The organism is Exiguobacterium sp. TDN 0502 (assembly GCF_050846835.1).
Classification (GTDB): domain Bacteria; phylum Bacillota; class Bacilli; order Exiguobacteriales; family Exiguobacteriaceae; genus Exiguobacterium_A.
In genome coordinates, this window is sequence record NZ_JBOZGJ010000007.1 from 1 (window position 1) to 57,298 (window position 57,298).

58 protein-coding genes (1 of these 58 cut by a window edge) are annotated in these 57,298 nt (G+C 48.4%); 25 read left to right on the forward strand and 33 right to left on the reverse strand.

The features are described 5' to 3' along the window. Window positions 1-104 precede the first annotated feature (104 nt). The 3 genes from ACRPK8_RS08830 to ACRPK8_RS08840 form a co-directional block, all read right to left on the reverse strand. Window positions 105-1,091 carry a copper resistance D family protein gene (locus tag ACRPK8_RS08830; protein ID WP_432237896.1) on the reverse strand — a complete coding sequence of 329 codons (987 nt, stop codon included), beginning with the start codon at window positions 1,089-1,091 and terminating at the stop codon, window positions 105-107. Beyond that, the gene (locus ACRPK8_RS08835) at window positions 1,088-1,615 is read right to left on the reverse strand and encodes a copper resistance CopC family protein (RefSeq protein ID WP_432237897.1); all 528 of its coding nucleotides are present in this window, start codon (window positions 1,613-1,615) and stop codon (window positions 1,088-1,090) included. The genes ACRPK8_RS08830 and ACRPK8_RS08835 overlap by 4 nt, the downstream gene beginning before the upstream one ends. Window positions 1,616-1,678: 63 nt before the next feature. After that, window positions 1,679-3,046: a copper amine oxidase gene (locus ACRPK8_RS08840; RefSeq protein ID WP_432237898.1), complete on the reverse strand. Its 1,368-nt coding sequence runs from the start codon at window positions 3,044-3,046 to the stop codon at window positions 1,679-1,681. A 247-nt stretch (window positions 3,047-3,293) separates the two neighbouring features. Here ACRPK8_RS08840 and ACRPK8_RS08845 point away from each other — a divergent pair, with 247 nt between their 5' ends. Beyond that, window positions 3,294-4,328: a hypothetical protein gene (locus ACRPK8_RS08845; protein ID WP_432237899.1), complete on the forward strand. Its 1,035-nt coding sequence runs from the start codon at window positions 3,294-3,296 to the stop codon at window positions 4,326-4,328. A 516-nt stretch (window positions 4,329-4,844) separates the two neighbouring features. On the opposite strand, the gene ACRPK8_RS08850 is transcribed toward ACRPK8_RS08845, so the two are convergent. The 3 genes from ACRPK8_RS08850 to ACRPK8_RS08860 all read right to left on the reverse strand — a co-directional run bounded on the left by ACRPK8_RS08850 (window position 4,845) and on the right by ACRPK8_RS08860 (window position 7,550). Beyond that, complete coding sequence (locus ACRPK8_RS08850; RefSeq protein WP_432237900.1) at window positions 4,845-5,330, reverse strand: FixH family protein; 486 nt, start codon at window positions 5,328-5,330, stop codon at window positions 4,845-4,847. Beyond that, a complete protein-coding gene (locus tag ACRPK8_RS08855) occupies window positions 5,323-6,690 on the reverse strand; it encodes a PepSY-associated TM helix domain-containing protein (protein WP_432237901.1) in 1,368 nt (455 codons plus the stop codon). Before ACRPK8_RS08855 ends, ACRPK8_RS08850 begins: the two co-directional genes overlap by 8 nt. A gap of 278 nt (window positions 6,691-6,968) precedes the next feature. Beyond that, on the reverse strand, window positions 6,969-7,550 hold the full coding sequence (locus ACRPK8_RS08860; RefSeq protein ID WP_432238035.1) for a DedA family protein: 582 nt from the start codon (window positions 7,548-7,550) through the stop codon (window positions 6,969-6,971). 296 nt (window positions 7,551-7,846) lie between these two features. Between ACRPK8_RS08860 and ACRPK8_RS08865 the strand changes: the two genes are divergently transcribed. Continuing rightward, entirely contained in the window at window positions 7,847-9,049 is a 1,203-nt protein-coding gene (locus ACRPK8_RS08865; RefSeq protein ID WP_432237902.1) for a dicarboxylate/amino acid:cation symporter, read from the forward strand. Between the two features lie 101 nt (window positions 9,050-9,150). Next, the gene (locus ACRPK8_RS08870) at window positions 9,151-9,936 is read left to right on the forward strand and encodes an NUDIX domain-containing protein (RefSeq protein ID WP_432237903.1); all 786 of its coding nucleotides are present in this window, start codon (window positions 9,151-9,153) and stop codon (window positions 9,934-9,936) included. 47 nt (window positions 9,937-9,983) lie between these two features. Here ACRPK8_RS08870 and ACRPK8_RS08875 read toward each other — a convergent pair whose 3' ends face one another. Then, on the reverse strand, window positions 9,984-10,832 hold the full coding sequence (locus tag ACRPK8_RS08875) for a VOC family protein (RefSeq protein ID WP_432237904.1): 849 nt from the start codon (window positions 10,830-10,832) through the stop codon (window positions 9,984-9,986). Window positions 10,833-10,953: 121 nt separating this feature from the next. Here ACRPK8_RS08875 and ACRPK8_RS08880 point away from each other — a divergent pair, with 121 nt between their 5' ends. Next, on the forward strand, window positions 10,954-11,304 hold the full coding sequence (locus ACRPK8_RS08880; protein ID WP_432237905.1) for a winged helix-turn-helix transcriptional regulator: 351 nt from the start codon (window positions 10,954-10,956) through the stop codon (window positions 11,302-11,304). A gap of 103 nt (window positions 11,305-11,407) precedes the next feature. Then, window positions 11,408-12,190, forward strand: a complete 783-nt coding sequence (locus tag ACRPK8_RS08885; RefSeq protein WP_432237906.1) for a nucleotidyltransferase domain-containing protein — start codon at window positions 11,408-11,410, stop codon at window positions 12,188-12,190. A 51-nt stretch (window positions 12,191-12,241) separates the two neighbouring features. Here ACRPK8_RS08885 and ACRPK8_RS08890 read toward each other — a convergent pair whose 3' ends face one another. The 3 genes from ACRPK8_RS08890 to ACRPK8_RS08900 form a co-directional block, all read right to left on the reverse strand. Beyond that, window positions 12,242-12,826 carry a DUF4352 domain-containing protein gene (locus tag ACRPK8_RS08890; protein WP_432237907.1) on the reverse strand — a complete coding sequence of 195 codons (585 nt, stop codon included), beginning with the start codon at window positions 12,824-12,826 and terminating at the stop codon, window positions 12,242-12,244. A 167-nt stretch (window positions 12,827-12,993) separates the two neighbouring features. Next, on the reverse strand, window positions 12,994-13,929 hold the full coding sequence (locus ACRPK8_RS08895) for an NADP-dependent oxidoreductase (RefSeq protein WP_432237908.1): 936 nt from the start codon (window positions 13,927-13,929) through the stop codon (window positions 12,994-12,996). Between the two features lie 326 nt (window positions 13,930-14,255). Next, window positions 14,256-15,725 (reverse strand): methyl-accepting chemotaxis protein, encoded by a 1,470-nt coding sequence (locus ACRPK8_RS08900; protein WP_432237909.1) that lies wholly within the window; start codon window positions 15,723-15,725, stop codon window positions 14,256-14,258. Between the two features lie 154 nt (window positions 15,726-15,879). Here ACRPK8_RS08900 and crcB (ACRPK8_RS08905) point away from each other — a divergent pair, with 154 nt between their 5' ends. Then, window positions 15,880-16,278 (forward strand): fluoride efflux transporter CrcB, encoded by a 399-nt coding sequence (gene crcB, locus ACRPK8_RS08905; RefSeq protein ID WP_432237910.1) that lies wholly within the window; start codon window positions 15,880-15,882, stop codon window positions 16,276-16,278. Further along, complete coding sequence (crcB, locus tag ACRPK8_RS08910; protein WP_432237911.1) at window positions 16,279-16,629, forward strand: fluoride efflux transporter CrcB; 351 nt, start codon at window positions 16,279-16,281, stop codon at window positions 16,627-16,629. A 49-nt stretch (window positions 16,630-16,678) separates the two neighbouring features. Here the strand turns inward: crcB (ACRPK8_RS08910) and ACRPK8_RS08915 are convergent, their stop codons facing one another. The 6 genes from ACRPK8_RS08915 to ACRPK8_RS08940 all read right to left on the reverse strand — a co-directional run bounded on the left by ACRPK8_RS08915 (window position 16,679) and on the right by ACRPK8_RS08940 (window position 24,594). Then, window positions 16,679-17,533 (reverse strand): DegV family protein, encoded by an 855-nt coding sequence (locus tag ACRPK8_RS08915; RefSeq protein WP_432237912.1) that lies wholly within the window; start codon window positions 17,531-17,533, stop codon window positions 16,679-16,681. 70 nt (window positions 17,534-17,603) lie between these two features. Beyond that, entirely contained in the window at window positions 17,604-18,632 is a 1,029-nt protein-coding gene (locus ACRPK8_RS08920; protein WP_432237913.1) for an aldose epimerase family protein, read from the reverse strand. 92 nt (window positions 18,633-18,724) lie between these two features. Then, entirely contained in the window at window positions 18,725-20,404 is a 1,680-nt protein-coding gene (locus tag ACRPK8_RS08925) for a LytS/YhcK type 5TM receptor domain-containing protein (protein WP_432237914.1), read from the reverse strand. Between the two features lie 175 nt (window positions 20,405-20,579). Further along, window positions 20,580-21,899, reverse strand: coding sequence for a hemolysin family protein (locus ACRPK8_RS08930; protein WP_432237915.1), 1,320 nt, complete (start codon window positions 21,897-21,899; stop codon window positions 20,580-20,582). A gap of 36 nt (window positions 21,900-21,935) precedes the next feature. Beyond that, on the reverse strand, window positions 21,936-22,304 hold the full coding sequence (locus ACRPK8_RS08935) for a MerR family transcriptional regulator (protein ID WP_432238036.1): 369 nt from the start codon (window positions 22,302-22,304) through the stop codon (window positions 21,936-21,938). 154 nt (window positions 22,305-22,458) lie between these two features. Continuing rightward, window positions 22,459-24,594: a (Fe-S)-binding protein gene (locus tag ACRPK8_RS08940; RefSeq protein ID WP_432237916.1), complete on the reverse strand. Its 2,136-nt coding sequence runs from the start codon at window positions 24,592-24,594 to the stop codon at window positions 22,459-22,461. 202 nt (window positions 24,595-24,796) lie between these two features. On the opposite strand from ACRPK8_RS08940, the gene ACRPK8_RS08945 reads away from it, so the two are divergent. Further along, window positions 24,797-25,144, forward strand: a complete 348-nt coding sequence (locus ACRPK8_RS08945) for a DUF2628 domain-containing protein (protein WP_432237917.1) — start codon at window positions 24,797-24,799, stop codon at window positions 25,142-25,144. Between the two features lie 47 nt (window positions 25,145-25,191). Here the strand turns inward: ACRPK8_RS08945 and ACRPK8_RS08950 are convergent, their stop codons facing one another. The 4 genes from ACRPK8_RS08950 to ACRPK8_RS08965 form a co-directional block, all read right to left on the reverse strand. Then, window positions 25,192-25,629 (reverse strand): NUDIX domain-containing protein, encoded by a 438-nt coding sequence (locus ACRPK8_RS08950; RefSeq protein WP_432237918.1) that lies wholly within the window; start codon window positions 25,627-25,629, stop codon window positions 25,192-25,194. Between the two features lie 55 nt (window positions 25,630-25,684). Then, entirely contained in the window at window positions 25,685-26,104 is a 420-nt protein-coding gene (locus ACRPK8_RS08955) for a hypothetical protein (protein ID WP_050677289.1), read from the reverse strand. Beyond that, window positions 26,094-26,516: a DUF1934 domain-containing protein gene (locus tag ACRPK8_RS08960; protein ID WP_432237919.1), complete on the reverse strand. Its 423-nt coding sequence runs from the start codon at window positions 26,514-26,516 to the stop codon at window positions 26,094-26,096. The genes ACRPK8_RS08955 and ACRPK8_RS08960 overlap by 11 nt, the downstream gene beginning before the upstream one ends. Window positions 26,517-26,987: 471 nt before the next feature. After that, the gene (locus ACRPK8_RS08965; RefSeq protein WP_432237920.1) at window positions 26,988-28,688 is read right to left on the reverse strand and encodes a glycoside hydrolase family 13 protein; all 1,701 of its coding nucleotides are present in this window, start codon (window positions 28,686-28,688) and stop codon (window positions 26,988-26,990) included. 350 nt (window positions 28,689-29,038) lie between these two features. Here ACRPK8_RS08965 and ACRPK8_RS08970 point away from each other — a divergent pair, with 350 nt between their 5' ends. The 9 genes from ACRPK8_RS08970 (at window position 29,039) to ACRPK8_RS09010 (ending at window position 39,157) form a co-directional block, all read left to right on the forward strand. Beyond that, the gene (locus ACRPK8_RS08970; RefSeq protein WP_432237921.1) at window positions 29,039-30,475 is read left to right on the forward strand and encodes an NAD-dependent succinate-semialdehyde dehydrogenase; all 1,437 of its coding nucleotides are present in this window, start codon (window positions 29,039-29,041) and stop codon (window positions 30,473-30,475) included. Then, on the forward strand, window positions 30,472-32,100 hold the full coding sequence (locus tag ACRPK8_RS08975) for an acetolactate synthase large subunit (RefSeq protein ID WP_432237922.1): 1,629 nt from the start codon (window positions 30,472-30,474) through the stop codon (window positions 32,098-32,100). The genes ACRPK8_RS08970 and ACRPK8_RS08975 overlap by 4 nt, the downstream gene beginning before the upstream one ends. Before the next feature lie 5 nt (window positions 32,101-32,105). After that, the gene (ytxJ, locus tag ACRPK8_RS08980) at window positions 32,106-32,432 is read left to right on the forward strand and encodes a bacillithiol system redox-active protein YtxJ (RefSeq protein WP_432237923.1); all 327 of its coding nucleotides are present in this window, start codon (window positions 32,106-32,108) and stop codon (window positions 32,430-32,432) included. 259 nt (window positions 32,433-32,691) lie between these two features. Continuing rightward, complete coding sequence (locus tag ACRPK8_RS08985; RefSeq protein ID WP_432237924.1) at window positions 32,692-34,227, forward strand: DHA2 family efflux MFS transporter permease subunit; 1,536 nt, start codon at window positions 32,692-32,694, stop codon at window positions 34,225-34,227. 502 nt (window positions 34,228-34,729) lie between these two features. Beyond that, a complete protein-coding gene (locus ACRPK8_RS08990; RefSeq protein WP_432237925.1) occupies window positions 34,730-35,026 on the forward strand; it encodes a metal-sensitive transcriptional regulator in 297 nt (98 codons plus the stop codon). A 12-nt stretch (window positions 35,027-35,038) separates the two neighbouring features. Next, complete coding sequence (locus ACRPK8_RS08995; RefSeq protein WP_432237926.1) at window positions 35,039-37,168, forward strand: heavy metal translocating P-type ATPase; 2,130 nt, start codon at window positions 35,039-35,041, stop codon at window positions 37,166-37,168. Beyond that, window positions 37,165-37,371, forward strand: coding sequence for a heavy-metal-associated domain-containing protein (locus tag ACRPK8_RS09000; RefSeq protein ID WP_432237927.1), 207 nt, complete (start codon window positions 37,165-37,167; stop codon window positions 37,369-37,371). The genes ACRPK8_RS08995 and ACRPK8_RS09000 overlap by 4 nt, the downstream gene beginning before the upstream one ends. A gap of 86 nt (window positions 37,372-37,457) precedes the next feature. Beyond that, window positions 37,458-37,682: a hypothetical protein gene (locus ACRPK8_RS09005; RefSeq protein ID WP_294739435.1), complete on the forward strand. Its 225-nt coding sequence runs from the start codon at window positions 37,458-37,460 to the stop codon at window positions 37,680-37,682. A gap of 173 nt (window positions 37,683-37,855) precedes the next feature. Beyond that, complete coding sequence (locus ACRPK8_RS09010) at window positions 37,856-39,157, forward strand: protoglobin domain-containing protein (RefSeq protein WP_432237928.1); 1,302 nt, start codon at window positions 37,856-37,858, stop codon at window positions 39,155-39,157. A gap of 54 nt (window positions 39,158-39,211) precedes the next feature. On the opposite strand, the gene ACRPK8_RS09015 is transcribed toward ACRPK8_RS09010, so the two are convergent. Together ACRPK8_RS09015 and ACRPK8_RS09020 are read right to left on the reverse strand one after the other, a co-directional pair. Next, window positions 39,212-39,664 carry a class F sortase gene (locus ACRPK8_RS09015; protein WP_432237929.1) on the reverse strand — a complete coding sequence of 151 codons (453 nt, stop codon included), beginning with the start codon at window positions 39,662-39,664 and terminating at the stop codon, window positions 39,212-39,214. A 127-nt stretch (window positions 39,665-39,791) separates the two neighbouring features. After that, window positions 39,792-40,577 carry a DUF4397 domain-containing protein gene (locus ACRPK8_RS09020; RefSeq protein ID WP_432237930.1) on the reverse strand — a complete coding sequence of 262 codons (786 nt, stop codon included), beginning with the start codon at window positions 40,575-40,577 and terminating at the stop codon, window positions 39,792-39,794. Window positions 40,578-40,797: 220 nt separating this feature from the next. Between ACRPK8_RS09020 and ACRPK8_RS09025 the strand changes: the two genes are divergently transcribed. Together ACRPK8_RS09025 and ACRPK8_RS09030 are read left to right on the forward strand one after the other, a co-directional pair. Further along, window positions 40,798-41,256, forward strand: a complete 459-nt coding sequence (locus ACRPK8_RS09025) for an Lrp/AsnC family transcriptional regulator (RefSeq protein ID WP_432237931.1) — start codon at window positions 40,798-40,800, stop codon at window positions 41,254-41,256. Beyond that, window positions 41,256-41,849 carry a LysE family translocator gene (locus tag ACRPK8_RS09030; RefSeq protein ID WP_432237932.1) on the forward strand — a complete coding sequence of 198 codons (594 nt, stop codon included), beginning with the start codon at window positions 41,256-41,258 and terminating at the stop codon, window positions 41,847-41,849. The genes ACRPK8_RS09025 and ACRPK8_RS09030 overlap by 1 nt, the downstream gene beginning before the upstream one ends. 45 nt (window positions 41,850-41,894) lie before the next feature. On the opposite strand, the gene speB is transcribed toward ACRPK8_RS09030, so the two are convergent. From speB to ACRPK8_RS09045, 3 genes are all read right to left on the reverse strand, one after another. Continuing rightward, the gene (gene speB / locus ACRPK8_RS09035) at window positions 41,895-42,767 is read right to left on the reverse strand and encodes an agmatinase (RefSeq protein ID WP_432237933.1); all 873 of its coding nucleotides are present in this window, start codon (window positions 42,765-42,767) and stop codon (window positions 41,895-41,897) included. Between the two features lie 114 nt (window positions 42,768-42,881). Further along, a complete protein-coding gene (gene speE / locus ACRPK8_RS09040; RefSeq protein WP_023466799.1) occupies window positions 42,882-43,724 on the reverse strand; it encodes a polyamine aminopropyltransferase in 843 nt (280 codons plus the stop codon). 144 nt (window positions 43,725-43,868) lie between these two features. Beyond that, entirely contained in the window at window positions 43,869-44,540 is a 672-nt protein-coding gene (locus tag ACRPK8_RS09045) for an NAD(P)H-dependent oxidoreductase (RefSeq protein WP_432237934.1), read from the reverse strand. 379 nt (window positions 44,541-44,919) lie between these two features. On the opposite strand from ACRPK8_RS09045, the gene ACRPK8_RS09050 reads away from it, so the two are divergent. Next, window positions 44,920-46,476, forward strand: a complete 1,557-nt coding sequence (locus tag ACRPK8_RS09050; RefSeq protein ID WP_432237935.1) for a BCCT family transporter — start codon at window positions 44,920-44,922, stop codon at window positions 46,474-46,476. Window positions 46,477-46,565: 89 nt separating this feature from the next. After that, entirely contained in the window at window positions 46,566-47,411 is an 846-nt protein-coding gene (locus ACRPK8_RS09055; protein ID WP_432237936.1) for a metallophosphoesterase, read from the forward strand. A gap of 148 nt (window positions 47,412-47,559) precedes the next feature. On the opposite strand, the gene ACRPK8_RS09060 is transcribed toward ACRPK8_RS09055, so the two are convergent. Beyond that, window positions 47,560-48,054, reverse strand: coding sequence for a YwhD family protein (locus tag ACRPK8_RS09060; protein WP_023466794.1), 495 nt, complete (start codon window positions 48,052-48,054; stop codon window positions 47,560-47,562). Window positions 48,055-48,119: 65 nt separating this feature from the next. Further along, window positions 48,120-48,644, reverse strand: a complete 525-nt coding sequence (locus tag ACRPK8_RS09065) for a hypothetical protein (RefSeq protein WP_432237937.1) — start codon at window positions 48,642-48,644, stop codon at window positions 48,120-48,122. Between the two features lie 169 nt (window positions 48,645-48,813). On the opposite strand from ACRPK8_RS09065, the gene ACRPK8_RS09070 reads away from it, so the two are divergent. Continuing rightward, on the forward strand, window positions 48,814-48,999 hold the full coding sequence (locus ACRPK8_RS09070) for a 2-hydroxymuconate tautomerase (protein ID WP_023466792.1): 186 nt from the start codon (window positions 48,814-48,816) through the stop codon (window positions 48,997-48,999). A 73-nt stretch (window positions 49,000-49,072) separates the two neighbouring features. Continuing rightward, a complete protein-coding gene (locus ACRPK8_RS09075) occupies window positions 49,073-49,717 on the forward strand; it encodes an NAD(P)-dependent oxidoreductase (protein ID WP_432237938.1) in 645 nt (214 codons plus the stop codon). A gap of 57 nt (window positions 49,718-49,774) precedes the next feature. On the opposite strand, the gene ACRPK8_RS09080 is transcribed toward ACRPK8_RS09075, so the two are convergent. From ACRPK8_RS09080 to ACRPK8_RS09090, 3 genes are all read right to left on the reverse strand, one after another. Further along, the gene (locus tag ACRPK8_RS09080; protein ID WP_432237939.1) at window positions 49,775-50,953 is read right to left on the reverse strand and encodes a NupC/NupG family nucleoside CNT transporter; all 1,179 of its coding nucleotides are present in this window, start codon (window positions 50,951-50,953) and stop codon (window positions 49,775-49,777) included. Between the two features lie 123 nt (window positions 50,954-51,076). After that, window positions 51,077-51,934 (reverse strand): phosphotransferase family protein, encoded by an 858-nt coding sequence (locus tag ACRPK8_RS09085; RefSeq protein WP_432237940.1) that lies wholly within the window; start codon window positions 51,932-51,934, stop codon window positions 51,077-51,079. Next, complete coding sequence (locus tag ACRPK8_RS09090) at window positions 51,931-53,238, reverse strand: HD domain-containing protein (protein WP_432237941.1); 1,308 nt, start codon at window positions 53,236-53,238, stop codon at window positions 51,931-51,933. The genes ACRPK8_RS09085 and ACRPK8_RS09090 overlap by 4 nt, the downstream gene beginning before the upstream one ends. A gap of 145 nt (window positions 53,239-53,383) precedes the next feature. Between ACRPK8_RS09090 and ACRPK8_RS09095 the strand changes: the two genes are divergently transcribed. Then, window positions 53,384-54,205: a lipoate--protein ligase family protein gene (locus ACRPK8_RS09095; protein ID WP_432237942.1), complete on the forward strand. Its 822-nt coding sequence runs from the start codon at window positions 53,384-53,386 to the stop codon at window positions 54,203-54,205. 16 nt (window positions 54,206-54,221) lie between these two features. Next, window positions 54,222-55,070 carry a DegV family protein gene (locus tag ACRPK8_RS09100; protein ID WP_432237943.1) on the forward strand — a complete coding sequence of 283 codons (849 nt, stop codon included), beginning with the start codon at window positions 54,222-54,224 and terminating at the stop codon, window positions 55,068-55,070. A gap of 274 nt (window positions 55,071-55,344) precedes the next feature. Here the strand turns inward: ACRPK8_RS09100 and ACRPK8_RS09105 are convergent, their stop codons facing one another. The 3 genes from ACRPK8_RS09105 to ACRPK8_RS09115 form a co-directional block, all read right to left on the reverse strand. Then, window positions 55,345-55,551, reverse strand: coding sequence for a hypothetical protein (locus ACRPK8_RS09105; protein ID WP_432237944.1), 207 nt, complete (start codon window positions 55,549-55,551; stop codon window positions 55,345-55,347). 87 nt (window positions 55,552-55,638) lie between these two features. Continuing rightward, a complete protein-coding gene (locus tag ACRPK8_RS09110; RefSeq protein WP_029343201.1) occupies window positions 55,639-57,159 on the reverse strand; it encodes a flotillin family protein in 1,521 nt (506 codons plus the stop codon). After that, window positions 57,156-57,298: the 3' portion of an NfeD family protein gene (locus ACRPK8_RS09115; protein ID WP_432237945.1), read on the reverse strand. 379 nt of this gene lie beyond the right edge of the window; the window shows 143 of its 522 coding nt (coding positions 380-522); its start codon lies beyond the right edge, outside the window — the gene reads right to left on this strand; the stop codon is at window positions 57,156-57,158. Before ACRPK8_RS09115 ends, ACRPK8_RS09110 begins: the two co-directional genes overlap by 4 nt.

Here is a 57,298-nt window from a genome sequence, read left to right on the forward strand (position 1 = left end):
TAGCCATAGAAAAAGCTCCCTTCAAAAAGTAGACAGTTTTTGTTATTTCAACTGTCTACTTTTTGGGGAGCATATCAGACTTATCCGCTACCTTGTTTTTTTGTTTACCCTGTCGCAAGTAGTCCAAGATAGATCAGACTAACACTAAGAAGGCTCAGCAAGACGCCCACTGCATGTCGCCGGTATCCGAGTACGAGCAGCGGTAAGGTGGCGATGCCAACCATCAAGATCCACCCGTCCCCTGCTGGAACATTGACCGGAAGTTGTGCGAGCGTCGGTTGCTCTAACCGGCTGAGTGAAGCACTTGCCATGAACAGTAATACTAAAATGATACTCTCCATCCGTAGTAATGGACGCGGATCATACGTTGCATCCGAACGTAACCGGCGCCGGACGAGCGTGCCATTACAAAAGGCGTAAAACAAAAGCGGTATCAATAAGAGGTGCTTCAGCAACAACGCTTGACCATATGGCACGCCCCAAAGATTCGGATAACGTTCAAGCGGAATCGCCAGTTGCATCAACCATAGACCGGAAAGGATGACACCTATAAAAGCAACTCGGGCAAACGGACTGAACCAACTTAAAAAGGCGGACCAGTGCTCGGTCGAGCGCGCACCGATCGCTAACCAAAATACGACACCAATCCAAGCCGTCACACAGAAGAAGTGACTGAACTGGAGCGTCCATCCGAACGCACCATGTTTCGCTGCAGCATGACTCGTTCCTGCGATGCCAATCCAGATCGGAATCGTCAAGAGCGCGAGCAGAAAGGAGCGTTGTTTTTGCCAGGCAAGTATGATCAGTAAACATAAAGCAGAAAAGTAAACGACAAGAAACATCTGACCGATATGCAAAAATAACCCCGTTCGCAAGGCCTCTGTCATCGTTTGCGTCGAAAGCAGAAAGCGAACGGCACCGATGACTGGAAGACTTGTTCCAAGAACAAGCATCCCAAGCCCCGCCACCGCCCAAATCGTTCCGTCTATGATCAGTGGCTTACGTGACCTCGGAATGAAACGTAAGACAAGGTAACCCATCCAGATCGCTCCACCCATGTAGACGAGTAATTCTCCTACGAATGCACTCATGTCGCACGACGACGGAATAAGAGAAGCAAGACGATACTGACTAAAAGTCCTCCGACGATCCACGGAAGTAGTGTCGGGACAAGTCCTTGTTGAACTGGTTCCGCTTCCGGGACGACTAATGCCTTCGTTTCAATCGGCTCTGCCTGTTCGATTGTATTCGCTTCCGTTGTCGTTGCACCAATCACTGTAAAACGAATCGTTCCTTTGACAGGATGACCATCATCTGAAATCGATGCCCATTTAATCGTGTACTGTCCCTTCGCCAATGGCTTCGGGACGACGGCACTGAGTTCATTCCCGATGATGAGTGGTTTTGCGAGTGACTGTTCAATACCGTCCGCATCCACTACACGTAACGTACTCGTCTTTTCGACAGGCTCGTTGAACGTCAAGCGAATCCGCTCGATAGGTTCAGACAACGCTGACCCTTCCGCCGGATTCGAGCTTTTCAGACTCGTGTGTGCTTCGACTGAGATGGGCAGCAAACAAATGAGGCATAAAAGTGCAAATCGGATGATGCGCATGTCGTTTACCTCCTTTCTCTTTGATGTGTATAAGAAAACCCGCTGTTTCCAGCGGGTCGTCCTTTATTGTTGCGGGCGACGACGGAGTGCGAAGAATCCAAGGATCGATGCCGCTGCGATACCAAGCAATGACCAAACGATACCTGTCGTCGATTCTTCTTGCATGCCACCGAGACCTGTGTTTGGCATTCCAGCAGGTGTCCCTTTGAATTTATCCGGGAACTGATCGACGATCGCTGTCGCTGTTCCTTCCCCTACCCCATACATATGCGCATACGCTTCCCGGATTGCCGGGTACGTTTTGTCGTAGTCTTTTTCATTGTAGCTGTTGAATGCGAGTAACAATTGATCAACGTGCATTTTCAGTCCTTCTTCAAGGTCCTTCGCTTTCAAGCGTCCTTCCGTTGCCGCATCGAGAAATGCGGCTTGTTCGACACGGTAGTCATCGAGTTCCTTCACGGCCATGTCACGTGCTTGATCATCTTTCGCACCTGTCGCTTTGACATAGTCGACGAAGTAGCCGATATGGCTCGACCAGATTTTCTTGAATTGTTGCGCCGCTTCACTGCCGTAGACCGAACCGATCGAAGCCGTCAGATCATCGGTATTTTGACTTAACGCACCGGCTGCCGCGTCAAAATCTTTTGCTCCGTCAATTCCCTTTTGCATCGCGAGGATTGCAAGCGCTGCGTGCTCCGAGAAGTTCCGGTTGAGTCCGGCACGCAGGTCTGCTGCCGGTGTATCGACTTTCGTGTTTTTGAATTTATCCGGATATTGATCAACGATTGCGCCAGACAAACCTTCACCGACCATATACATATGTTCGATTGCCTTACGCATATTGCTGTAAGCCGCTTCGTAATCACCTGCGACGTAGCTGTCGAACGATGTCAGCAGTTGGCTAACGTGTACTTTAAGACCGGCTTCAAGATCGGCGGCTTTCAGACGACCACCTGTCGCTTTATCAAGGAACGCTGCCTGTTCGACCCGGTACGCATCGAGATCTTTCATTGCTTTTTGTTTGGCGTCTTCATCTTTTGCTCCGGTTGCTTTGACGTAATCGACGAAGTAACCGATGTGACTTGACCAGATCTCCTTGAAGGCTTTACCGGCATCATCGCCATAAACGGAACCGACAGCTGCCGATAAGTCATCCGTATTTTGATTCAGAGCACCTGCTGCTTGTTCAAAATCTTTTTTACCATCAATCCCTTTTTGCATCGCGACGACTGCGAGGTACGCGTGTTCAGATAGAATTTGATCGAGCGTCGCTCGTAGATCCGATGCCGGAGACGAGACATCGAGGGAGACTTTGCCTGAACTGTGAGACATCTTACTATGGTCCTCATGACCATGGGCACTGACACCTGCTGCTGGAATCAACAATGCGGCACTAAGCGGAACAGCGAGATACGACTTTTTCATCTTCATCTTATGAACACCCCTTTGATTTTTTGGACTTCACATAGATAACGCAAGGAGTTCACAAATGGTTTTATATTTTTACATTTTTTATTAAAAATATTTTTATCACAGAAATAAAATGGTTCACCACTTTAATTATTTTTAGTTTTTATTTACTTGTTTCACGAAACTGACGACCTATTTTCTAACGATTTCATTAAAATCTTCTTATCAGCATATCTTTTATTTCTCATTTCAGAACAGGAGTGGACTTATGAAACGGATTGTCATTGGCGCAGTACTTGCTTCTCTCGTCGTATCGCAAGCAGTTGGACCTGTCGAAGCGAAAAGTAAATCAAAAAAGAAGTCAGTCGTACAAGTCGATCGGGATAAAAACGGCATTTCCGATACGTGGCAAAAGAAATATCATTTAGGTTATGGAAAAAAGGTCGCAACCAAAGACCAGGACCGAGACGGATTAACAAACGCGCAGGAGTATCAGCTTCATCTCAACCCAACAAAGTCTGATTCCGACCGCGACGGAATCAAGGATGGGAAAGAGGATGCGGATCGCGACGCACTCACAAATCAGCAAGAATACATGGCACATTTGAATCCGCTAAAAAAGGATTCCGATCAAGACGGCATTTCCGATGCGAAAGAAGACCAAGACAAGGATCGATTGACGACACGCGAAGAGTTCATCGTCGGAACCCATCCGCTTAAAGCGGATTCTGACCGCGATGGAATTAAAGACAATGAAGAAGACCGCGACCAAGATACGCTTCTGAATGAAGACGAATTCGAACTTGGTTCTGATCCAACAAAAGCCGACAGTGATCATGACGGTATCCGGGACGATCAAGAGGACTCGAATCATGATGGGATCCGAAACAGTGAGGAACTAAAACGAATCATGATCAAAGTGACGGATACGAACAAGAAGAAATTCGAATGGCGCTACAGCGGTGAACACCAACGGAAAGAATTACGCTTTAAAGACGAGATCGGTATCACTGACGTTGCGACGTTAAAAGACCGCCTTCTCGTCACGCCATCGATGACAGAAGAAGACGTATTAACGTTAGTTGCTCAAGCACTTCAACTCCCAAACATCAAAACACTACACGTCCAAGTCAAGTTCTATAATGGACAGGAGCTCGAGTCAGAAGATGAACATTCGGATGACGATGGTTCATCGGATGATTCTGACGATGATGAAGGAGAGGACGATTCTGACGATGATGAAGGAGAGGACGATTCTGACGATCAAGGCGATGACCATGGCGGTCATGACGATGATGATTGATGATACAAAAAAGAGAGAACGGAAAAAAATCCGTCCTCTCTCGAGGCTGAAGACACAGTGCAATCGTTCTCTAACGAGAACGATTGCGCTTTTTTATTCGTCTCGAATCGTTTTCTTAAGACAAGCATCGCTTCGCTGCAGGGGCGCTCCTGCTTGTTTATCCTTAGGAAGCGATGTCGAGTGAACAAAACGCTTCTTCGATTCTTCTTCCTGATATAAAAAAGTAGAAAAGAAGAAGGAGGACTTCCGATGATGGATAAGAGAAATCATCATCAATCAGAGGAAATCCCCTTTATCCCGTAAAAAAATGACGCGTCACACGCCACTCCTACAGGAAAAAGCGCATCGCGCTGTCAGAGACAAACAAGACCCGTTTTCCTGCTCGAACGGAGCGAGAAAATTGGCTTGTATCTCGCCTGAGGAAAGGGCGTGAAAAGACGCGTCATTCTTTTTTTAAGTCAGCCCATTTTTCTACAATCTGAAGAGAGAACGGAAGAAAATCCACTCTTTTTTGTCTTAATGATGGTGACCACTACTGCCACCAGCTGGTTTTGCTCCACCTTGTAAGATTTTCAAATCCTGCGCCGACAGTTTTCCGACGATGAATTGCCGTGTCGGCATGATCATCGCCCCTTCACTACTCGCATGGGCTTTGACATAATATAAACCGGATTTCGGTAGGGTCTTCGCAATCGTATAGACACCTGGCTTTTTCTCTTCTGCCGGTTCCATACTATAGCGGACCGTTCCGTCTGCTTTCCAGATTTCAAAGTGGACGTAGTCGACTTTTTCAACTGGTTTCGCTTCACGCCAGACCGTCGCTTCGAACGTTTGCTTTTTCTTTGCATCCGGCTGTAAGTCGTTCGGTATGTTGAATTTGATCGATAACGGATGAACGACGGTATAGTGTTCCGCTGCGTCGGAATCGACCGCACAGCCGGCAAGGCTCGTCGTCGCAGCGAGGAGTCCGCCAATTAAAAGTGATTGTATCGATTTACGCATTGAAGAACCTCCTCATACTTGGAATACGACGGATGATGAGGAAATCAAGTAGCCAGACGACGAGTAGCGACAGTCCGACGAGTGGGAAGACGATCCCCAGCATGACGAGCACGGCAAGGAATCCTTTCAGCATGAATGCTTTCGGACCTTTTGGTGCCCCCATCCCCTTACTTGGTTTCCGCTTCAACCATAAATAGAAACCGCTGACTGCCACGAGCATGATCCCAAGACAAATCAACAGACTGATCAACTGATTGAACCAGCCGAACTCCGTTCCTTTGTGGAGCGTGATTCCGGTCGCAACGATTTTCCCGATGACACCGTAGTTGTCATAACGGTAATCCGCGAGCACGGCACCGGAATATTGATCGAGATGAATCGTCGCTTCATCCTGTGCTTTCGCCGGATACGCCGATAGCGTATAGACGCCACTCGGATCACTCGGAATGCTGATCTTGAAGCTTGGATCCATCCCTTGTTGTTTGCCGATCGCAACGATGTCATCGATTGAAGCCGGAACAGCTCCTTCGACTTTCGATTGCGGGACATCAAGCGTCTCGGCTGCCCACGGAACTTCTGCGATATCCTTCGTCTGAAGTGTTGACGTCGGGGCTTCCCCACCCCAGATCGACGGTGGATAGCCCAGTCCTTGGTTCGTGACGAGCGACTGGAAGTTTGCTCCCCAGAAGCCGGACCACGGAAGACCGGTCAAGATGAGGAATAACATTCCTGCTGTGATCCAGAATGCTGGAACGGCGTGGAGATCACGACGGAATAACTTCTTGCCTTGCCGAAGACGGGGGAACAAAACCCCTGACAAACCCTTTTGCTTACGTGGGAACCATAGGAACAAACCTGTGACGATCAGGACGATCGCCCAACAGGCAACGAGTTCGACGATCCGGTCGCCGGTCGTTCCTGCCATCAGTTCCCCGTGGATCTCTTCGATCTTGTTCATGATCCGGTCATCGTCTGATAATGTTCCGATGATCTTACCAGAATACGGATTGACGAAGACCGTCGCCGACATGTCTTTTGACGAGACCTTCACTTCACTTGAACGGTCGTCTGATTCACCCGGTCGGTACGACGTGATAAGTGCGTCCGGATACTTCGCTTTGACACGATCGATCTGTTCCGTCGCCGTGATGCGATCTGCTTTTGGTGTAACTTCATAATACGATTGATACAGGACGTTTTCGATTTGTGGCTTAAATAAATAGATTGATCCTGTCACAGCGAGCATGACCAGGAACGGTGCAAAAATGATACCAGCATAAAAGTGCCACCGCCAAATCGTCCGGTAAGCAGAAGAAGTCGGTGTTCTTTTGACCGGCTCTTCCGTCTGCATGAGATTCATATGTATCCTCCTTCGGATCGTAAATATGTCCACTCTGTGAACACCTCTTAGTATAAGCGTTTACAATTCCAATTCAGTCACTGGCTTGTGACGATACATTGCCAATCCCGTGTGTAAATCGCGTAGCTTTCAAGAAGTAGATTGCATCATTTTTTGACAATGATTTCACTTCTATGATGGATTATTTCTTATTTCAAAAAACTATCCTTATTCATAAAACCAAACTTCATGCAAAAAAGCGAATCCTCCACTGGATTCGCCCCTGTTCTATACGTTTTTTACATCGAAGATTCTTCTTCCAATGACTCCTTTTGACGATGATGTTGAACGATAGCGACAACTACGATACCAATCAATACAATCGCAATCAATCCGATGATGCCGGGATTCACCTGCAACCAGTTCCAGAGCTCCGACCAGGTCACGGCTTCTCCGATCCGGACGATCAAGAAGGTCCATAGCCCTGTATAGACGCCTGCTGCTAGGAACGTCATCATCAAGTAACGCGGCAATGGATATCCGAGAAGACCGGCGACATAATGAATCGGGTGCCTGACGCCCGGTAAGAAGAACGATAATCCAATCGCCCATAACCCCCGTCGTTCGATGATCGCTTCTGCCTGTTCTAAGAATCGTGATTTCATCCAGCGTTTGATGAGCGGAATCTCCCGGAAGAACCGGGCAAGCAGATAAAACCAGGTAAACGCGATGAAGAAGATCGGCCATGCCGTCAACCAGATGACGACCGGGTACATCCCCTCCCGTAAACGAAGTGCTGCAAAGCCCATCATCAGGACATCGTCCGACAATGGGGTGAACATGATTCCGCCAGCCAGGCGGACGAGTGCCATGATATCCATCACGTATCCCTACTTTCTGTTTCTCTCTATAATCAGTATCCCCGATTTTTCTAAAGTTGAGCCCTGTCCATTTCTTAACTGCTTCTTTAGCTTGTATTCTTTTTAAACTTTTCGAAAAAGGAGTACATATTAACAAATGGCTGTATGCAAGCGTTCATTCTTCAATTAACCGTTTTCATGCGTATCCTCCACATCGTCTGAATAATCCAAATAATCGAAATGAGCTGGTCATACCATTTTAAATATGTAAAAATTGCTGGTATTCAAGATATTACCCTGTAGAAAGGATGTTCAGATTGAACGTTAAGCTCGGATTATTAGGACGTATCATCGTCGCCATCGCATTTGGAATTATAGTAGGTAGCCTCGTCACCGAACGGTTCGACTGGATCGTCCGTTCCTTCGTCACATTCAATGGCGTCTTTGGTCAATTCCTCTCGTTCGCGATTCCGCTCATCATCATCGGATTCATCATTCCCGGTATTGGCGAACTGGGAAAAGGTGCTGGGAAGCTTGTTGGAATCACGGCATTGATTGCCTATCTATCAACCGTCATCGCCGGACTGCTTGCCTTCGGGACCGCAAACAATGTCTTCCCGCGTATTCTCAGCGGTTCGTTCGGTAAGATGGGCAACCCGGAAGATGCATTACTGAAAGGGTTCCTTGAAATCGAGATTCCGCCCGTCTTTGGTGTCATGACGGCACTCGTCATCGCCTTCGTCTTCGGAATCGGAATCGCCTCAATTAAAAGTGAACGTCTGCTCGCGCTGTCGATCGACTTCCGGAGTATCATCGAACTCGTCATCGGCAAAGTCATCATTCCGTTACTCCCGTTTCACATTGCCGGTATTTTCATGAATATGACGTACGCCGGTCAGGTCGCTCAAATTCTATCGGTCTTTGCACTTGTCTTCGTCATCATCATCGTTCTGCATTTCGTCATGCTGACTTTACAATACACGATTGCCGGCATCGTCAATCACGAAAATCCCTTCCGGCTGTTGAAGACGATGATGCCCGCCTATTTCACAGCAATCGGTACACAGTCTTCAGCTGCAACGATCCCGGTCACGTTACGGCAAACGAAAATCAACGATACGGATGAAGAAGTTGCGAACTTCGTCATACCGCTCTGTGCGACGATTCACCTTGCCGGTTCGACTATCACACTAACATCGGTCGTCATCGCAATCTTGTATCTGAACGATATGCCCGTCACATTCGGAGCCATCTTCCCGTTCATTCTCGCACTCGGTGTCACAATGATCGCAGCACCTGGTGTTCCGGGTGGTGGTGTCATGGCAGCAATCGGTCTGTTTGCCTCGATGCTCGGATTTAACGAGACGATGATTAGCCTTGCCATTGCGCTTTATATTGCGCAAGATAGCTTCGGTACCGCAGCAAATGTTACAGGAGACGGTGCAATCGCTAAAATCGTCCATGTCATCAAACGGCATACGTCCATTCTTGACGATCAGAATTCAAAGAAGACTGCTTGATTCAAAACCCTTTTTCTCCCCTTGAGAAAAAGGGTTTTTTCCTGTCTGTCGAGAAGGGATAAAGGACACATCTGTACGACTATCTGATAGGAGGAATTTCCATGCTGCATCGCCGGAAGACCTATACGATTCGTCCCGAACGCCTAGAAGAATTCACTGAGTTTTTCCATACCTATTTGTACCCGCTCCAAGTCAGCCATGGTGCCCGTCTCGTCGGTCGCTGGGTGACGGAAGCGGAAGATGAAGTCATCGCTATTTGGGAATACCGCGACCGTGAACATTACGAACAAGTCGATCGCGATGTCCGGAACAGTGCCTTACGCCGGGAAGCGATGAAAAAACGCGCCCGACTTGGCAAAAATCTTTACATCAAGTCGTATGAAGACTTCATGACGTCGACTGGCACGTATGCTCCTCCTCGTGCCATCGTCAGTGTGACCGCGTACATCACGAACGATGCCGGTGAAGTCCTACTCGTCCGTAATCTCCACCGGGGTGATACGTACGAGATGCCGGGTGGTCAGGTCGAAAATCATGAGTCGATTCTTGACGCCATCAAACGAGAAGTCAAAGAAGAAACCGGTATTGATGTCACGATCGATGGGATTACGGGCATCTATCAAAACGTCTCGAGTCACGTCCTTTGTGTCTGCTTCCGCGGGAAAGCGGTCGGTGGTGAACTCACAACACAAGAAGGCGAAACGACAGATGTCGGCTTCTTCCCGCTGACGCGTGACTCGCTAAGTGAATACATCAAACGGGAGCATTTCCAATTGCGGACGCTTGATGCGATGAATCCGCACTACTTCCCGCATGCCTTATATAAAGTCAGACCGTATGAACTGATCAGCCGGTATGACGGCAATGCAACATCGTCTTCACGGTAAACCAAAAATCCCCTTGCAGCGAAAAAACTGTAAGGGGATTTTTTCTATTATGTTATCAGTCGAGCAGTGATTCCAGCATCATCCGTGACATAGACATCTCCTGCTTGATTCGTAACGGTATAAGCAGAAGCCTCTAACGTCTCGATCGCAGCTTGGAGTGTCGCTTGATCCGGATAACGCAACGTCCAGTAAACGAGTCCGACTGCATCATTCGGATTCGTCGGTGCGTTGACCCCAGACCAGACATTCAACCCGATATGATGATGGTAACCGCCAGCAGCAACGAACAACGCACGCATCCGGGAAGCATCCGCCGCTACCTCGAAGCCGAGTGTCTCGACATAAAACTTCCGCGCTGCTTCGAGTGTCTTGACGTGGAAATGGACATGTCCCATGACTGTTTCGCTTGGCATCCCGTACCAGTCTTCTTCTCCTGCTTCGACGAGCATGCTTTGCCAATCGACGGGATCCGTCGTCATTCTGACATCCCCATTGGCTTCATACGTCCATGTGTCCCGCGGGCGATCGGCATAAATCTCGATCCCGTTCCCATCCGGATCCGATAAATAGAACGCTTCACTGACGAGGTGGTCGCCTTGACCGATTTCAACGCCTTGTGCAATCAAATTCCGGATGACGAAGCCGAGTTCTTTTCGGTTCGGTAGCAAAATCGCGAAATGGTATAACCCGGCGACCGAATTCGGTGGGAAACGGCGGGCGTTCGGGTGGACTTCAAGTTCAACGAGTGGTGTATCTTTTGCGCCGAGTACGACTAGTTGCTCGGTTTGCGTCAACACACGTAATCCGAGTGATTCGGTATAAAATGTAACGGAACGTTCAAGGTCCGTGACACGCAAGCGAACAGGACCGAGTGTAATCTGTGGGTGAATCGACATCTTATTTCCTCCTTCAACTAACTAGCTTGTACCCTTATTATGGCGCGGAAGTGACGGAAGCGGAAGTAGGCACGAATAAGTGGTATAGTATCCTCAACGATACCATGAAGGAGGGAGACCGATGGAAGAGACACCAAGCTGCCGCGTCGAGACGGCACTCGAGATTTTGACCGGGAAATGGAAACCGTCGATTTTACTCGTCTTGATCACACACGGAACACTCCGCTTCAGTGAACTGAAACGTCAACTACCGAATATCACCCAAAAGATGCTGACGGCTCAACTGCGTGAACTCGAACTGAACGACATCGTGCACCGTGAGATTTACCAAGAAGTTCCACCACGCGTCGAGTACTCGCTGACCGATTATGGTCGGACGCTCATTCCGGTTCTTGATGCGATCAATGCCTGGGGCGAACAGCACGTCATTCACCTCGAAAATAAAGAAAAATTAGCTTCTGCTTCATCATAAGAAATCCATTACGTGGGGATTTCTTATTTTTTATGGAATAAACTGTCTATTATCCCGTATACTGACGTAATAGACTTCTGTTTTCGGAAAGGAATGATTCCTCATGCATCAACTTCACGCAATCGAGCAGCTCGTCGCTCGACTCAAACAAGATCCTGCAGTCGAAGCCATCTTCTTGAAAGGATCTTTTGGACGGGGAGAAGAAGATGTCCATTCAGACATCGATTTGTACTGCCTCGTCTCGGAAGAACGCCAAACGAAGTTTTTAGCACGTCGTCTGTCCCATCTTTCAGTCTATCGTCCGATCCTCTGGAAAGACGAGATTGATATCATCGCGCCACAAATGATCGTCGTCTATGATGATTTGCTACATATCGATTTGTTCACGGTGACGCTCGACTCACTGAACCATAAGGATCAACTGCGTGTCCTATATGATCCGAAACAACAACTGACGGACTTTACGGATACGTGCGACTTGACACTTTCTACGCAGGAAGCGACCGATGAAGCAATCGACGCCGTCTGGTTCTTGTTCCAATACAAAAAAGCAGCGGCACGCGGAAATGACTTATGGGCAGTCGAGATGCTCCGGAGCGCCTTGATCAAGTTCGCGAAAGTCTTGCTTCATCACCATACTCCAGATCGGGCGCAGCTCGGATTAAAGACGATTCCGACGACATTGCCTGACGGTCCACGCCTTTCTCTTGAAGCAATCTACGACGTCCTGACACCCGCAACGCATGCTGAAGCGGCTCAACGTTATCTGGCATGTCTAGAGACTGAACGGAAGACACTCGATCGGACGCTCGTCACGCATCCCGAAACACTCGACTTACTCGATCGATTAACGCATGAACTATCGATGCAACAAGTAAAACGATAACAACAAAGGAGTAGCAGGCATTTGCCTGCTACTCCTTTGTCTGCTCACCCATCATCGTGTCAATTGAATCTCTTTTGATTGTCCACCTGCCCAGCCAAAACCGGATGAGACTTCAAGCTTCGGATTTTTGACCTGTTTCGGTAATTCAAAGACGATGTTGCCGGTTTTTTCGATATTCGGGTTGATCGTCTCTAAGAAGAAGCCCATGCCGTCTTCATTCGCATAGAGATCGAGTTCCGTATCGGCTGAATACTCGGTATCGCCGACATTGACTTTAAACATGTTGCTATCAACGAACCGTTCTTCCTTGTCTCCATTTAGAATCGTCAGACCGATGACTAAGAATTGTCCTGACGTTTTCTTTTCGCCGAGGACGTTTGACAATGTATCGACCATCTTGACGTCATTGACGACATACGTCAATTTCCCGACCTTTACCTGATCCTTGATGCCATAGGTTTTCTTGACCAGCTTCGCCGCTGCTTTTGCTTTCACTGGTTTTGCTTCTGATTTGACTGCTTCTTGTTCGACCTCTACTTTTTTCTCTGGTGCCGCTTGTTCTTCATCATCTCCTAGATTTCCAAGGATGACTGCTCCGATTACGATGATTCCTGCCCACTTCAATCCTTTTTTCATGTTACTTCCTCCTTTTAATGTAGCTGACTCACGTCTGATAGCCCTAGTATAGGAAGAAGCAATCCCTTATCCTTTACACTTTTTTAACCAGGTTATTTTTTGTTTATGGTTTGATAAAAAGATTGACAAAAATAAAAGAGAACGCTGATTTCAGCGCCCTCCTCTTCTTATTCTCCTTTGACCCGGATGACGATTTTGCCTTTTGCATGTCCTTCTTCGCCATAGTCATGTGCTTCCTTGATTTGGTCGAGATCAAAGATCCGGTCGACGACGGGTTGTAGCTCGCCACGTTCGACAGCTTTAGCGATATGTTGCAAACGCTCACCGGTCGGTTGCATGAAGACATACGCAAAACGCGCATTATGTTGCTTCGCTTGCTCTTCATCAGGTGGGGTTGAAATCGAGACGAGCATGCCGTTCGGCTTCAGCATCTGATACAGTTCCCCTTGCTTGTCGCCGCCCATCGTATCGAATACGAAATCAACGTCGCGGACACGATCCGCCGGATTTTCCTGCTTATAATCAATGACTTCGTCAGCTCCAAGTGCTTTTACCCAATCGACGTTTTTTGTACTCGTCGACGTAATGACGTACAAACCGTTCGCTTTCGCAAGTTGAATCGCAACCGTTCCGACGCCCCCTGATCCGGCACCAATGAAGATCCGGTCACCCGGCTTCGCATCCATCACTTCGAACATGACCTGCCATGCTGTATGCGAGACGAGTGGGAGTGAAGCCGCTTCAGCAAAACTGAGCGATTCTGGTTTTTTCACAACTAAATGCGCATCGACTGCGACGTACTCCGCATACGTCCCTTGACGGGCGATTTCCGGACGACTGAAGACGGCGTCCCCGACTTGAAGATCGGAGACGTTTTCTCCGACTTCCTGAATCACGCCAGCAACATCCCAACCGATGACGAGCGGCATTTCGTAGCTCAACATCTGACGCAAGTATCCTTCTCGTAACTTCCAGTCGACCGGGTTCACACTTGCGGCATAGACTTCGATTAACACATCATCCGGTCCGATGACTGGTTTCTCCAGTTCTCCGACCTTGAATTGTTCCGATCCACCATACTGTTCAATGTAAGCTGCTTTCATCCGTTGACGCCTCCTTCGATAATCATTCCCTATCTTCTTCCCCGTCCGTTCCACCGACAAACAGTTTGAAGAAACACAACGAAACTGACTCAAAAAAGAATGACGCGTCTTTTCACGCCCTTTCCTCAGGCGAGACACAAGCCAGTTTTCCTGCTTCATTGAAGCAGGAAAGCGGGTCTTGTTTGTCTCTGACAGCACAAATGCGCTTTTTCCTGTAGGAGTTGCGTGAAACGCGTCGTTCTTTTTGTTACGAGATAAGGGTGGCAGATCATCATTCTGCCACCCTTACCTTTATGGAAACTGACTTTTGAGTCAGCCCCGTTTCTTTAAGAGTTCGTCTGTTGCAACGTTGATGCCGTTTTGTTCAAGGCATGAATCGCCTGTTGCAGTTCCATGACCTGTCCGACTTGGTGACGTGTCAGACCGGATAACGATTCACTTTGCGCGAGCAACGCATTCATGAACGTATCGAGTTGACCGGCTGCTGTCGTAATAGCTGTAAGACTACTTGTCATCGTCGCGAACTGGGTTTGCGCCGACTGGATCGAACCAACGACTTCGGTCGCATCCGTTTCAATCGTTTGTAGCGCTAACTGGCTCTCAGCCATCCGTTCTTCCTGTTCCCGTAACAGCGTCGTGCTGGCATGAATCGAGTTGCCTGTTTGTGTGACGTCCTGATCAACACGTTCGATGATCGCATTGATTTCTTTTGACGCTTCTGCCGTCTGTGCCGACAGGTTGCGAATTTCCTGCGCAACGACCGTGAAGCCTTTTCCGAACTCACCGGCGCGAGCTGCTTCAATGGAGGCGTTAAGACTGAGCAAGTTTGTCTGAGCCGCAATCGCATTGATGCTCGACGTGATGGCGACGATTTCCTGGAAACGCCCAGCGAGCTGTCCGAATGACGTGACCGATTCATCCATGCTTGTCGTCAATTGTTGCAACGATTGTCCGGCAAGACCAATCGTCTGTCGGCTTTGTTCAGCTGTTGTTCGCGAGGACGAACTCCGCTCGAGCGCACGGTCGACCGAAACCGTTACCTCTTGCATACGGTTGACTTGTTGTTCGTTCAATTGACGGATTTCACGGATCGCCTGGACGCTTCCTGCAGCATCATGTGCTAGCTGTTGCATCGCCAGATCGACCTGACCGAACGAATCCTTCGCTGCGTCGACCGTCTCACTCATCTCTTCCGTGAACGTCGTCACTTCCGTTGCCGTTGCTGCCGTTTGCTCAAGGGCGACTTGCGATGTTGCCGCGTAAGCTTCCGACCGTTCCTGTTCTTGACGGACGGCTAACATGACGTTCCGTCCAAAGACGGCGACAAAAACAGCCGCTGAGAAGATCATCAAGTAGATGACATAGGCGACGATTAAATCAAATGTATTCACAAAAACGATTGTCCCAAGTACCGTGAATAGTATCATTTCGACTAGCCCAAGAATGCCAGCAAGAATAACGAGACGTGGAATCAAATAGACGATTGAGATCGTTAAATAAAGATAGACGATCGTCCAGATACTAGGCGACGGTAAGGTCGTCAAAACTAAGGCGAGAACGAAATACGTTAATGTCACTTGGACGTATTTCCCACTCGGACGATGTCCGAGTAGACGGTTGCCGACAAGCAACGCGACCGTCAAGATCAGACCACCGACTAAAAACTGATAGAACACACTGATCGGAACGTAATTCATTTGGGCAAATACGAAAATCAACGGATGCGCAATTGTAATCAACGTTGCAATCAGGCGGGACAAAATCTTTGTACTTTGTTGCTCGAGGGCAGATACCATCTTGTTCAAACTCCTTCACCTTATTAAAGTCATACAGTTGTTCATCGGCAGAAAGAATTCAATCGTTAAGTCTCTCAGATGACTTTTTTTCTTGACGCTTTCTTAAAGCCAGGAGTACGTTTAACGTAGACTTTTTTCAGAAAAGAGGATTCCTATGCTCTATGTACTCGTAGGTCTCGCAGGTGTTCTCGGTGCCGCTGCACGTTATGGACTCGGACTGCTGATTGGGGACTTCACGACCGGTCCATTCCCGTGGCCCACGCTTGCAATCAACCTGATCGGTAGCTTTCTGCTCGGCTATGCGACACATTTTTTATTTCGAACGAAACTCTTGCACCAATATGCGATCACAGCCATTGGAACGGGCTTCATCGGCTCATTTACGACGTTTTCAACATTTAGCGTCGAGACCGCGACCTTACTCAACGAACGTCATCTAGCGGATGCGTTCCTCTACGTACTCGTCAGCCTGTTCGGCGGTCTATTCCTGTCTTATCTCGGTTATACGCTTGGAACAAGACGACTGCGGCACGTGACGAAAGGACGTGACTGAATGACATTACTCGCTCTTGCTATCGGTGCTTTTTGTGGTGCCATCAGTCGTTTTGCTGTCAGTCAATGGGTGAAGACGATATGGAAACGCGAATTCCCACTGGCGACGTTTTTAATCAACGTACTCGGCTCATTTTTGCTTGGTCTCGTTATCGGTGCACATCTCGATACGACCTGGACGTTACTCTTAGGTACCGGCTTCCTTGGATCATTTACGACGTTCTCGACTTTCAAGATTGAGACGTTACAGCTCTTGCATGATGGAAACCGGAAAGTACTCGCTTTCTACTTGGCGTGCAGTTATGGATTCGGAATTCTCGCTGCCTTTTTCGGCATCACCCTGACCGCTTGATCGTAAAAAAAGAGGCGCCGGATTTTTCCGTCGCCTCTTACATATACGTTTAGTCATTCATCCAGAACAGACCGACTGTCTCTGCACCAGCATGTGTGCCGATTGCTGGTCCGAACGTGCCTTCAAGAATCGTCAGATCCGGGAACTTCGCTGCGACCTGCTGACGCAGTTCCGTTGCCATTTCCGGTGCCATCGTCGTAGCGACGTAAATCCGGTTCTTGTAGAACGTGTGTTGACGCATCGACTCATCGATTTGTTTGACCATCTCGATGTAGGCTTTCTTGAGAGAACGCGCTTTTTTGAATGGGACGATTTTCCCCGCTTCATCCGTCGTAATGATTGGTTTGATGCTAAGCAAGTTCGCAAGGAACAGATCTCCCGACGAGACACGTCCACCGCGACGCATCGTCTCCATATTACCGACGATCATATAAAAATGCGTTTTTTTCGTCAGTTCCTGCAATGCGGCTACGATCTCCTCGACCGATTTCCCCTGTGCCTCGAGTTCCATTCCGTAACGAATGAATTCCTGCTGGTTCTCGAAGGCTGTATGCGAATCGATGATATGAACCGGGAAGCTTGCTGCTTCCGCTGCTGAAGCTGAACTTTGCACGGTACTTGATAAGCCATTCGTACAGTGCACTGCAATGGCGCAGTCATATCCTTCTTCTTTCAGCCGTTCGTACGTTCCGACGAACTCACCAAAGATTGGTTGTGAAGTTTTCGCAATCAGCTTCTTGTCCGCATCCAGGGCACGAAACAGGCGCTCGACCGTGATGGCATTCTCTTGATACGCCGTATCACCAAGTAAGATTTGAATCGGCACGACATTGACGCCGATCGCTTCTGCCTCTTCTTTCGTGAAATAGGCCATACTATCGGTCACCCATGCAATTTTAGTCATTTTCCTTAGCCTCCGTTAGATTCTTCTCGCTCTATCCTACCATATACAGAAGTGGAAATCGCAAGAAACCTCATGACATCATCTGAAAATGAAACGATGTACGCTTGTGATAGTGCTCGCCGGTACGCAGGACGACGGAAGGGAAATCTGGTTGATTGATCGCATCCGGCAGTCCTTGCGTCTCAAAACAGATGCCGAGGTACGGCGTTGCCCGTCTTCCACAAATCGTGAACTCACCTGACAAGTGATTGGCCGTGTAGACGACGACTCCCGGTTGATCGGTCACGACCCGTAACCGCCGCCCGCTGATCGGTTCGTCGAGAACGATTTCCCCATCTTCTCTAAGCAGGAAGGGATGATCGACACCACTACCCGCTTGACGTAATTGTTCATCTGGTGCGTGTGTCACTTCATGTAGCGGACGGGCTTCGAGAAAATCAAAGACGGTGTCTGCTACCGGGAGAATGTCACCGGTCGGTACGGCATCTTTCGTCAACGGAATATAAAAAGGGGCATCCATTCGCAGGACATGCTGTTCAATCGTCGTTTTCGCCTCGCCTGTCAAATTAAAGTACGTATGATTCGTCGGACTGAACGGTGTCGAGGCCGTCGTCTCCGCTTCATAATGAATATGCAAGACGTTCTCGTCCGTCCATTCGAACGTCACTGTAAAGGACAGGTGACCGGGATACCCATTTTCGCCGTGCGGGCTATCCAAACGCAGTATGAGACGGTCGTCCTTTATTTCATGCGCAAACAAGCGGTCTGCCCAGTTTTCACTGCCCCCATGTAAATGGTGTTTCCCCTCATTTTGTTCGAGTACATATGTCATTCCTTCAAGAGCAAAGGCACCGTTTGCGATCCGCCCTCCGACACGTCCAATCGTCGCTCCGAGATGATGTGGATCGTCCTGGTATTCCGAGAGATCATCAAACGCAAGTACGACGTTTTCGATTACGCCTCGTTGATCAGGCACACGAATCGCAAGAATTTTTGCACCCCGGTTCAAAATATCGACGGTGTGTCCCTGTCTGTTCTCCAAAGTGAAGCATAACAAAGGCTGATCATCCTGTTTTCCTACTTCCGTTGTCGTAATCATCATCTGCTTCCTCCTGTACAATACGTTTTCCTGTTTTCCTATTTACCCTTGAAGCAACACAAAAAAACAACAGCAGCAAAGCGCTACTGTCGTTACAGGGATGGAACAGGTAATCGGACTTCAATTCGTGTTCCTTGATTGATGATGGAATAGACGTGTAATGTCGCATCTGGACCATATGTCACCTCTAGTGCGCGGCGAATCAAGAACAGATTCGAATCGCCTGATTCTTTTTGATCTAGTTGTTGCATCACGGCAAATGGCATTCCTTGCCCATTATCCGCGACTTCGATGACCCAATCCGTCGTCGTCTTGAATGCCCGGACATCAATCCGGTGATGCCGCCCTGCCTTTACGAACGCGTGACGTAGCGCATTATCGACGAGCTGCGTCACGAGGAACGGGAAAACAAAATATTCCTCAACGGCCGTCTCGATATCGAGATCGACCGTGATATCCGCTGACGTCAATTGACTCGGACGGCGACGTGTTCCTTCGAGCGACAGATAAGCTTTTAACGTCGCCAGTTCCTCCCGTAACGGATGTTCCTCATGACGGGTTGCCGCCGTCAAGAGTTGCACGAGCGCATTCAATTGATGTTTGACTGGTGTTCCGGGATCTGCCGTTCGCTGGATTTCCTCGATGATCCCCTTGAGGTAGGAAACGTGTAGCATCGGTTTCATCTTTCGTCCGTTTAGACGGAGCAGTTGTTCTTCCCGATGGATGTGCAGCTCTCGTGCTAATAACCGGACAAGTTGTTCCGTCATTCGCTCGACGGTATCGTCAAATAGATCTTTCGAGAAGTAACAGATGACACCGGCCTTTTGACCGTTGATCCGCATCGGATGAAAACTTAGAATCTGTCCCGTCAGCTCATCTTCCTGTCGAACGGGTTCTTCCGCCTCGATCCATTGTTTTTCCTCATGTCTAGGTTGCTCGCCACAGACGGCAGGTTGCTGTTCTGTCATGTCGATGACGACTTCCGTTGCCCCAAGCAACACGACGCGTTGCATCTTCGTTTCTTTCAGCAATGTCGCACCAATCTCGCGGGCCACTTCCGAAGTCAGTCCCTGTTTCCGTAAGGGTTGTAACGCTTGCAGCAGGCGGTCCGACCGTTCGGTCTGTCGGACGAAGAGATCACCTTCGAGCCGGAGTTGTGTCCGGAGGATCATGATGAACAATAAAACACCACACGTATTCGCGAATAGAAGCGGAAATACGGCACGGCTCATCAAGTCCAGTGCCGCTGTCGTATCCGGTGCTAACAGTAGCGTCAACCCACTTTCGAGCAAAAGTGCCGTCAATACGATACCGACCGGCGGTAACAAGGCATAACCATCCTGAAGACGCCAGCGTTTCCGGTACCAGCCGCTGACTAGTCCTGCAAGCACGGCGATGAACCAACCCGCTTCTGCTCCTAGCGAACCGAGTAAGTAGCGATGTAAGCCGACTAAGCATCCGGTGATGCCCCCAACGAGCGGTCCGCCGATCAGCCCGCTTGTGACGATGACTGCGAGCCGGGTATCGAGTACTAACGCATCCGGTTCGACCGATAAGCCAAGCAACGGATCAATCGTCGTGTCATTCGACAGGACGACGCCCGCATAGTTCATCAAAATACCAGATGCCACGAAGGCGAGCAGTAACGGCAGGTTCATCTTCCGATCTGCCGTTTTGAATATGTATCGTGAAATGCGCCACTGCGATAATAAAAAGGCAAGTAGTGCCAGCATACCTAGACGACTCAGTAAAAATGGAATCTGATCAAGCACGGAATACCCCCTTGTTTCATAGGACGCCGATGGACAATGAAGTTGTTGTAGATTACATTCCCGCTCGATCCGGCATTTTCCTATCACCGTTCCCGAAAGTTCCTCATATTGACCAATTCTTAATTTTTAGATGCACCATATAAAAAACCGGCTCCTCGATGAGGAACCGGTCTGCTTATCCTTCTGCTTCTGATTTAGCTGGATGCAACCAAATCTTCACACGATTGATTTGATAATTTTCCATTTCCATCACTTCGACCGAAAAGTCTGGTGTATCGATATGCTCACCCGGTTGAAGATCGATGTTATGCATCTGAATCCAGCCGCCAATCGTATCTACGTCTTCAACATTCGTAAACTGAATGTTGAATCGCTCTTCGAGATCAACGAGTAAAACTGTCCCGTCGAGTAAGAACTCATCCGGCTTGATCTGTTCAATCTCTTCGATCTCATCAGCATCGAATTCATCGCGGATTTCACCGACGATCTCTTCAAGTAAGTCCTCCATCGAGACAAGACCTGCCGTTCCACCGTATTCATCAACGACAAGTACGAGATGCGTCCGGGTCCGCTTCATCTTGCGCAACGTATCCTGTAACGAAGTGACTTCCGAGACGACCGGCAATTCCTTCAGATAGTGCGTGACCGGATGCTCATTTCCGTTTGCGTAATCCGTTAATACTTCCTTGACGTTGACGTATCCGAGAATCCGGTCTTTATCATTTTCTTCCGTGACAGGATAACGCGTATACGGATTATCCATGAAGATGTCCATCAATTCTGCTTTCGTCAGACGTTCCGAGATCGTCTCCATCCGCATTCGCGGTACCATCAGATCTTTGACGATATGCTCGTCAAACGCAAAAACATTCTGCATGAGGGCAAGTTCTGTTTGGTTGATTTCACCACTTTGGAAACTTTGCGCCATGATGATCTTCAATTCATCTTCGGAGTGGGCTTGTTCATGCCCTGCCGGTTTAACACCGAACAGACCAAGGAACAAGCGTGCTGAACCATTGAGCAACCAAATGAACGGATACATGATCTTCCCGAACACATACAGCGGACGGGCAAATAACAACGTCATGCGTTCTGCATACTGAATCGCAAGCGTCTTCGGAGCGAGTTCACCGATGACGACGTGTAAGAAGGTAACTGAGACAAAGGCAATACCAAACGATAACAACGTCGACACGGCTGCTGAAATCCCGAAGTCGTCAAAGACCGGGTGCAGGATCTTTTCGACCGTCGGTTCCCCGAGCGCCCCAAGACCAAGTGCCGTAACGGTAATTCCGAGCTGACAGGCAGACAAGTAGTAATCGAGATCCCCGGCAATTTTTTTCGCAAGGACCGCACTTTTGTTGCCTTCCTGGATCATTTGATCCAAACGCGACATCCGTACTTTGACGACAGCGAATTCCGATCCGACGAAGAACGCCGTCAACACGATCAACAACACCACTAAAAATAAATTGATGAATAATATAGTATCCAAAATCCCCTAAACAGGGGTCACCTCCATTGTTTGGTATTAAAGCTGTGCAATCAAAGAGGCAATCAATGTCAGACGCCGTGACAGTTCTAAGCGAATCGCTTGTTTTTCGACTTCCGTCGACTGCAACAAACGTTGCTCAAGTCCTTCCACCGTCGTCTGCAATTGTTGCACTTCCTGATAAATCGTCTCCCCTGTTTTTTCTTCCCGTTCCGTAAAAGAAGCAAGAATCTCTTGCAGGGAAAGCCGTTGAGACTTCAAATATTCAATCTTTTCGATTTGATGAATGACCGATTCGTCATACAGACGGTAGCCGGAAGCCGTGCGTTCCGGTGTTAGGAGACCGAGTGATGTGTAATAATCGATCGTTCGTTTTGATAAGCCGGTGGTCTCCGCGACCTGACCGATTCGAAGTAACGCCTTCCCAAAAGATTCTCACCTCCTCTCTTTTTATGGTTCTTTTATTTTATCACGCAAAAACCGTACAGTAAAACGTCATGCTTCTTCATGAAAAAATGATCATCTCTACTTGAGCAGAAATGATCACTTTTTCTAATAATCCTTACACGGTTGCAATTGGCTCTTCGACCGGTACACCAACGATGGAGCGTTCTAACAGTTCGACGACGTCGTATGTGGCGACTGCCTCATCGACTTCCTTTGCCTTCGTTCCGTCACTGAGCATCGTCAGACAGTATGGACATGCTGATCCGATGACGGATGGTTGGACGGTCAACAATTGTTCCGTACGTGCGACGTTGACACGTGCGCCGACTTTTTCTTCTTGCCACATCATGCCACCACCAGCACCGCAACACATGCCTTTTTCCCGGTTACGTTCCGTCTCGACGAGCGTGATGCCCGGAATCTTCTCGAGAATATAACGGGGTGCGTCGTAAATATCATTGTAACGACCGAGGTAACACGAATCGTGATAGACGACACGCTCCTTGACTTCGTGTAACGGTGTGATGCGTTTCTCGTCAATCAAACGTGCGAGCAATTCGGTATGATGATACACTTCGACGTCCGGACTGAGCCCGAAGTCGGGGTATTCATTTTTAAACGTATTGTAAGCATGCGGATCAATCGTGACGATTTTTTTAACACCATATTTCTCAAACGATTTGATGTTCGCTTCCGCGAGTTCCTGGAACAAGACTTCATTCCCGATCCGGCGCGGAGTATCTCCTGAGTTCTTCTCATCGTTTCCGAGAATCGCAAACGAGATATCTGCCTCATTCAGAATACGGGCAAACGCCATCGCGATTTTTTGACTCCGGTTATCGTACGACCCCATCGCACCGACCCAGAACAAGTACTCGAAGTCTTCTCCCGCTTTCTTCTTTTCCTTCGCCGTTGGAACGACGAGTTCATCACGGTTTTTCCGCCAGTTTTCACGTTCTTTTCGGTTCATCCCCCACGGATTACCTTGACGTTCGATGTTTGCCATCGTCCGTTGCATCTCCGGATCCATCTTTCCTTCCATCATGACGAGATGGCGACGAAGATCGATGATTTTATCGACGTGTTCGTTCATGACCGGGCACTGATCTTCACAGTTCCGACATGTCGTACACGCCCAGATTTCTTCTTCCGTGATGACGTTCCCAATCAATGAGTCCGGGACGATATCCATCTGTCCGGCTGCTGCGAGTGAAGCGATTTGATTCCCTTGCGATCCTTCGAACGCAAAGGCAGGTGCCCATGGTGAACGTTGGGTGATCGCTGCCGTTTTCATGTTGAGATGGTCCCGCAATTTAACGATCAAATCCATCGGCGACAGCATCTTCCCTGTGCCGCTCGCTGGGCACATGTTCGTACAGCGGCCACACTCGACGCAAGCATACAAATCAACGAGTTGTTTCTGATTGAAATCTTCGATTCGGTTAACGCCGAAGCTGAATTCCGCTTCGTCGTCTTCTGCTTCTTCCATGACCGATAGATCAATCGGTGCCAAACGACCGACTTTTGACGTTCGACCGAGCCAAACGTTTGCTGTACCGGCGATCAGGTGCGCATGTTTACCTTGCGGGATGTAAACCATGAAGCTAAGTAAGAACAGCAAGTGTGCCCACCAGAAGAAGACGAATAATCCGAAAGCGACAGATTCCGGTACCCAGCTGAACAAGAAGGCGATGCTTGAAGCGACTGGTTCTCCGAGCGTCGAATGATTCTCATAGACAAGGAAGAAGCCGTTTCCGAAGAGGACAGCGACCATTAAACCCCCAATGAAAATCAAGGCAAGACCTGCCAAGAAATTCCGCTTCAGGCGGACGAGTTTCTCGACATACCGGCGATAAAATCCCCAAACGACGGCAATCAAGATGACGAGCATGACGATTTCTTGGAAGAACGTAAAAAACGGATAGAGCGGACCGAGCGGGACATGCGGAAAACGTTGACCGACGGCGAGTCCTTTCCAAATAAAATCAATCGCTCCGAATTGAACGAGTAAGAATCCATAGAACATCATGACGTGAATGGCGCCACTTTTCTTATCCTTTAATAGTTTCTTTTGTCCGAAGACGTTGACTAGAACTGCGTCCAGTCGTTCTTTGTTCGTCAGCGTCCATTCCGCTTTTTTCCCCCGTTTAATGGCGGCATAACGACTTTTGACGAGTGACGCAAACAGATAGCCTGCATAACCGATGACGAGTAGGAAGGCAATCCAGTTAATGAGTAAAAACGTATTCATGTTCGAACAAACCCCTTTCCCCCTAAAGCAGTTGTGTTGAAATGAGTATAGCATATAATGAATGACTATTCATTCATTAATTTCCAAAAAAAATTATACTTACTTATTGACTTAATCTGTCAAAAAAGCAAACACATCCATAAAAAGTAAGTTATCGTATATATGGTCATTTTATTTATATACATATCAGGAGGTTTTCATCATGCAAGGCATTCTTCAACACCCGAGCGGTTTAGTCAAAGAAGTCAAAGTAGGCTTTTCTTGGACAACATTCTTTTTTGGATTTTTCCCGGCTTTTTTCCGGGGCGATGTTAAATGGGGATTGATTCAACTCGTTCTCGCAATCGTCGTCGGTACAGCGACAGTCGGCTTTGGTACAGGACTCGTCAGTCTCGTCTTTTCATTCATCTATAACAAAATCTATATCAACGAGTTGATTGAAAAAGGCTATCGTCCAATTGATACGTCGTTCCAACAAGCATTGAAACAACGCGGAATCCATGCACGTCTATTATCAGAAACATCTGCTCGTCAAGAAGCAGCATTCTAAGTAAAAGAACGGATGCCCCCTATCAAGGAGCGCATCCGTTCTTTTACTTACCACTTCATCTCTTCAAACATGTAATACGCCTTATGTTGTTCTTCTAAGTATGCCGCCAACGGGAGACGAACGTCTTCACTGGTGATGTACTCCGCTAGTTCCGTTTGGTCAATCCACCTCGTCTCAATGATTTCTTCATCAGGATCATCCGGCTTAAGTACTCCGCTCACCTCACAATCAAAATATGTCACGAGACTGTGCGCTTGATAGGTCGGCATGAAGTTTTCCGTCAAGAAGGCGAACGACGACGAAGTGACGGTCAAGCCGGTTTCTTCTTCCACTTCGCGACGAAGTGCTTGCTCGAGTGTCTCCCCGGCTTCAATTTGTCCACCGGGTAAGCTCCACCGTTTCTCCTGACCCGATTGATTGTTGACGACGAGCAGTTGATTGCCCCGACGGATGATCGCGACGATGATTCGATAGAGTGGATACATGACGTTTCCTCCTGAAAAGACCATCTTGCCTAAAACAAGATGGTCCCCTGATTGTTTATTCTAGACCGAGCGACTGTGGCAGACGAACTGCACGTGCGAAGGCATTTTTATAGTCCTTTTTCGCGACTAATTTTTCGACTTCACGGATTGCCGGATGCTGTTCGTCCGCGAACGCACCAAGGATCGTCAAGTAACGCTCGTATACTTGATCATCTTCCTGACGTGCTTTCAAGAGCGCTGTATACAGCATGACGGTATCTTCACCGTATAAGACCGGTAATTCTTCGTTGATTAAAAGTAACGTATCGATGGACTCCGGGTCGACCTTCGGATTGTATTCCGTGATGACCTGCTCTGCGAGTCCTTCGAGTTGATCGCGCCATTCGTTGTAGCGCGGCTCATCGTTCTCGAGCCACTCGAACCATTCCTCTTCCAACATCTGTTCCATTTGACGTACTGTTTGTTCAAATGCCATTCGTCTCACTCCGTTCCCAAGTTAAATCAATCGTATACGTACCAACTGCTTGCCCATTCATCTTCAATGTATAGCGAAATTGCATCTGTTGCGATTTCATCTCAATCGTCTCCGTGTCCGTTTCCATCAACATCTGACCAAATTGACTGCCATACTGGCTTTTGGTCGTCTCTCCTAAAATGAAGACATGATGCATCGCAACAGGACCTTTACGATTCAAGGCGATCTGGTCTTTCGACCATTTGATCGTCGTATCGATCGGTTGTTCATCCGGTTGAACGAACTTCACGGCAAAACCGTCTTTTGTTTCGAACAATGTGCCGTCCGCCTCGAGTTCGACCGATTCACGCATCGGACCGTCTTCGATCGTCGTCACCTGTCGTAAGGACACCGGGTACTGTACTGGTTTCACTTTTATCACCTCATCGTTTAGCGTACACGATTTTTTCGTCTGATGCACCTTCTGCTTACATGCAAGAAAAAATGTAGACAAATGGACTGACTCAAAAAATGACGCACCTTTTCACGCCCTTTCCTCAGGCGAGACACAAGCCCGTTTTCCCGCTCTATTCGAGCAGGAAAACGGGTCTTGTTTGTCTCTGACAGCGCAAAATTGCGCTTTTTCCTGTAGGAGTGGCGTGTAACGTGTCATTCTTCTTTATACCCGGAAGGAGAATCAGAAAAGCGTTTTGTTCACTCGACATCGCTTCCTAGGGAAAAACAAGCAAGAGCGACCCTGCAGCGAAGCGAAGCGGCGCGATGCTTGTCCCAGGAAAACGATGCGAGACGAACAAAAAAAGCGCAATCCTTCTCGTTAGAGAACAATTGCACTTATCTTCAGTCTCAAACGGATTCGATGTACTTCGAATCCGTTCCAATCCTATTAGCGTACACGGTACAGACGTGCTTCAAACGGGCGAAGGACAAGTTCTGTTCCTTCATGATGCATCGTCGGATAGTTGCCGAGCAACATATTGTCCGAATGCAGGATGATATCCGTATCGATTTCCGCTGTTTCGCCTTTTAAGTTCGTAACAATCAAGAACTGCTCGTCCCCAAGCGTCCGTGTATAGACGTAGACTTTCGTATCTTCCGGTAAAATGAGATCGTACGCACCGTAAATCAATGTCTCTTCCATTTTACGGATTTGAATCATTCGTTTATAGAAGTTCAAAATCGAGTCTTCGTCTTGTTCCTGCGACGCGACATTGATGTCCGCGTAGTTCGGGTTGACACCGAACCATGGCGATTGATCCGAAAAGCCACCGTTTTGCTCGTTCGTCCACTGCATTGGTGTGCGTGAGTTATCACGCGACGAGTTCCATATGACTTCCATGATCTCTTCATGTGTTTTCCCGGAAGCGAGTTGCATCTCGTACATGTTCTTCGTCGCAACATCATCATAATCCGAGATGTCCGGGAATTGAACGTTCGTCATCCCGATCTCTTGCCCTTGATAGATGAACGGTGTGCCTTGCATGAAGAAATACATCATCGCAAGCGACTTCGCGCTCTCTTTCCAGTATTGTTCCTCGTCACCCCAAAGGGAAACGGAGCGAACCTTATCGTGGTTTTCGAGATACAAGGCATTCCAACCTGTTGCTTCAAGCCCTTTTTGCCACTTTGTCAGTACTTGTTTCAGTTTGACGACGTCGACGCCTTTTTCCGCATCCGCGCGCCAGAGATCCATATGCTCGAACTGGAAGACCATGTTCATCTTGCCGTTCTCTTCTCCGACCCAGAGGTCTGCTTCTTCCGGCGTGACGCCGTTCGCTTCTCCGACAGTCATGATGTCGTATTTCGAGAATGTCTCATCTTTCAGCTCTTCAAGATACGCATGGATCCCTTCGACGTTCATGTGCATGTCGAATGACGGTACATACGGCATACCGAGCGGGTTCGGGAGATCAGCGAATGATTGATCCTTGTTGATGTGACTGATCGCATCGATTCGGAAACCGTCGATTCCTTTATCGAGCCACCAGTTGATCATCGTATAGACGGCTTGACGCATGTCGCGGTTTTGCCAGTTCAAGTCCGGTTGACGGCGTGAGAAGACGTGCAGGAAGTACTGCTCTGTCTTTTCGTCGTATTCCCATGCTGATCCACCGAAGATACTTTCCCAGTTGTTCGGTTCGCCGCCGTTGATCGCATCTTTCCAGATGTACCAATCGCGTTTTTCATTGTCTTTTGACGAACGTGATTCAAGGAACCATGGGTGTTCATCCGATGTATGGTTGACGACGAGATCGAGCAAGACCTTGATGTCTCGTTTATGCGCTTCTTCCATTAAAAGATCGAAGTCCGCCATCGTACCGAACTCATCCATGATGTCTTCATAATCACTAATATCATAGCCGTTATCGTCGTTCGGTGACTTGAACATCGGACAAATCCAAAGAACGTCGACGCCAAGATCCTTCAAGTAATCGAGTTTTGCGATGATACCCGGAATATCGCCGATTCCATCGTTGTTTGCATCATAAAAGCTGCGTGGATAGATTTGGTAAGCAACTGCTTCTTTCCACCAAGCTCGTGTAATTGTTTGTTGGGCCGTTTCAGGGCGCGGTATCATTTGTGTCATGTGTCAGAAATCCTCTCGTAGGTGAGTCGTTAGTAAGGGTTAGGTATATGTGTCAGGTATTCATTTTGCATAGCGCAACCGATTGCGCAAATCCTCTACTTTTATCTTATCAAATCCACTTCCAAAGTCAATGTCTCGGGGGTGATTCCACCATTTCACATCAACGGGTGTCACTCTTCGGTCACATCGAATATTTCAGTCAGATTTACATTACATTTACTGAATTATCCTACACTGTTTATCGGTCGATTTCTACCTTTTTGCATAACCTTTCCTTTCCAAAGTGAATCTTTTTTTATTCGTTCGGGTATACCCTAACCAATGCACGTAAAAAAAGGGGGATTTTCAAGATGAAGGGACAATTCTTTATTGGTGGACAATGGCTAGATCACGGACGGGAACGGACAGATGTCACGAATCCAGCAACCGGGGAGGTCGTCGGTAGCGTACCGAACGGAACAAAATCAGACGTCAACGATGCCGTCGAAGCAGCACGGAAGGCTTTTCCAGAATGGTCGAAGCAGACAGTATACGAACGTGCTGAACTCTTGGAAAAACTCTATGCCAAGATGATCGAGAAAAAAGATGAACTGGCTCGCCTGATGACACTTGAGATGGGAAAACCGCTCGCTGAGTCAGAAGGAGAAGTCCAGTATGCGGCAAACTTCGTCAAATGGTTCGCAGAGGAAGGAAAGCGGGCGTATGGACGTGTCATACCGACACACGATGCTTCCAAACGTCTTCAAGTCATCAAACAACCGGTTGGTGTCGTCGCCGCGATCACACCATGGAACTTCCCGGCAGCCATGATTACCCGAAAGCTTGCTCCGGCACTCGTCGCCGGATGTACGTTCGTCATTAAACCACCAACAGCGACTCCGCTTACCGCTCTTCGTCTTCTTGAACTCTGTCAGGAAGTCGGGATTCCAGAAGGCGTCGTCAATGCCGTTACAGGTAGCGGGAAAGCACTCGGTGAATCACTCGCGACACATCCACATGTCGATAAAATCACCTTCACCGGCTCTACCGAAGTCGGACGGACGCTGATGGCTCAGGGAGCAGAGACGATCAAAGCGATGTCGCTTGAACTCGGTGGACATGCACCGATTCTCGTCTTTGATGATTGTGATCTCGATTTAGCCGTCGCGGAAACGATCAAATCGAAGTTCCGCAACGGCGGACAGACCTGTGTCTGTGGAAATCGAATTTACGTATCGGATTCGATTTATGACGCGTTCGTTGAAAAACTCGGGAAAGAAACGGCGAAGTTAAAAACCGGAAACGGTCTGGATGCCGAGACGAAGATCGGACCGATGATCAATAAAGCCGGTTACGATAAAGTCAAAAAACATGTCGATGACGCTACTTCAGCCGGTGCTCGAGTCGTCACGGGCGGAACAGGAACGACGGATGAAGAGAACGATGTCTACTATTATGAAGCAACCGTTCTCGCCGACGTCAAACCCGGCATGCTGATCATGAATGAGGAGACGTTCGGACCTGTCGCTCCCGTCCAGCGTGTCAGTTCTGACGAGGAAGCGGTTCGTTATGCCAACCAGACACCATTCGGTCTTGCTTCATACGTCTTTACGAAGGATTATGCCCGTGCCATTCGAGCGATCGAAGGACTTGATTACGGAATCGTCGGCTGGAATGACGGGGTTCCTTCCGCTGCGCAAGCTCCGTTTGGCGGAATGAAACAATCCGGTCTTGGACGCGAAGGCGGTAGTGAAGGACTCGAAGCGTATCTTGAGACGAAATACATCTCCATCGGTGGACTAGCGTGAACGCGGCGGATTGGTTCGTCCAATGTTTAGAAGCAGAGGGCGTCACGCACATCTTCGGCGTTCCCGGTGAGGAGAACATCACCTTGCTCGAATCACTCAGCCGTTCGTCCATCACATTCATTACGACACGTCACGAAACGAACGCCGCTTTCATGGCAGCGATGTTCGGTCGTCTGAGCGGACGACCGGGGGTCTGCTTGTCGACACTCGGTCCCGGTGCGACCAACATGATGACCGGGATTGCAAGTGCAACGATGGATCATTCCCCTGTCGTCGCAATCACTGGGCAAGGGGCGCTATCGCGGCAGCATAAAGCATCGCATCAAATGTTTGATCTCGTTGATTTGTATCGTCCCGTCACGAAGTCCAGTACATCCGTTTTGACGGCAGAAGTGATCCCGGAAATCGTACGCCGTGCATTTGCGACGGCACAGAGTGAAAAGCCGGGAGCCACGCATATTTCTTTCCCGGAAGACATCGCTAAACAAGAACAGAAAGAAGCTGCGAATCCTGTCAAAAACGATAGTGTTCCGACGTATCTTCATCCATTGACGATTGATGACCCAGACGTTTTACGATTGATTGAACGATCACAACGTCCCGTCATCATCGCCGGTTTCGGGATTCATCGTCAACACGCACTCGAGGCATTTCGAGCGTTCGTTGAGCAACTAGGTGCCCCCGTCGTCGAGACGATGATGGGAAAAGGCTCCATTACCTCGCAGCATCCGCTTGCCGCGCACACGATTGGTTTACCGGATGTCGATTACAATCAGCGGATTCTTGATGCGAGTGATCTGATCATTACGATCGGTTATGACATCACGGAATTGCCCCCGCAAAAGTGGAATCCGAAAAAGACGCCGGTCGTCCATCTGGATACGAACCCCCACGAAATCGATGCCTACTATCCAGTCGTCGCGAATCTAGTCGGGAATCTTTCAGATCTATTGACCGCTTTGACACCACTGCTTCCAAAGCGTTCCTGGAACGGCTGGCAACGGAATCGCGATAAGTTGCGCCAAGAGATTCAAGAGACCTATTCCCTCGCACTCCCTTTGCATCCTCAAAGCATCGTTCGTGAGCTCGAACGCACGGTCGGTGAAGCCGGGATGGTCTTCTCGGATGTCGGGGCACACAAAGTCTGGCTCGCTCGCCATTATCAAACGACACATCCGGATCAATTGTTCATTTCGAACGGCTTCGCCTCCATGGGTTATGGATTATCAAGTGCGCTCGCAGCCAAATTACTGTATCCCGATCGACGCGTCGTGTGTGCTGCCGGAGACGGTGCCTTTCTCATGAATGGACAGGACCTCGAAACCGCCGTCCGCTTGAAGCTGCCACTCGTTATATTGATTTGGCGAGACGGGACGTACGGTCTCATCGAATGGAAACAGCAACAAGCGTACGGAAAATCATCGTACATCACGTTTGATAATCCGGATCTCGTTCAACTGGCTCATGCTTTTGGTGCGCTTGGGCTTCGCGTTGGAGAACATGGTTCGCTTGCTCATTGTCTCGACCAGGCATTTGCTAGTGATGGACCCGTATTGATTGACTGTCCGGTCGATTACCGGGAAAATCTAAAATTAAGTGAACGTCTCCGGACGTATGGAGGGTGATATACATGACACAACCACGTAAGCTACAATCAATTTCAGACTTTGACCAGTTTGCTTCTGAGCATTCGACATTCGTCATCTGCAAGCACAGTACGACGTGCCCGATCAGTGCTGCTGGATTTTCGGAGTACACGAAATTCGCAGATGAAACTTCAGTTCCGACGGCGTATCTCTTCGTTCAGGAAGCACGGACGTTATCGAACCACATCGCCGAGCACTACAATGTACGCCATGAATCACCACAAGTCTTGTTCATTCAAGACGGTAAATCGGTCTGGACAGCCTCTCATTACGACATCACGAAAGATGCACTCGAAACAAACGTCGAGTAAACGCCGGATGAAAAAATAGTCTCCAAGCTGTTTCAGACTGAAGACGAAGCGCAATTTTTCTCTAACGAGGAGGATTGCGCTTTTTATGTTCATCTCGAATCTTTTTGATTTAGAAAAACGCTTTCAACATTACACAAAAAATAAAATTATCTTTCTTAGCTATTATTATTTGTAATTCGAACTAAATCGGATTAAGATAAACTACAGATAGAACGACCGTATAGAAATCTGTACCGTTAGTTTAGTTAGGAGGATACTTATGCAACAAAGTACGACCCATACTGCCCGACCACCCTATGGCATTCTTGCCGTTTTAATGATCGGAGCCTTCATTGCTTTCTTAAATAACACTTTGCTTAACATCGCCCTTCCTTCGATCATGAAGGATTTAGCGATTGAACCAGCGACTGCACAATGGCTTTCGACTGGTTTCATGCTCGTCAACGGTGTCTTGATTCCGACATCGGCTTTCTTGATTCAAAAATATTCCGTCCGTCGCTTGTTTTTACTCGCGATGACCCTCTTCTCGACCGGAACGATTCTTGCCGGATTCGCGGATGTCTTCCCTGTGCTACTCGCAGGACGGATGATTCAAGCGTCCGGTTCTGCCATTATGATGCCGTTACTAATGAACGTCATGCTCGTCAGTTTCCCGATTGAAAAACGCGGAACGGCGATGGGCTTCTTCGGTTTGATCATGATGGGGGCACCAGCGATCGGACCGACGTTATCCGGTTGGATCATCGAGCACTATGATTGGCGGATGTTGTTCCACTTCATCACACCAATCGCTTTGATCGTTCTCGTCGCCGGTTTCTTCTTACTACGCGACGTCAAGGAACGGTCAGCAGCTAAAATCGATTTGACGTCCGTTGCACTCTCTTCCCTTGGTTTTGGTGGACTGCTGTACGGATTCAGTTCTGCCGGCTCAAAGGGCTGGGACAGCTTCCACGTCTATGGAGCTCTAATTGTCGGGGTCATCGCACTCGTGACATTCATTTATCGTCAGCTTCACATGGAACGTCCGATGCTCAATTTCAAGATCTACCGTTATCCGATGTTCGCCTTGTCTTCTGCCATCTCGATGGTCGTGACGATGGCGATGTTCTCCGGGATGTTATTACTCCCGATCTATGTCCAGACGATTCGCGGTATCTCACCACTCGATGCGGGTCTCATGTTATTACCGGGTGCCATCTTGATGGCGGTCATGTCACCGATCAACGGTAAATTGTTCGATAAGATCGGTGGACGTCCTCTTGCATTGACTGGTTTGTTCATCACAGTCGTCACCAGTTATTACTTCAGTCAGCTCGAGATGGATACGACGTATACGCATCTGATCGTTCTGTATTCATTGCGGATGTTCGGAATGTCAATGGTCATGATGCCTGTCTCGACGAACGGTTTGAACCAGTTACCAACACGCTACTACCCACACGGTACAGCGATGAACAATACGCTGCAACAAGTATCCGGTGCGATCGGAACAGCCTTGCTCGTGACGATCATGTCGACGCATGCAAAGACACGCGGAACAGAACTCGCAGCTGAAGCGGCGAAGAACATGACGAGTCAACCGACAGCTGAAGCGGCTGCTGCTCTGAAACAACAAATCACGATGCAGGCAACGCTTGACGGGATCAACTATGCGTTCTTCATCTCGACGTTCATTGCTGGTTTAGCGTTCGTTCTTGCTTTCTTCATTAAGCGCTCGACACAGGCGGAAGATATCATCAGTGATCGCCGTTCATTGAACGAAACAATCGTCAAACCGCAAGTTTCCAATCAATAAAAAAGCAGTCGCCTCTCACGACTGCTTCAGATTGTAGACAAATGGACTGACTCAATAAAGAATGACGCGTCTTTTCACGCCCTTTCCTGTAGGAGTTGCGTGTGACGCGTCATTCTTTTTTACGAGATAAAGGGAACATCCTCTGATTGATGATGCTCTCTCTCACCTATCACAAGAAGTCCTCCTTCTTCTTTTCTACTTTCTTATACCAAGAAGAAGAATCGGAGAAGCGTTTTGTTCACTCGACATCGCTTCCTAAGGAAAAACAAGCAAGAGCGACCCTGCAGCGAAGCGAAGCGGCGCGATGCTTGTCCTAGGAAAACGATGCGAGACGAACAAAAAAGCGCAATTCTTCTCGTTAGGGAACAATTGCACTGTGTCTTCAGTCTCAAGCAGTCGCCTCTCGCGACTGCTTTTTTATTATTTGAGCTATATACTGGTACCCCCTATACCTATATGTTAAAGTAAAAATAGCAACAAGATCATCAAAGGAGGTACGACTATGACACATGATCATCCTGTCGTTCCACGAACAAATGAAGAACAAGACGCTTTACTGAAGCGATTAAAGCGCATCGAAGGACAAGTCCGCGGGATTGCCAACATGGTCTCCGAAGACCGCTACTGTATCGATATCCTGACGCAAACCGCATCCATCCAAGCTGCATTGCGGCAAGTTGAACTACAAATCATCGAACGCCATGTCAAGATGTGCATGCACGAGGTCGCGACGCGTCAAGACAGTACGGACGCTTACGTTGATGAGTTGATGACCGTCATCGCTCGATTGAAGAAATAAGGAGGGATTCCGATGTCGAAAACGATTGAACTCGATATTGAAGGCATGACCTGCGCAGCCTGCTCCGCGCGGATCGAAAAAGTCCTGAACCGGATGGACGGCGTTGAAGCAACGGTCAACTTACCGCTTGAGACAGCACGTGTTTCCGTTTCCGATGCTTACGACGATCAAGCGATCATCGAAAAAATTCGGAAAATCGGATACGATGCCACTGTCAAACAAGCGCCTCACGCCGCAAAGTCGAATCGTCGAATGCTCTACCGCTTCATTGTCGCAGCACTACTTTCGCTTCCTTTACTAGCAAGTATGCTGACACACATTCCGAATAGCCCGTTCCATCTGCCCGCATTGATGAATCCGTGGTTCCAGTTCGCCTTAGCGACGCCGGTCCAGTTCATCATTGGTGCTCCGTTTTATGTCGGAGCCTATAAAAGTTTACGCAGCGGCAGTGCGAACATGGATGTTCTGGTGGCACTCGGGACATCTGCCGCTTATTTCTATTCCGTCGCCGAGATGCTGTTCGCCTCTGACATGCCACGTCTTTACTTCGAGACGAGTGCCATCCTGATTACGCTCGTCCTGCTCGGCAAGGTCCTCGAAGACCGGGCTAAACAGCAGACGACAGGTGCTATCAAAAGTCTGCTTTCTCTACAGGCGAAAGAAGCGATCGTTCTCGAAGACGGTCAAGAACGGATCGTTCCGATTGATGCCATCCGAACCGGAATGGTTCTAGTCGTAAAACCAGGGAATCAGATTCCGACGGACGGAGTCATCCGGTCCGGAGATGCCTATCTCGATGAATCAATGCTGACCGGGGAATCCATCCCGGTTCACAAAACAAAAGGTGCCTCCGTCATCGGCGGTACACTGAATACGAACGGATCCCTGCAAATCGAAGCGACAAAAACCGGGGAATCCACGGTCCTTTCGCAAATCATCCGTGTCGTCGAGCAGGCGCAGACGGAAAAAGCACCCATCCAGCGGCAGGCTGACCGGATTTCTGGTATTTTCGTACCGGTCGTCGTCGCGATCTCGCTTTTGACGCTAGTCGTCTGGTGGGCAGTCACCGGGTCGTTCGCAGAGGCAATCCGTCCCGCCATTGCCGTCCTTGTCATTGCCTGTCCGTGCGCTCTCGGACTCGCGACACCAACCTCGATCATGGTCGGCACCGGTAAAGGAGCAGAGCGCGGCATTCTCTTTAAAGGCGGTGCACAACTCGAAAGCCTTCAACATGTGGATGCAGTCGTCTTTGATAAGACAGGCACTCTGACCGTCGGACGCCCTGTCGTCATCGAGACGTTCGGTGCTGAATCTGCACTCGATTTCGCTGCTGCACTCGAACGTCACTCGGAGCACCCACTCGCTCGCGCCATCACAGCAGAGCGGGATGTCGTCTTCGATATTGACCGCTTTCACGTCGAGACGGGACGCGGCATCACAGGGCAGATCATGGGACATGATCTCGTCGTCGGTTCAGCTCGGATGATGCAGGAACGCGATTTTGCAATACCTGACTGGACGTCCGCCGGGGCGACATTCGTGTATGTCGCTGTGGACGGACACGTCACGGCCGGATACGCGATTCGTGACGCGCTAAAAGATTCAGCAAAAGAAACGATCCAGCGGTTGCGCCAGACAAAAGACGTGTATCTCTTAACCGGTGATCGCCGAGAAGTTGCGGATCATCTGGCACAGGAACTCGGACTTGATCCGTCTTTCGTCTTTGCAGATGTCTTACCGGTCGAGAAGGCGGATGTCATCCGAACCTTGCAAGAGACGAAACGTGTTGCGATGGTCGGAGACGGCATCAATGACGCCCCTGCCCTCGTCACAGCAGACGTCGGCATCGCACTCGGTAGCGGAACGGATGTCGCCCTTGAAGCAGCAGACGTGACGTTACTCGGGCACGATTTGAAACAAGTCTTACTGGCGATCGAACTCAGTGAACAGACAATGAAAAACATCCGTCAGAACCTGTTCTTTGCACTCGGCTATAACACGATTGGCATTCCGGTCGCTTTTCTCGGTCTGCTTGCGCCATGGCTTGCTGGTGCCGCGATGGCATTCAGCTCTGTCTCTGTCGTGACGAATGCGTTACGATTAAAACGTACCCCACTATCTGAAGGAGGAACAATATCATGAAAGAAACAACATTACCCGTCATCGGGATGACATGTAACCATTGTAAAGCGAGTGTCGAATCGGCTTTATCGGAAGTCGAAGGTGTACAACACGCTACTGTCTCACTCGAACAAAACCAGGTGACGGTAAAACACGAAGACGTTCCGCGTGAGCGTCTCGTCGATGCGATCGAAGAGATCGGCTACGACGTACCAACCGTCTAAAAATTCAAGCCAAACTGCTTCCAACGCGCAGTTTGGCTTTTTTATTTTTTGAAAAGCGGGAATGTACGGAGTAAGGAGGGGTTCGTATGGTACCGAAAATCGAATTCGTAGAACACTTCGACGACAACAAAGGAAAACGATTCAAAATCGAACTTTGGAATCTCGGAACCTTCACATTCAGTGCCGAGTCAGCTCGTGGACCTGTCACCCGTTTTACCTCCATTGACATTCAATTCGTTCAAACGTGCGTTCAACGAATGCGCTCGATCGTGGACGCCAAAAAAGCATTTCAGGAAGATCAACCGGTCTAATCCTGTCCTTTTTTCCATTCTCCTCATGGCATTTGCCATGAGTTTTTTTGTTTCGGGTCAATGTTTTTCGATATTTCCGTCTTTTTTTTCGAAAATCGATACCACTTTGGCAAGTTGAACCGATAAGAAAATGACATGATTTTATTCACATCTTGAGTACTGGAGGCAACTACGTGCGTAATCCCTTTAAAAGCAAGACAGCTTCAGCTTATGAAGCCACTATCGGTTTTCCCGATTCCCGTCTCATCACGAAGACGGCGGATCCTGATTTAACATCCCGTCTCGTGTACATGGGATATACAGAAGAACAATTACAAACACTCAAATCGATGGCACCGGTCGTTCAAGGCATTTTAGATGAAGTCCTTGAACAAGTCCTCGATCACCTTCTCCTAAATCCAGAGATGGCGACGATCGCAAAACAATCGTCGACACGCGAACGGTTGAAGAAAGTCTTCGCTGACTATTTCACGAGTCTGCTGACGGGGAACATGGATGAGTCGTTCCTTGCGATGCGAACACGGATGGGACAGACGCATAAACATAACTTCGTTCCTGTCACATGGTTTATCGCTTCGTATGCAGCGTTTCAGACGTTATTGATTCCAAAAATCGTCGAACACTATCAGCATGATCCAGCACAACTGACGACGGCCGTACTCGCATTGACCCATGCGATGAACTTAGATGCTCAGATCGTGACGAGCCAGTACGTTGATTCTCGTCTCAATGAAGTAACAGCAGCGAACGAGTCACGTCGTCAACTTTTGACAGACGTCGTTCGTGTCAGTCAAGAAGTCGCAAGTTCCGTCGAACATACGGATCATGCCATCATCGAGACGAGCCGCCGCGCTTCACAAGTATTAGCGGAAACCGCTCAGACAGAACAGACGAGTCAGCAGCTCGTTCAAATGACGATTGCCAACGAACGACAGATGCAACAGATGGAGCAACAATTCGCTCAATCGACACAACAAGTCGGTACTTCGCTTGAAAGCATTCATGAATTAAAGACGACATCAGATGAGATCGTTCAGATGACCCAAAGCATCGAAGCGATTGCCAATCAGACGAACTTACTCGCGTTGAATGCGTCAATCGAGGCAGCACGCGCCGGTGAACATGGTAAAGGATTCGCTGTCGTCGCGACGGAAGTCCGGAACCTCGCTGAAAATGCGAAGTCATTGAGTAGTAGCATTAATGGTCTGATTCAAAAGAACAATGGTAATATCACACAACTCGTTTCTCAGATGGAAGATATCACACGTGCTAACACCGCATCTCAGCAAGAATTGCAACAAGTCAAAGAAGGCATTCAAACGGTTAAAGGTGAAATGGAGAACTCCCTTGCCTTATTTGGTCGCAATAAAGAAAACCTCGGACAAATCGTCGAGACGATCCAAGGTCTCAGTAAGACGACGCAAGGCTTAACGACACTGACGACGGATCTCGTCGCTGCTTCCGAAACGCACTAAAAAACAGGCATCTCTTATTCGGTCATGACCGAACAGGAGCTGCCTGTTTTGTTTTTAACCATCCTGTTCTGCTGTGACGACAAGACGTTGATCGTATCCTTTTGAGTTCGTAAACGTACCAATGCATGAGATGAGCGTCAGTTTGTTCATGACGGTCGCACCGAAGATTGATCCGACCGGTGCTTCATCGACAGGATAGGACATGACGTTCGTCACCACGTATGATACCTGTTGTCCTGCTTTTCCCGTCACTTCAATTCGTTGCCCTTTTTTCAGCTTCGCCAAATCATAAAAGACAGCAGGTCCGTCTTCATCGTCGAGATGTCCTGCTAATACAACATTTCCGGTTTGACCGGCTTTTGCCCCGTATTTATACCACGCGACTTGATCCGTTTGTTTCGGAACATCCATTCGTCCTTGCTTGTCCTTCCCAACGACTTCGATGTTCGCTTTCACATCGAGCGTCGGAATCGTAAGACGTGTTGGTACGAATGCCTCTTCGTCCACCTTTTCGGATGAAGTGGACGAAGAAGAAGTCTTTGTTTCGGTTTGTTTTGGTTTTTCCGTATTTGTAGCATTTGGAGGTGATCCCGATTGGCATCCGGCTAATACGAGTAAGAGAAGCAGACTACTCTTAAGCGTTCTGTTTACGACGGACGACATATGCTGTTCCTACTAACAAGGCTGCTGCTGCGATTGCCCATGGTGTAGCTGAAGCCGTATCAGACGAACCACCGAGTCCTGTGTCTGGCATCGATGCCATCTCACCACCATCAGGGATCAAGAGGACATCAAATGCTGGTTCACCTTCCAGTAAACCGATTGCGAGGGCTGTATAGTTTTTGCCATTGTCGAGCTTGACACCATCAAGTGCTTTGACGACATCGGTTGCTCCTGCAGGACGGACTTCAAGATCATATGTCCCTGCATCGAGTGTACCGTAGTCTGAGACTTTCGAGAATTCAAGATCGCTGAAGAGTGGATCTCCACCTTTTGGTGCGACATCAACAGCCGGTGCATCCGGTGCAAAGTGTGCGACTCGGACCATTGATTTGCCATCTTCGCCTTTGCCGTTGTCTTCCATGACTGCAAGTTTGATATCGGCTAACTTACCGATTGCTGCGACAGAATAGAATTTACCAGCTTCCACGTTGAGTGTTTGAGAGATCACAGGATCTTTTGTTGTTCCTGCAGCGAATACTTCTACTTTATGTTCGCCAGCTGGTAGTGTGAGGTAATCTGTGACATCTTTGAATTTTGCTCCTGATACCGCTTTTTTGCCATCGACCGCGATATCGACTGCCGGAGCATCTGGTGAAGCATGAATGACACGAACCATTGCGTCATCGGCTGCGCCTACTGGAAGCACGAATAGTGCGAACAGTAACGTAGCGGTCACAAATGATAAGAGTTTCTTCATTTTTTTTCCACCTTTCTGATTGTCAAATGTACATCGCTCTCAAACCAATGTTCTTACATTTCAGAACATTTCCTGCGTGGTGACATCTTAAACTTAAGATACTTCCGTATATGTGTAAAGATTTCAGTGTGCTATGAACTTGTTTCGAAAACACATTGACCTTTTCTTTATTTATGAAATAAAATATATAATAATTCAATTGAAAAGAAGGTTTATTACAATGGATTCTTACGATTTAAAAATTATTGATCTATTGAGACGAGATGCTCGGATGAAGTGGTCAACACTGGCACAGCACATCGATTTATCAGCACCGGCTGTTGCAGAACGTGTCGTCCGCTTGCAGGAACAAGGTATCATCCGTCAGCTGACGACAGTTCTTGATCCCACTGCATTCGACTATCGCTTGGCTGCCTTTGTCGCCGTTTCACTCGAACGCCCGGAACATCGCGCACCGTTTCTTGAACGGATCCATCAGCTTGAACATGTATTAGAATGCCATCATGTCGCGGGTGACGATGATTATCTGCTCAAAATACGTTGCCGTGACACGGAACAGCTGGACGAGATCATCACCTATCAGATTAAAGGACTCCCAGGAATCCTGCGGACAAAAACGACGATCATCATGCGGACGGAAAAGGAAACGCTTCATTTTCCGTTACCTGAGGTCGACTGATGTTTACAACAGGTTTTGGAATCGGGTTTGCCTTAGCCGCCCCGGTTGGTCCAATCGGACTTTTATGCTTGCAACGGACACTTCGATACGGACGAATTTCCGGCATTGTGTCCGGACTCGGAGCCGCTACGGCAGACTTCACTTACGGAATACTCGCGTTATCTGGTTTTTCACTCGTACAATCTTTACTCACCCAAGCCTCCTGGATGCAATTGATTGGTAGTCTGTTTTTGTGTTACATCGGCTGGTCGATGTTTCAAGCTTCTTCGAACGCCTCGATTTCCGATACGGCGTCGTCACGGTTAAGTGCCTATCTGTCCGTCTTATTTCTGACGTTCTTGAATCCGATGACGATCACGCTGTTCCTGGCGTTGTTTGCCCGCTTTGAGTTGACGATGACGAACGGACAAGATGCGTTCTTGTTTCTAATCGGTATTTTTCTCGGTTCTGCCGCCTGGTGGATTATCCTAGCGAACATCACGCACCTGCTCAAGCATCAGCTCGCGACACCCCTTCTGCGCGTCATCCAGTGGACGTCTGCCAGTCTGATCATCGGATTCGGGTTGTTCGGGATGATTCAGTTCTTCTTCTGAACAAAACAAAAGAGACCGACAGCACGTCTGGTCTCTTTTGTCTATTTATTTGATGAACCCGATCATCATCTCGCGTAATACTTTTGCTGCTGCGATCGCTGTCATGTCCGATTGATCGTACGCCGGGCATACTTCTACCAAATCCGCGCCAATGACGTCAACGTCTGCTCGTGCAATCATGTGAACGACTTCGAGTAGTTCCTTCGTCGTCACTCCACCGATTTCTTGTGTCCCTGTTCCCGGTGCTGCTGACGGATCAAGCACATCGATGTCGATCGTGACATAGACCTTTTTACCGGCAAGTGTCGGAAGAACTCGACGAAGCGGCTCGACGATCTCGTATTTGAAAAGGTTGTAGCCTGACGTCTTCGCCCATTCGAACTCTTCTTTCATCCCTGAACGGATTCCGAACGAATAACAGTTTTCTGGTCCGATCAAGTTGGCGATCTTCTTGAGCGGCGTCGAGTGTGACAATGGCTCGCCTTCGTACTCGTCACGTAAGTCCGTATGCGCATCAAAATGAAGCACGACGAAATCATCGTAGTGTTTATCGAACGCTTTGACGACGGGCCACGTGACTAAATGTTCGCCCCCCATACCGAGCGGGAACTTGCCTGCTGTCAGTAACGAATCGACATATTCTTCAATCATATCGAGTGACTTTTGGGCATTGCCGAACGGTAACGGGATGTCTCCTGCGTCAAACAGTTTCGCATCAGCGATATCTCCGTCTAAATACGGGCTATACTCCTCTAAACCAAGTGAGACTTCCCGGATACGTGCCGGACCGAATCGTGAACCTGGACGGAAACTGACCGTCCAGTCCATCGGCATACCGTATAAAATTCCTTTTGCATCTTCGTGAGTCGGTTGACTCGCAATAAAGACTTTTCCTGAATAAGCTTCATCAAAACGCATGATCCATTCCCCCTGTTCGTTGGTCGTTTGCTGATCCAAACGCCTCTTTACCTGACAACAGAGCGATTTCGAAGATCGAAACCGCTCTGTTCGTGTGTGCTATAGTGACTGAACTCAGCCGTTCGTCAAATCTTTGACGAACTTCGGAAGCGCGAAGGCTGCCGTGTGAAGCTCAGGCGTGTAATACTTCGTATCGATCTCGTGGAAACGCTCCGGTGCAACTGCGAGCGGATCATGTTTCTTAGAACCGATCGTAAACGTCCAAAGACCGCTTGGGTACGTTGGTACGTTAGCAATGTAGAGCTTCGTGATCGGGAAGATTTCTTTGACGTCACGCTGGACATCACGGATCAAGTCTGGTGTGAACCATGGGTTATCCGATTGTGCGACGAAGATACCGTCTTCTTTTAATGCTTTTGAAATACCAGAGTAGAAGCCTTTCGTGAACAAGTTGACCGCTGGACCAACTGGTTCTGTCGAATCGACCATGATGACATCATACTCGTTTTCTGCTTCTGCGATATGCATGAATCCATCCCCAACGATGACTTCGACGCGTGCATCGTCCAATCCACCTGCGATGTTCGGGAGGTATTTTTTCGAATACTCGATGACTTTTCCGTCGATTTCAACTAAAACCGCTTTTTCGACGGACGGGTGTTTCAAGACTTCACGGATGACTCCGCCGTCTCCTCCACCAACGACCAGAACCGATTTTGGATTCGGGTGTGTGAACAATGGGACGTGCGCGACCATCTCGTGGTAAACGAACTCGTCCTTATCTGTCGTCATGACCATTCCGTCAAGTAACAACATCGTACCGAACTCGTCCGTTTCAACCATCTCTAAGCGTTGAAACTCCGTTTGTTCGCTCTCATAAACGTGGTTGACACGGAATGTGATACCGTAATCTTCCGTTTGGTGTTCCGTGAACCATAACTTTAATTTTTGTTCCATTTGCGATAGAACCCCTTTCTTTCATCAAGACAAAAGTTGTTCGTATGCGAGTGGCGTTTACGGCGCTTCTTAATCATACAAATGCGAGTATACCGAATTTCGCAAGAAACTTCTATATAATTCGAAAATTTTTGTCTTCCACTTTTACTCGACGAACGTCACGATTTCATCGAGCGGACGACGTTGTTTCTCGCGTTTCGGTTCGTCTGCCCGGTAACCGAAAGCAACCATGACAGGAACGGTGAAAACAGAACAATCGAGCAGTCCGCGATCGACGAGCAATTGCTCGACTGCTTGTTGGTCGAATCCTTCGATTGGACACGAATCGATTCCGATTTGTGCCGCCGTCGACATCATGTTTCCGAGTGCGATATAGGCTTGTTTTGCTGCCCAGTCTTCCATCGCTTTCGGGTTGTTACCGATAGAGAAATCCTCTTCTAAAAATAGACCGTATCGCTTCGTCCGTCCGGCTTTCGCTTCTTCTGATAAACCGAGGAACTCCATCATCTGTGTGACGTGCGGACCGTCCGCCTGCATTTGTTCTCCTGTCCGGGCGAGGAATAGGACAAAATGACTTGCTGTTGGCAATTGTCCTTGTGCCCCCCAAGAAATTTCTTTTAGTGCGTCACGGATTTCCGGGTTTTGAATGACAAGCATGTTCCACGGTTCATATCCGAATGAGCTTGGTGACAGACGTGCCGTTTCAAGAATGAAATGAAAATCATCTTCTGGGATCATTTGACCATCAAAAGACTTTGTTGCGTGACGCGATAAAAACGCTTCGAGAATCTGTTGTTTCCGTTGTTCTTTTTCCATAAGAAACTCCTCCTTCAACCTGTTGACTGACTATGTTATATCAAATCTGTTTTCGGAGTGCTTCTGATTTGCTCAAGCGTGATATGGCGTTAGTTTTTAAGCAAAACGGGAAATAAGAATATTAACATCCTTTATTTCATTATTTAAAAATTATTTTTAACGCCGAATGACCCGTTTTTTCATGCCTTCCCTTTTTGGTAATTCCCTAGTTTCTATGGTCTCATTTCCCAAATGGTTTGCTTTTCCGCCCAAATGTTTGTTACGGTAGTCATCTGCGTGATTAGGTTTTGTTATCGGATAAACGGGGAATCATTATTGTCGTTGTTATCATTCGATTTCAAAACAACCATGTAAAATTCGAAAGAAGGTGTGGAACACGATGGAAAATAATCGAAAAAGTAAGATCACGAAAGTCTTTATGGTATCTGTCATTTTCTGTGTGCTCTTTACCATATGGGGAATCTTACCGGAATCCCTAATCGGTGCAGCTAGTCTCGGAAATGTCACAGCGATCGCTCAATCATTCGTCTCCAATCGATTTGGTTGGCTTTATCTTCTTGGCATGAGTATCTTCCTTATCATTGCTATCTTCCTTGTTTTTTCTCGCTTCGGTTCAATCCGACTCGGAAAGGATTCGGACCGTCCTGAGTATAGTTTAATTTCTTGGTTCGCGATGCTCTTTAGTGCCGGGATGGGAATTGGTCTCGTCTTCTGGGGTGTCTCGGAACCACTGACGCACTTCCATACGCCGCCCGTCGCAACAAACGATCCAACGGAAGCCGCGCGTCTTGCGATGCGTTACTCCTTCTTCCACTGGGGCTTACACCCTTGGGCACTGTACGCAGTTGTCGCGCTTGCGATTGCTTACTCGACATTCCGTAAAGGACGTCCCGCTACGATCGGGGATACGGTCGCTTCATTGATGAAGCCTCGGTACGCCTCTGCCGGTAAAGGAACAGTTGAAGTACTCGCAATCGTTGCAACGGCATTTGGTGTCGCGACATCGCTCGGTCTCGGGGCACAGCAAATCTCAGGTGGTCTGAACTTCCTGACGAGCAGTGTTCCGAACTCGTTCACGACGCAAATCATCATCATCGCCGTCGTATCCGTCCTCTACATGATCAGTGCTGCATCTGGTCTTGATAAAGGGATTGTTCGCTTAAGTAATGCAAACATCGTCTTAGCCATTTTATTGATGATTGGTGTATTGTTCCTCGGACCGTTCAGTTTCATCATGGACTTATTCGTCCAAACGACAGGTGCTTACCTGCAGAACTTACCAATCATGAGTTTCCGTGCTTCAGCCTTTAACCCGGACGAACGCGAATGGGTCAACGGTTGGACGATCTTCTACTGGGCTTGGTGGATTTCTTGGTCACCATTCGTCGGTACGTTCATCGCCCGTGTCTCAAAAGGACGGACGATCCGCGAATTCGTCATCGGAATCATGCTTGTTCCAACGATTTTCGGTCTTCTTTGGTTCTCTGTCTTCGGCGGATCAGCGATTTGGAACGAGTTGTTCCAAAACGTCGACTTAATCTCGACTGTTAATGATAAAGGTGTCGAAACCGGTATGTTCGCATTGTTTGAGACGTTCGGTGGTTTAGGGACGTTCCTCAGCATCGTTGCCGTCTTCTTGATCACGACGTTCTTCATCACTTCCGCCGACTCCGCGACATACGTTCTCGGTATGTTGTCATCTGGCGGTAGTCTGATGCCAAGCTTGCGCATTAAGCTCGCATGGGGTGTCGTGCAGTCTTCCATCGCCGCTGTACTCTTGTATGCTGGTGGATTAGGTGCCCTACAGGCTGCTGCGATCTTAGCCGCCTTCCCATTCATCTTCGTTGTCGGGATGATGGTCGTTGCCCTGTTCAAGGACTTGTCCGATGAACCCGATGCGCAAAAAGAGACAACTGAGTTAAAACAAGATGCTTAAGTAGTTTTGAATTCCTCCTTCCGTCGCATACGGAAGGAGGTCTTTTTTGTTATCCTGAATTATGAGTAGTAGAAGAAATGAGGTGGCTTATGCGCAAACGTACACGCTGGCTGTTATCCCTTGGTGTCCTCGCCTTGGGGGGCTGGTTTTTATATCGTGAAAACAATGTCATCGATGTCTCACAGGTGACGGTGACGTCCAGCCGTTTACCGGAATCCTTTGACGGTTATCGCGTCGTTCACATTGCAGACGTACACGGTAAAGCGTTCGGATCTGAACAACAACGACTACTGAAAAAAATTGATCGTGCTGAACCAGAACTCGTCGTCATGACTGGTGATTTGATTGACTCGAGGCGAAACGGTGAAGAAGCTGCTCTTACACTCATGAAAACACTCGTCGACCAATATCCCGTCTACTTCGTCACCGGGAATCATGAGGTTCGACGGAATCTAACGATTTTACCGAAGCTCGAACAACTGGGTGTCACCGTTCTTCGGAATGAATCGCGTGTCATTGAATACAAAGGATTATCGATTTCGTTAGTCGGGATCGATGATCCGACGACGACGCGGTGGCGCGAAGGATTATCGGAACCGGATGGCATCCGTCAAAGTCTCGATCAAGCACTTCAAGATGTCTCGCCTGATGCGTTCCAGCTGTTGCTCGCGCATCGTCCGGAATATGTGTCCCTGTATGCTGAACGATCCACGGATGTCGTCTTGTCCGGACATGCTCATGGCGGACAGATCCGCCTGCCATTTACGGAAGGTCTATATGCGCCCGGTCAAGGCTTCTTCCCCAAAGTAACGGCAGGTCGCTATCAGGAACAGCAGACCGAACTGATCGTCAGCCGTGGTCTTGGAAACAGCCTGTTTCCGTTTCGATTGTTCAATCATCCGGAACTCGTCGTCCTGACGCTGAAACGACCATAAAAAAAGAATAACTCGTCTTTTCGCGCCCTTTCCTGTAGGCGTTACGTGAAACGAGTCATTCTTTCTTTTTTACGAGATAAGGGTGGCAGACCCTCACGCTGCCACTCTTATCTTTGTAGAGACCGACTTTTAAGTCAGCCCTGTTTGTTTAGACCAACGCCTCGTGTAAAGCAGCGTCAGCATTTTCCCACATCTCAGGTTTATGCGTTTGTAAGAAATCACGCAATAATTCTTTTGAACGCTCATCCATATGATCGACGACGATCCGTCCTTTAAGAGATTTATCCATCTTATTGACATGATCCGCAAGAATCTTGAATCCGCGTCGCGCTTCCGCATCGACTAACAGATCGCAGGCAGCCACACCGCCGTAGTAGAAGCCTTCCGGTTTACGACCAACCGTCACCCAGACGATCCAGTACAGTTTCCCGTTTGGCGTATCCGCTTTATCCGTCGTGAACTTGACGCGTTTCTCGATGGCTGCTTTGGCATGCATCGCACCCATGTCAATGTAAGCTTCGCCGTCTTCCGGAGAAATGATGACCGGTGACATACTGTTTAAGCTGAGTGTTCCGACACCGAATCCACCGTGGCCATCTGTTGAGTTATCTGAAATGATATTGAAGTTAATCTTTTTTTCCATCGTGTTTTGTCCCCTTTTAATCCTGTTGCTTCTATCATACCGTATTCCGAGGTGTCTGCAACCAGTCACTCGTAACGGAGGAGCTGTAATTGTTCCTCTGTCGCTCGGCGAATCGTCGGGAGACGATAACACGTCATGGACGCAATTTCCTCATGGGCGGGTGGGTTCACTTCTTCGAGATGAAGTAACGCGCGGTCAAACAGCGTCTGCGCTGCCCGACCGAATAGAAAAAGACGCTCAAGAGAAGAACACCGCGATCGAATCGCACGCAGTTGATGTGCCAGTTCTCGCACCTTTGCCTCAACTTCATCTTCCATGTCCGCTGTTGGTTTCCGGTTTTGAAACAACGGTTTAAAGCGTACGTCATCTTCCAGCAACGTCAACATCCCATAGCGCTTTGCTTCTTTTTGATCCAGCAGCTGAGCCAGTTCCTTATCCGTTACAATCCGCCCGAACGGGATATTCTGTCCAAAGACGATATCCGCGACTTCAAGTCCTTTTGGACCAGACAACGGGTAAGCGTCATCTTCCGGTAACGTCCGATCAAAAATCAGCAGCGTATGAATTTTCTTCCGTATGATCGCGTCCATTATGTCTCTCCTTTTCTGCCGTATGTGTATGACTTCCTTCGCTTCCGACAACCATAGCTCCTACCTTATACCCTTCTTTTTCGAAAACGATGTTCGAATTGACGAATCCCCTATGGAATGCGCTATACTGATGGCGTATCGTCATCATGCTAGAGGGGGAAATGAAGCCATGCCATATGTTACGGTCAAAATGTTATCGGGTCGAACAGTTGAACAAAAACGTGCATTAATTGAAAAAGTCACGGAAGCGGTGTCGGAAACGACAAATGCACCAAAAGAAAACATCACGGTCTTCATCGAAGAGATGGAAAAAACGGATTATGGTCAAGCTGGCGTCATGTTCGCGGATAAATGAAAAAACAAGAGACGTCCGGTCGCTGCCGCACGTCTCTTTTTCCCATCTACTTGGTTACTAAGGAGGAATTCTCATGACTACTGTTACTGTACTTGGCGCGACCGGTCGAACGGGTCGCCCTTTGATTGATCGTTTATTAGAAGACGGTTACGATGTTCGCGCACTCGTCCGCTCCACGTCTCCGGACTTACCCGTTCACGAGCGACTTCACGTCCTGACAGGAGATGCGACGCAGCCAGAGGATCTTGAACAGGCACTTGCAGGAAGTACCGCGGTTTTCAGTTGTCTTGGTACCGATCAACAGCAGGTCCTCTCGACAGCGATTCCACATCTTGTCACGAAGATGAAGGAGGCAGGCATCGAACGGATCATCTTCATTGGTACAGCAGGTATTCTCGATGCGTCAGAAGAACCCGGAAAGTATCGTTTCCAATCGAGTGAATCCCGTCGCCGCTCAACGGTCGCAGCAGAGGATCACTTGAAAGCCTATTTGACGTTAAAGGACGCAGACGTCGACTTCACCGTCATCTGTCCAACACAACTAACGGAAGACGAGGCGCTCACTGCTGACGAACTGCTGATCGAGACGAGACGCTTCACTTCACCAACGGGACCGATTCCCCGGGAAAACGTCGCTCAGTTCGCTTACGACGTCTATCGTGACGGAACACACCATCGTGTCCGTGTCGGGATTGCTTCGCATGGCGCAACGGAATGAATAATAGATAAAAGAGCAATGGACCAATGATCCGTTGCTCTTTTATCTGTGTAACGATTACAGCAAAACACTGACGACGATTGACGTCAAGACGCTGACGAGTGTTGCACCATAGAGTAATTTCAAACCAAAACTAGCTGCGACGCTTCCTTGACGATCATTCAATCCTTTAACCGCACCAGCGATGATTCCGATTGATGAGAAGTTCGCGAACGAGATCAAGAAGACAGACACGATTCCGAGTGTACGTTCCGAGAACTCTTTCGTGTACTCAGGAAGGCTTAACATCGCAACAAATTCGTTCGTGATCAATTTTGTTGCCATGACACTACCGGCACTGACAGCTTCCGCCCATGGAACACCCATGATGAAGGCGAATGGCGCAAAGATGTATCCGAGAATTTCCTGGAATGAGATACCGAGACCCATCAGGAAGATATCGTTGACCATACCGATCAAGGCATTGTAACCAATCAACATCGCACCAACGATGATCGCGACTTTGAATCCATCCATGATGTATTCGCCGAGCATCTCGAAAAATGTTTGTTTTTCTTCAACGATTTCAAGAATATCTTCTTCCGGGTCAACCGTGTACGGGTTGATGATCGAGACGATCATGAACCCACCGAACAAGTTCAAGACGATGGCTGTAACGACATATTTCGGTTCGACCATCGTCATGTACGCACCGACGATGGACATCGAAACCGTCGACATCGCTGATGCACATAATGTGTAGAGACGATTGGCTGGTAATTGACCGATTTGTTTTTTGACTGTGATGAATACTTCCGATTGTCCGATCGCAGCTGAAGCGACCGCGTTGTAAGACTCAAGACGTCCCATCCCGTTGATTTTCGAGAGGACGAAACCGATTCCGCGCATCAAGATCGGTAAAATCTTCGTGAATTGCAGAATTCCGATCAAGGCAGAGATGAAGACGATTGGTAGCAAGACGTTAATGAAGAACGGTTGCGCGCCTTCGTTCGCTAAACCACCAAAGACGAAGTTGATTCCGATTGCTGCATAGCTGAGCAGTTTTTCGAAGACTTTCGCTACACCACGAATGATGATATAACCGAATGATGTATTGAGTAAGATGTACCCAAGTACGAGCTGAAGAACTAGCATGACCGCAAGCGGTTTCAATTTGATGCCTTTACGGTTGCTGCTGACAAGGAGTGCCAATCCGAAAACAATGACAAGTCCAAGTAGTGCGATAAGATATTTCATGAAGTACCCCTCTATCTATTAGTTGGTTTATCAGTTGTACATATGTACGATGTCTGACGTTTAATCTCTTTCCAAGTAATAGAATAATCAACATTTCAAAGAACTGCAAGAGGAAAAGTTCATTTAGTAACCGCTTTCGTCATTTTCATGAACTTTCAAGACAAACTTTTCCAAGCGTTCCCGAACATTGTCCTGACTAAGGTTTTGCCTTCCATATGCTTCCCACCCTGTATACACGTCAATCGCTTCCGGTCCAAAATCAAAAGCTGCCTGAATGTCCCACGAATAATCATATGAACGCTTTGTCTGTTTGAGATACTTTTCTAAAAAAAGATCCGCCATCTCGATGGATTCGAGCAAGGCAAGATTCAAACGACAGTGAGCCAGATCAACTTCAATTGGTCCTACACACGCATTCACCCAGTCAATCGTATGGCACGTTCCATCTAATTCGTATAACACATTAACCGGATGAAAATCACGATGAATGAAACGGATGCTTTGACTTTCGATCGGTTCGACAGCTAACAGCTGACGCCATTTCTCCGGATGCTGCGTCCACGTCGGAACGTGACGTTCCGTCGTATAGGGGCGGTACACATACCGGGCTTCCGGTACCGGCAACGCATGGATTGCTGCAAGCATCTGCGCCAACCGTTCGACATATTGTTCATTCACCTGATCAATCCGGATTTCTCCCGGCGAACGCGTCATATATAACCACGGTGGTATTTCGTCTCTAACATCCGTTTGATAATCCAGTACATCTGGTGCCAAATCACCTGCTGCTTGTAGTGCAAATACTTCATGTGCGACGAGATCCGGTTCTTCTCGCAGCCAGTCTTGATTCGTATGGATTCTTAAAATTCCTTCACCGACACGCAAAACGAGGGAGGATGTCGCGCCTTTTAAGACTTCGACCTCTGCTCCCTCCTGTCCAAGCTGTTGTAAGATTTTCGTAAGGACAGCGGACGATATCATGACGTCACGCTACCAATCAATAACTGGTCGATCTGCATCTTCTCGTTCGCATGTTCACGCAAGTCGTGCAAAATTTCTTGCGGGAAGAACAGCTTCTCATCCGTCTGCCGTGATGTCGCGATGGCTTGAACGAGTGGCGAAACTTGCGAAATCTCTTTCATCTGTCCATCCTTCATCTGCAGCATGATCGGTTGTTTACTGATCTCACCGTTATCTCCATATAAGTCGTAAGGAAGACGACTTAATTTATCTTCGAGTAAATAATACGTCGGATTCAAGCCGATCGCCTCAAACAACTCGCATAATTTTTCATGGACGAGTTCGCGTTTTTCAGCCGGGTAATCGACATACTTGAACAACTTCCGATCAACGAATCGACTCGACAGATCAGAAAGAATCGGATCCTGTTCGTTCGCCCACTGCTGAAAATAGAAGTAGACGATCGTCTCGTCAAGTCCAAGGAAATCACGCAACTCCATCGTCTGATCAAATAACGGCATTAAATGAATCGGTGCAATCGCAAACGGATAACCGGACAAATATAGCTCCTGTGCCCGTTCAAGGATTGCTTTTAATAGGTAATCACTTGATCGTGTCACCGGATGTAGATAGACTTGCCAATACATCTGATAGCGACGCATGATGTAGTCTTCGATCGAGTGCATCCCCGACTGTTTGACGACCATTTGATTCGGTGCCGGACGCAACACCCGGAGCATCCGCTCAAGATCAAATTTTCCGTAGCTGACACCAGCAAAGTGTGCATCGCGTAACAAATAGTCCATCCGGTCGACGTCAAGTTGTGAGCTGATCATCGTAACGAGCAGTTGATTCGGGTGTGTTTTGTTGATGATCGACGCCACTTCTTCCGCAAAGCCGTCTCCGACTTGATCGAGGACTTTCTTGATTTCCGTATCCCCGAGGATGATCCGTTCCGTCCATGTCTCATGGTTGACACCGAAGACATTCTCAAACGCGTGTGAAAACGGACCGTGCCCGACATCGTGTAAGAGTGCCGCAGCGAGCGTCAACTCCCGGTACTGATCATCCCAATCGGCGCGACCGTTGAAGACATCGATCAGTTGGCGCGTGATTTCATAGACACCGAGCGAATGATGGAACCGCGTGTGTTCTGCCCCGTGAAATGTCAAAAAGGATGTCCCCAGTTGTTTGATCCGGCGTAGTCGCTGAAATTCACGCGTGCCGATCAATTGCCAAATCAACTGATCACTGACATAGATATAGCGATGAACCGGATCTTTGAAGACCTTCGTTTCCTTTAATTGTCCCAATGATTGATACATATGTTTCTCTCCTTTAAATCAAGTCTATGTCGTTGTTGTTCGGTTTTGTTTCCGAGGATTCCTGTCTCCCGCGGCGCTTCGCACAGAAACTTTATACACCCTGTGCTATAATGATGTCGCAAATCTACAATAAAGGAACGAGCCTATGGGAATCGAACTCTTAAAACAAGAACATTATCGTATTTTTGATCAAACGTCACTCGGAACTGCTTTCCATGCGACACAATCGTTTGCGATGGACGACACATTATGTGCTTCCGTTGCGACAGAAGGAGCAGCAATCCGCTCTTGGATTCACCACGAAACGGTCGTCCTCGGCATCCAGGATGCCCGTCTTCCTCACCTTGCTGACGGTGTAGCCGTTTTGTATGAACATGGTTTCTCGCCCGTCGTCCGTAACTCAGGTGGTCTCGCCGTCGTCCTTGACGCCGGTGTTCTGAATATTTCGCTTGTCCTACCGGAACGCGGTGGGATCGATATCGACAGTGGTTACGAAGCGATGCTTGCGCTCGTTCGTCACATGTTCGCACAGGAAACAGACGCGATCGTCGCCGGTGAAGTCGTCGGTTCATACTGTCCCGGTTCTTATGACTTGTCGATTGCCGGTAAAAAGTTCGCCGGTATCTCACAACGCCGTGTCCGCGGTGGTGTTGCCGTTCAAATCTACCTCTGCGTCAACGGAAGTGGGAGTCAACGTGCCGCTTTAGTTCGTGACTTTTACGCGGCAGCGCTTCAAGGTGAGACGACGAAATTCGTCTATCCGACCGTCGTTCCGGAAACGATGGCGTCCCTCGAAGAACTACTCAGCATCTCATTGACGGTCGAGGAATGCTTACGTCGTGCGTATGAGGCGTTACTTGCGCTCGGCGCTGATTTGACGCCCGCGACGTTGACGGAACTCGAGAACGAGCGTTTCGGCGTCAATTTAAGCCGAATGCTTGAACGAAACGAAAAAGCCCTAGGTTAAGAAAGGAGAGAACGTGATGATCCGATTGATCACAGACAGTGGTGCCGATGCACCCAAAGACATGTTAGATGCTTATGATTTTACGATCATGCCGTTCGGCGTATTGATCGACGAAGACACGTTCTTCGATGGAGAATCGATATCTCCGAAACAACTGTATGATAAGATGCGTGACGGTGCGGCGCCGAAGACATTCCAGGTCGAAGTCAGCCGGATGGTCGAGGTGTTCACGCGTCACTTTGAACAAGGGGATCCCTTCCTCTATCTCGCCTTCTCAAGCGAACTATCGGGAACGTATCAAACCGCGAAGATGCTCGCAGAGGAACTCGCGGAAAAGTATCCGAACGTTCCTTACTTAATACTCGATACGAAAACTGCTTCGACAGGACAAGGATTGTTCGTTCTTGACGTCGCAGAATATGCGAAGACGCATTCGTTCGAAGAAACAGCAGCTTATGCTGAAGCCAAGGTGAATACGATTCGTCATCTGTTTACAGTCGAATCACTCGAATATTTGATGCGCGGTGGACGCGTTTCGCGAGCTAGCGCCTTCATTGGTGGTCTCTTATCGATCTTGCCACTGTTGACAGTCGAAGACGGGAAGTTGATTCCAAAAGAGAAAATCCGTGGTCAGAAAAAAGTCATGAACCGGATCGTCGAGTGGATGGAAGAAGCACGTCCAGCGATTGACGGACATCGAATCATGATTGGTCATGGGGATTCGATTGAACGGGCAGAACAATTAAAACAATTGATTGAAGCACAGTTTTCACCAAGCGAAGTCATCTTGACGATCGCCGGCGCAGCGATCGGTTCACATACTGGACCGGGACTCGTCGTCATTGGGTATGACCTTAAACGTTAACAGCATTCATTCCTACTTCATTTAAAACAAGTCTGACTCAAAAAAATGACTCGTCTGTTCACGCCCTTTCCTCAGGCGAGACACAAGACCCGTTTTCCTGCTTCATTCAAGCAGGAAAACGAGTCTTGTTTGTCTCTGACAGCGCATAAATGCGCTTATTCCTGTAGAAGTTGCGTGTGACGCGTCATTCTTTTTATTACAAGATAGGGGTGGCAGATCATCATTCTGCCACCCCTATCTTTATAGAGACTGATTTTTGAATCAGCTCCGTTTTTTATGAACTGTATCCAAAGAACAGCAGTGCCATGCTTAATCCAAGCGAAGAGACGATGAACACGATCGCCATTCCACCCATTCCGAAGACTAACAGCTTCGGTAAATCACGTCGTTTCTTCAGAAGAGCCGTCAATAACCCGACGTTGATCAAGAATACGACGAGGAACGGAAGCAACAGCATCCAACGCTCTTGCAGTAATGCCAAACCATCCAACGCTCTTGCAGTAATGCCAAACCATCCATGATGAGATATCCTTTCAGAAACTACTTCTACTAGTGCCTAGTCATTATATCAGTCTTCTGTTTTTGACGCTGCCACCGCATCATGGGAATTTAAGTTGACCGTCAACGGTTTTGCTGTTCCTTTACCGGAGAAGTTCTCGATCAACTCTTTGACATCGAGTCCTGACGACGCTTTTAACGTCTCTTGCAGGGACGCCATCAAATCCGTCGCGTAACCGGTGACACGGTTCGCGCCGCCCCCTTCACCGCTACCTGTATCAACGACCGTGATCTTATCGATGTTACCGAGTGGTGCTGCAATTTCTTTTGCGTATTCCGGCATCATGCGAATGACCATATCAAGGATTGCCGCTTGTCCGAATTGTTCGAACGCCTGCGCGATTTTTTCTTTCGCTTCTGCTTCAGCCAGACCTTTCAGACGAATGATGTCCGCTTCTGTTTCCCCTTGTGCCCGCTCGGCATCGGCTTTTGCAAGACCATCGAGACGAATGCGTTCTGCATCGGCTTTTGCTGATGCTTCAATCCGATATTTCGTTGCGTCTGCTTCCGCATATTGTTTCGCACGGTCTGCTTGGGCTGCTTGCTCAATCGAGTACCGATCGGCATCGGCACGTTTTTTGACTTCCGCATCGTATTGTTTCTCACGACGGAGGATTTCGCGTTCTTCGAGCTCAATTTGTTTTTGGCGCTCGATGATTTTGATCTGCATCTGTTGCTCGGTGACTTCTTGTTGCGCGCGTGCATTCTCGAGATCGTATGCTTGGTCGGCTTTCGCCTTCGCGATATCTTGTTCACGGCGGTAATCAGCCATCTTCAACTGATTTTCTTTTTCCGCTTCAGCGATTTCCGTTGCACGTTCGAGTTCTGCTTTTTTCGCATCCTTGGAAGCTTCCGCCCGTTTAATGCGCGTCTCTTTTTCCGCGTCTGCGGTTGCGATATCCGCATCACGGCGAACCTGTGCAATCCGCGGTTTACCGAGTGATTCTAAGTATCCGTTCTTGTCACGGACATCTTTGATCGTAAAGGAAACGATGACGAGTCCCATCTTCGCAAGGTCTTGAGACGCGACCCTCTGGACTTCTTGCGAGAATTTATCACGGTTCTTGTAAATTTCTTCGACGGTCATCGAACCGAGAATCGAACGCAAGTGCCCTTCGAGGACTTCACGCGCTTCCCCTTCGCGCTCTTCTTTTGATTTCCCGAGGAACTGCTCTGCTGCCGTCGCAATTTCAGAAATCGAGCTGCCGATCTTGATGATTGCTGTTCCGTCCGCCATGACTGGTACACCTTGCTCCGTGTACACTTCAGGTGTCGTGACTTCAAGCTTACTTGATAACAAGCTCAGTGGTGTCGCTTGTTGGAAGACAGGTAATACGAACGTTCCACCCCCACGAATGATCTTCACCCGGTTACCGGACTCATCCGTATTGACGTTACGCCCTCCAAGATAACTCCCGGATACGATCAAGGCCTCTTCTGGACCGACTGTTCGGTACTTCGTAATGAATAAGACAATCAAAGCAACGATCAAGGCGACCGCGACGATCGATACGATTAACACTGGATTCATGTAAACATCTCCTTTTTCCATTGATGGGGATACGTCACAACAGATGCGACGCCCTGTTTGATCTCGATGACGAGCACCTTCGTGCCTTGTGGTAAAGCTGTGCCTTCAAACAGGACAGCTGACTTCGATACGCGCCCTG

Coding starts and splice junctions, on each gene's coding strand:
- ACRPK8_RS08830 (WP_432237896.1), bottom strand. CDS start 1,091: ATGAGTGCATTCGTAGGAGAATTACTCGTCTACATGGGTGGAGCGATC.
- ACRPK8_RS08835 (WP_432237897.1), bottom strand. CDS start 1,615: ATGCGCATCATCCGATTTGCACTTTTATGCCTCATTTGTTTGCTGCCC.
- ACRPK8_RS08840 (WP_432237898.1), bottom strand. CDS start 3,046: ATGAAGATGAAAAAGTCGTATCTCGCTGTTCCGCTTAGTGCCGCATTG.
- ACRPK8_RS08845 (WP_432237899.1), top strand. CDS start 3,294: ATGAAACGGATTGTCATTGGCGCAGTACTTGCTTCTCTCGTCGTATCG.
- ACRPK8_RS08850 (WP_432237900.1), bottom strand. CDS start 5,330: ATGCGTAAATCGATACAATCACTTTTAATTGGCGGACTCCTCGCTGCG.
- ACRPK8_RS08855 (WP_432237901.1), bottom strand. CDS start 6,690: ATGAATCTCATGCAGACGGAAGAGCCGGTCAAAAGAACACCGACTTCT.
- ACRPK8_RS08860 (WP_432238035.1), bottom strand. CDS start 7,550: ATGGATATCATGGCACTCGTCCGCCTGGCTGGCGGAATCATGTTCACC.
- ACRPK8_RS08870 (WP_432237903.1), top strand. CDS start 9,151: ATGCTGCATCGCCGGAAGACCTATACGATTCGTCCCGAACGCCTAGAA.
- ACRPK8_RS08875 (WP_432237904.1), bottom strand. CDS start 10,832: ATGTCGATTCACCCACAGATTACACTCGGTCCTGTTCGCTTGCGTGTC.
- ACRPK8_RS08880 (WP_432237905.1), top strand. CDS start 10,954: ATGGAAGAGACACCAAGCTGCCGCGTCGAGACGGCACTCGAGATTTTG.
- ACRPK8_RS08885 (WP_432237906.1), top strand. CDS start 11,408: ATGCATCAACTTCACGCAATCGAGCAGCTCGTCGCTCGACTCAAACAA.
- ACRPK8_RS08890 (WP_432237907.1), bottom strand. CDS start 12,826: ATGAAAAAAGGATTGAAGTGGGCAGGAATCATCGTAATCGGAGCAGTC.
- ACRPK8_RS08895 (WP_432237908.1), bottom strand. CDS start 13,929: ATGAAAGCAGCTTACATTGAACAGTATGGTGGATCGGAACAATTCAAG.
- ACRPK8_RS08900 (WP_432237909.1), bottom strand. CDS start 15,725: ATGGTATCTGCCCTCGAGCAACAAAGTACAAAGATTTTGTCCCGCCTG.
- crcB (WP_432237910.1), top strand. CDS start 15,880: ATGCTCTATGTACTCGTAGGTCTCGCAGGTGTTCTCGGTGCCGCTGCA.
- crcB (WP_432237911.1), top strand. CDS start 16,279: ATGACATTACTCGCTCTTGCTATCGGTGCTTTTTGTGGTGCCATCAGT.
- ACRPK8_RS08915 (WP_432237912.1), bottom strand. CDS start 17,533: ATGACTAAAATTGCATGGGTGACCGATAGTATGGCCTATTTCACGAAA.
- ACRPK8_RS08920 (WP_432237913.1), bottom strand. CDS start 18,632: ATGATTACGACAACGGAAGTAGGAAAACAGGATGATCAGCCTTTGTTA.
- ACRPK8_RS08940 (WP_432237916.1), bottom strand. CDS start 24,594: ATGAATACGTTTTTACTCATTAACTGGATTGCCTTCCTACTCGTCATC.
- ACRPK8_RS08945 (WP_432237917.1), top strand. CDS start 24,797: ATGCAAGGCATTCTTCAACACCCGAGCGGTTTAGTCAAAGAAGTCAAA.
- ACRPK8_RS08950 (WP_432237918.1), bottom strand. CDS start 25,629: ATGTATCCACTCTATCGAATCATCGTCGCGATCATCCGTCGGGGCAAT.
- ACRPK8_RS08955 (WP_050677289.1), bottom strand. CDS start 26,104: ATGGCATTTGAACAAACAGTACGTCAAATGGAACAGATGTTGGAAGAG.
- ACRPK8_RS08965 (WP_432237920.1), bottom strand. CDS start 28,688: ATGACACAAATGATACCGCGCCCTGAAACGGCCCAACAAACAATTACA.
- ACRPK8_RS08970 (WP_432237921.1), top strand. CDS start 29,039: ATGAAGGGACAATTCTTTATTGGTGGACAATGGCTAGATCACGGACGG.
- ytxJ (WP_432237923.1), top strand. CDS start 32,106: ATGACACAACCACGTAAGCTACAATCAATTTCAGACTTTGACCAGTTT.
- ACRPK8_RS08985 (WP_432237924.1), top strand. CDS start 32,692: ATGCAACAAAGTACGACCCATACTGCCCGACCACCCTATGGCATTCTT.
- ACRPK8_RS08990 (WP_432237925.1), top strand. CDS start 34,730: ATGACACATGATCATCCTGTCGTTCCACGAACAAATGAAGAACAAGAC.
- ACRPK8_RS08995 (WP_432237926.1), top strand. CDS start 35,039: ATGTCGAAAACGATTGAACTCGATATTGAAGGCATGACCTGCGCAGCC.
- ACRPK8_RS09000 (WP_432237927.1), top strand. CDS start 37,165: ATGAAAGAAACAACATTACCCGTCATCGGGATGACATGTAACCATTGT.
- ACRPK8_RS09005 (WP_294739435.1), top strand. CDS start 37,458: ATGGTACCGAAAATCGAATTCGTAGAACACTTCGACGACAACAAAGGA.
- ACRPK8_RS09020 (WP_432237930.1), bottom strand. CDS start 40,577: ATGAAGAAACTCTTATCATTTGTGACCGCTACGTTACTGTTCGCACTA.
- ACRPK8_RS09025 (WP_432237931.1), top strand. CDS start 40,798: ATGGATTCTTACGATTTAAAAATTATTGATCTATTGAGACGAGATGCT.
- ACRPK8_RS09030 (WP_432237932.1), top strand. CDS start 41,256: ATGTTTACAACAGGTTTTGGAATCGGGTTTGCCTTAGCCGCCCCGGTT.
- speB (WP_432237933.1), bottom strand. CDS start 42,767: ATGCGTTTTGATGAAGCTTATTCAGGAAAAGTCTTTATTGCGAGTCAA.
- speE (WP_023466799.1), bottom strand. CDS start 43,724: ATGGAACAAAAATTAAAGTTATGGTTCACGGAACACCAAACGGAAGAT.
- ACRPK8_RS09045 (WP_432237934.1), bottom strand. CDS start 44,540: ATGGAAAAAGAACAACGGAAACAACAGATTCTCGAAGCGTTTTTATCG.
- ACRPK8_RS09050 (WP_432237935.1), top strand. CDS start 44,920: ATGGAAAATAATCGAAAAAGTAAGATCACGAAAGTCTTTATGGTATCT.
- ACRPK8_RS09055 (WP_432237936.1), top strand. CDS start 46,566: ATGCGCAAACGTACACGCTGGCTGTTATCCCTTGGTGTCCTCGCCTTG.
- ACRPK8_RS09060 (WP_023466794.1), bottom strand. CDS start 48,054: ATGGAAAAAAAGATTAACTTCAATATCATTTCAGATAACTCAACAGAT.
- ACRPK8_RS09065 (WP_432237937.1), bottom strand. CDS start 48,644: ATGGACGCGATCATACGGAAGAAAATTCATACGCTGCTGATTTTTGAT.
- ACRPK8_RS09070 (WP_023466792.1), top strand. CDS start 48,814: ATGCCATATGTTACGGTCAAAATGTTATCGGGTCGAACAGTTGAACAA.
- ACRPK8_RS09075 (WP_432237938.1), top strand. CDS start 49,073: ATGACTACTGTTACTGTACTTGGCGCGACCGGTCGAACGGGTCGCCCT.
- ACRPK8_RS09080 (WP_432237939.1), bottom strand. CDS start 50,953: ATGAAATATCTTATCGCACTACTTGGACTTGTCATTGTTTTCGGATTG.
- ACRPK8_RS09085 (WP_432237940.1), bottom strand. CDS start 51,934: ATGATATCGTCCGCTGTCCTTACGAAAATCTTACAACAGCTTGGACAG.
- ACRPK8_RS09090 (WP_432237941.1), bottom strand. CDS start 53,238: ATGTATCAATCATTGGGACAATTAAAGGAAACGAAGGTCTTCAAAGAT.
- ACRPK8_RS09095 (WP_432237942.1), top strand. CDS start 53,384: ATGGGAATCGAACTCTTAAAACAAGAACATTATCGTATTTTTGATCAA.
- ACRPK8_RS09100 (WP_432237943.1), top strand. CDS start 54,222: ATGATCCGATTGATCACAGACAGTGGTGCCGATGCACCCAAAGACATG.
- ACRPK8_RS09110 (WP_029343201.1), bottom strand. CDS start 57,159: ATGAATCCAGTGTTAATCGTATCGATCGTCGCGGTCGCCTTGATCGTT.